54 protein-coding genes and 1 pseudogene (1 of these 55 running past the window's edge) are annotated in these 57,671 nt (G+C 53.9%); 18 read left to right on the top strand and 37 right to left on the bottom strand.

What is annotated here, in order from left to right:
* The 13 genes from hflX to AB7S84_RS02020 form a co-directional block, all read right to left on the bottom strand.
* A protein-coding gene (gene hflX / locus AB7S84_RS02080) for a GTPase HflX (protein ID WP_020877032.1) crosses the window boundary here: on the bottom strand, positions 1–613 show its start. The gene continues 1,025 nt to the left of window position 1, outside the view; the window shows 613 of its 1,638 coding nt (coding positions 1–613); the start codon lies at positions 611–613; the stop codon falls past the left edge of the window.
* A complete protein-coding gene (gene dnaB / locus AB7S84_RS02075) occupies positions 610–2,007 on the bottom strand; it encodes a replicative DNA helicase (RefSeq protein ID WP_020877031.1) in 1,398 nt (465 codons plus the stop codon). The genes hflX and dnaB overlap by 4 nt, the downstream gene beginning before the upstream one ends.
* A gap of 78 nt (positions 2,008–2,085) precedes the next feature.
* Entirely contained in the window at positions 2,086–2,541 is a 456-nt protein-coding gene (gene rplI, locus AB7S84_RS02070; RefSeq protein WP_020877030.1) for a 50S ribosomal protein L9, read from the bottom strand.
* A 24-nt stretch (positions 2,542–2,565) separates the two neighbouring features.
* Positions 2,566–3,516, bottom strand: coding sequence for a YybS family protein (locus AB7S84_RS02065; protein WP_020877029.1), 951 nt, complete (start codon positions 3,514–3,516; stop codon positions 2,566–2,568).
* Positions 3,517–3,577: 61 nt separating this feature from the next.
* A complete protein-coding gene (gene rpsR / locus AB7S84_RS02060) occupies positions 3,578–3,850 on the bottom strand; it encodes a 30S ribosomal protein S18 (RefSeq protein WP_020877028.1) in 273 nt (90 codons plus the stop codon).
* Positions 3,850–4,278, bottom strand: coding sequence for a 30S ribosomal protein S6 (gene rpsF / locus AB7S84_RS02055; RefSeq protein ID WP_020877027.1), 429 nt, complete (start codon positions 4,276–4,278; stop codon positions 3,850–3,852). Before rpsF ends, rpsR begins: the two co-directional genes overlap by 1 nt.
* A 237-nt stretch (positions 4,279–4,515) precedes the next feature.
* Entirely contained in the window at positions 4,516–4,797 is a 282-nt protein-coding gene (gene atpE, locus AB7S84_RS02050) for an ATP synthase F0 subunit C (RefSeq protein WP_020877026.1), read from the bottom strand.
* A gap of 109 nt (positions 4,798–4,906) precedes the next feature.
* The gene (gene atpB, locus AB7S84_RS02045) at positions 4,907–5,596 is read right to left on the bottom strand and encodes a F0F1 ATP synthase subunit A (protein WP_020877025.1); all 690 of its coding nucleotides are present in this window, start codon (positions 5,594–5,596) and stop codon (positions 4,907–4,909) included.
* A gap of 1 nt (position 5,597) precedes the next feature.
* Positions 5,598–5,945: an ATP synthase subunit I gene (locus tag AB7S84_RS02040; protein WP_144016460.1), complete on the bottom strand. Its 348-nt coding sequence runs from the start codon at positions 5,943–5,945 to the stop codon at positions 5,598–5,600.
* A gap of 58 nt (positions 5,946–6,003) precedes the next feature.
* Positions 6,004–6,222, bottom strand: coding sequence for an AtpZ/AtpI family protein (locus AB7S84_RS02035; protein WP_020877023.1), 219 nt, complete (start codon positions 6,220–6,222; stop codon positions 6,004–6,006).
* 97 nt (positions 6,223–6,319) lie between these two features.
* Positions 6,320–7,123, bottom strand: a complete 804-nt coding sequence (locus tag AB7S84_RS02030; protein ID WP_020877022.1) for a dihydroorotate dehydrogenase electron transfer subunit — start codon at positions 7,121–7,123, stop codon at positions 6,320–6,322.
* Between the two features lie 18 nt (positions 7,124–7,141).
* Positions 7,142–7,960, bottom strand: a complete 819-nt coding sequence (locus AB7S84_RS02025) for a DUF3108 domain-containing protein (RefSeq protein ID WP_020877021.1) — start codon at positions 7,958–7,960, stop codon at positions 7,142–7,144.
* A 3-nt stretch (positions 7,961–7,963) separates the two neighbouring features.
* Positions 7,964–8,569: a hypothetical protein gene (locus AB7S84_RS02020; RefSeq protein ID WP_428152822.1), complete on the bottom strand. Its 606-nt coding sequence runs from the start codon at positions 8,567–8,569 to the stop codon at positions 7,964–7,966.
* Positions 8,570–9,249: 680 nt separating this feature from the next.
* Here AB7S84_RS02020 and AB7S84_RS02015 point away from each other — a divergent pair.
* Entirely contained in the window at positions 9,250–10,191 is a 942-nt protein-coding gene (locus tag AB7S84_RS02015) for a methylenetetrahydrofolate reductase (protein WP_020877019.1), read from the top strand.
* 173 nt (positions 10,192–10,364) lie between these two features.
* On the opposite strand, the gene AB7S84_RS02010 is transcribed toward AB7S84_RS02015, so the two are convergent.
* Positions 10,365–10,880, bottom strand: coding sequence for a hypothetical protein (locus AB7S84_RS02010; protein WP_020877018.1), 516 nt, complete (start codon positions 10,878–10,880; stop codon positions 10,365–10,367).
* Between the two features lie 23 nt (positions 10,881–10,903).
* Complete coding sequence (locus AB7S84_RS02005) at positions 10,904–12,439, bottom strand: YifB family Mg chelatase-like AAA ATPase (protein WP_020877017.1); 1,536 nt, start codon at positions 12,437–12,439, stop codon at positions 10,904–10,906.
* 528 nt (positions 12,440–12,967) lie between these two features.
* Between AB7S84_RS02005 and lpxC the strand changes: the two genes are divergently transcribed.
* The 7 genes from lpxC (at position 12,968) to AB7S84_RS01970 (ending at position 20,256) form a co-directional block, all read left to right on the top strand.
* Positions 12,968–13,888 carry a UDP-3-O-acyl-N-acetylglucosamine deacetylase gene (gene lpxC / locus AB7S84_RS02000; RefSeq protein ID WP_020877016.1) on the top strand — a complete coding sequence of 307 codons (921 nt, stop codon included), beginning with the start codon at positions 12,968–12,970 and terminating at the stop codon, positions 13,886–13,888.
* Positions 13,889–13,892: 4 nt separating this feature from the next.
* Entirely contained in the window at positions 13,893–14,462 is a 570-nt protein-coding gene (locus tag AB7S84_RS01995) for a DUF4390 domain-containing protein (protein WP_020877015.1), read from the top strand.
* Positions 14,463–14,623: 161 nt separating this feature from the next.
* On the top strand, positions 14,624–16,777 hold the full coding sequence (locus AB7S84_RS01990; RefSeq protein ID WP_428152816.1) for an ATP-binding protein: 2,154 nt from the start codon (positions 14,624–14,626) through the stop codon (positions 16,775–16,777).
* A gap of 34 nt (positions 16,778–16,811) precedes the next feature.
* On the top strand, positions 16,812–18,173 hold the full coding sequence (locus AB7S84_RS01985) for a sigma-54-dependent transcriptional regulator (RefSeq protein ID WP_020877013.1): 1,362 nt from the start codon (positions 16,812–16,814) through the stop codon (positions 18,171–18,173).
* The gene (rsmD, locus tag AB7S84_RS01980; RefSeq protein WP_020877012.1) at positions 18,170–18,742 is read left to right on the top strand and encodes a 16S rRNA (guanine(966)-N(2))-methyltransferase RsmD; all 573 of its coding nucleotides are present in this window, start codon (positions 18,170–18,172) and stop codon (positions 18,740–18,742) included. The genes AB7S84_RS01985 and rsmD overlap by 4 nt, the downstream gene beginning before the upstream one ends.
* Before the next feature lie 13 nt (positions 18,743–18,755).
* Positions 18,756–19,250, top strand: a complete 495-nt coding sequence (gene coaD, locus AB7S84_RS01975; RefSeq protein WP_020877011.1) for a pantetheine-phosphate adenylyltransferase — start codon at positions 18,756–18,758, stop codon at positions 19,248–19,250.
* A gap of 88 nt (positions 19,251–19,338) precedes the next feature.
* Complete coding sequence (locus tag AB7S84_RS01970) at positions 19,339–20,256, top strand: selenium metabolism-associated LysR family transcriptional regulator (protein WP_020877010.1); 918 nt, start codon at positions 19,339–19,341, stop codon at positions 20,254–20,256.
* On the opposite strand, the gene AB7S84_RS01965 is transcribed toward AB7S84_RS01970, so the two are convergent.
* Together AB7S84_RS01965 and AB7S84_RS01960 are read right to left on the bottom strand one after the other, a co-directional pair.
* Positions 20,225–21,187 carry a DUF368 domain-containing protein gene (locus tag AB7S84_RS01965; RefSeq protein ID WP_428152815.1) on the bottom strand — a complete coding sequence of 321 codons (963 nt, stop codon included), beginning with the start codon at positions 21,185–21,187 and terminating at the stop codon, positions 20,225–20,227. The genes AB7S84_RS01970 and AB7S84_RS01965 overlap by 32 nt on opposite strands.
* A gap of 29 nt (positions 21,188–21,216) precedes the next feature.
* Positions 21,217–21,876: a protein-L-isoaspartate(D-aspartate) O-methyltransferase gene (locus AB7S84_RS01960; RefSeq protein WP_020877008.1), complete on the bottom strand. Its 660-nt coding sequence runs from the start codon at positions 21,874–21,876 to the stop codon at positions 21,217–21,219.
* A gap of 226 nt (positions 21,877–22,102) precedes the next feature.
* Between AB7S84_RS01960 and AB7S84_RS01955 the strand changes: the two genes are divergently transcribed.
* A complete protein-coding gene (locus AB7S84_RS01955; RefSeq protein WP_428152814.1) occupies positions 22,103–23,101 on the top strand; it encodes a potassium channel family protein in 999 nt (332 codons plus the stop codon).
* Positions 23,102–23,121: 20 nt separating this feature from the next.
* Here AB7S84_RS01955 and AB7S84_RS01950 read toward each other — a convergent pair whose 3' ends face one another.
* Positions 23,122–23,709 carry a 5-formyltetrahydrofolate cyclo-ligase gene (locus AB7S84_RS01950; RefSeq protein ID WP_020877006.1) on the bottom strand — a complete coding sequence of 196 codons (588 nt, stop codon included), beginning with the start codon at positions 23,707–23,709 and terminating at the stop codon, positions 23,122–23,124.
* A 233-nt stretch (positions 23,710–23,942) separates the two neighbouring features.
* Between AB7S84_RS01950 and serS the strand changes: the two genes are divergently transcribed.
* Both serS and thrC read left to right on the top strand, forming a co-directional pair.
* Complete coding sequence (gene serS, locus AB7S84_RS01945; RefSeq protein WP_020877005.1) at positions 23,943–25,223, top strand: serine--tRNA ligase; 1,281 nt, start codon at positions 23,943–23,945, stop codon at positions 25,221–25,223.
* Between the two features lie 12 nt (positions 25,224–25,235).
* On the top strand, positions 25,236–26,738 hold the full coding sequence (thrC, locus tag AB7S84_RS01940; protein ID WP_020877004.1) for a threonine synthase: 1,503 nt from the start codon (positions 25,236–25,238) through the stop codon (positions 26,736–26,738).
* Between the two features lie 127 nt (positions 26,739–26,865).
* Here the strand turns inward: thrC and AB7S84_RS01935 are convergent, their stop codons facing one another.
* The 4 genes from AB7S84_RS01935 to AB7S84_RS01920 all read right to left on the bottom strand — a co-directional run bounded on the left by AB7S84_RS01935 (position 26,866) and on the right by AB7S84_RS01920 (position 31,123).
* Complete coding sequence (locus tag AB7S84_RS01935) at positions 26,866–28,428, bottom strand: ABC transporter substrate-binding protein (protein ID WP_428152813.1); 1,563 nt, start codon at positions 28,426–28,428, stop codon at positions 26,866–26,868.
* 18 nt (positions 28,429–28,446) lie between these two features.
* Positions 28,447–29,916, bottom strand: coding sequence for a leucyl aminopeptidase (locus tag AB7S84_RS01930; protein ID WP_020877002.1), 1,470 nt, complete (start codon positions 29,914–29,916; stop codon positions 28,447–28,449).
* Between the two features lie 89 nt (positions 29,917–30,005).
* Positions 30,006–30,476: an HAD family hydrolase gene (locus AB7S84_RS01925; protein WP_428152812.1), complete on the bottom strand. Its 471-nt coding sequence runs from the start codon at positions 30,474–30,476 to the stop codon at positions 30,006–30,008.
* 107 nt (positions 30,477–30,583) lie between these two features.
* Positions 30,584–31,123, bottom strand: coding sequence for a hypothetical protein (locus AB7S84_RS01920; RefSeq protein ID WP_052018575.1), 540 nt, complete (start codon positions 31,121–31,123; stop codon positions 30,584–30,586).
* A gap of 305 nt (positions 31,124–31,428) precedes the next feature.
* Between AB7S84_RS01920 and AB7S84_RS01915 the strand changes: the two genes are divergently transcribed.
* A complete protein-coding gene (locus AB7S84_RS01915) occupies positions 31,429–32,865 on the top strand; it encodes a DNA integrity scanning protein DisA nucleotide-binding domain protein (protein WP_020876999.1) in 1,437 nt (478 codons plus the stop codon).
* Between the two features lie 65 nt (positions 32,866–32,930).
* Here the strand turns inward: AB7S84_RS01915 and AB7S84_RS01910 are convergent, their stop codons facing one another.
* A complete protein-coding gene (locus AB7S84_RS01910) occupies positions 32,931–33,938 on the bottom strand; it encodes a sigma-54 interaction domain-containing protein (RefSeq protein WP_020876998.1) in 1,008 nt (335 codons plus the stop codon).
* Between the two features lie 270 nt (positions 33,939–34,208).
* On the opposite strand from AB7S84_RS01910, the gene AB7S84_RS01905 reads away from it, so the two are divergent.
* From AB7S84_RS01905 to AB7S84_RS01895, 3 genes are all read left to right on the top strand, one after another.
* Complete coding sequence (locus AB7S84_RS01905) at positions 34,209–34,697, top strand: CBS domain-containing protein (protein ID WP_020876997.1); 489 nt, start codon at positions 34,209–34,211, stop codon at positions 34,695–34,697.
* Between the two features lie 152 nt (positions 34,698–34,849).
* On the top strand, positions 34,850–35,404 hold the full coding sequence (locus AB7S84_RS01900) for a CBS domain-containing protein (RefSeq protein WP_020876996.1): 555 nt from the start codon (positions 34,850–34,852) through the stop codon (positions 35,402–35,404).
* A 56-nt stretch (positions 35,405–35,460) separates the two neighbouring features.
* The gene (locus AB7S84_RS01895; RefSeq protein ID WP_428152811.1) at positions 35,461–36,948 is read left to right on the top strand and encodes an SLC13 family permease; all 1,488 of its coding nucleotides are present in this window, start codon (positions 35,461–35,463) and stop codon (positions 36,946–36,948) included.
* A 166-nt stretch (positions 36,949–37,114) separates the two neighbouring features.
* Here AB7S84_RS01895 and AB7S84_RS01890 read toward each other — a convergent pair whose 3' ends face one another.
* The 3 genes from AB7S84_RS01890 to AB7S84_RS01880 form a co-directional block, all read right to left on the bottom strand.
* Positions 37,115–37,546, bottom strand: coding sequence for a response regulator (locus tag AB7S84_RS01890; protein ID WP_020876994.1), 432 nt, complete (start codon positions 37,544–37,546; stop codon positions 37,115–37,117).
* A gap of 285 nt (positions 37,547–37,831) precedes the next feature.
* On the bottom strand, positions 37,832–39,259 hold the full coding sequence (locus AB7S84_RS01885) for a hypothetical protein (RefSeq protein WP_020876993.1): 1,428 nt from the start codon (positions 39,257–39,259) through the stop codon (positions 37,832–37,834).
* A gap of 133 nt (positions 39,260–39,392) precedes the next feature.
* Entirely contained in the window at positions 39,393–39,671 is a 279-nt protein-coding gene (locus AB7S84_RS01880; RefSeq protein ID WP_428152810.1) for a Smr/MutS family protein, read from the bottom strand.
* Positions 39,672–39,782: 111 nt separating this feature from the next.
* Here AB7S84_RS01880 and plsY point away from each other — a divergent pair, with 111 nt between their 5' ends.
* Positions 39,783–40,397: a glycerol-3-phosphate 1-O-acyltransferase PlsY gene (gene plsY / locus AB7S84_RS01875; protein WP_428152809.1), complete on the top strand. Its 615-nt coding sequence runs from the start codon at positions 39,783–39,785 to the stop codon at positions 40,395–40,397.
* A gap of 10 nt (positions 40,398–40,407) precedes the next feature.
* Here plsY and ispH read toward each other — a convergent pair whose 3' ends face one another.
* Genes ispH through AB7S84_RS01860 form a run of 3 tightly spaced genes read right to left on the bottom strand, consistent with a single transcriptional unit; the run spans position 40,408 to position 43,831 of the window.
* Entirely contained in the window at positions 40,408–42,144 is a 1,737-nt protein-coding gene (gene ispH / locus AB7S84_RS01870) for a 4-hydroxy-3-methylbut-2-enyl diphosphate reductase (RefSeq protein ID WP_428152808.1), read from the bottom strand.
* Between the two features lie 3 nt (positions 42,145–42,147).
* A complete protein-coding gene (locus tag AB7S84_RS01865; RefSeq protein WP_428152807.1) occupies positions 42,148–43,074 on the bottom strand; it encodes a ParB/RepB/Spo0J family partition protein in 927 nt (308 codons plus the stop codon).
* Positions 43,067–43,831 carry a ParA family protein gene (locus AB7S84_RS01860; protein WP_020876988.1) on the bottom strand — a complete coding sequence of 255 codons (765 nt, stop codon included), beginning with the start codon at positions 43,829–43,831 and terminating at the stop codon, positions 43,067–43,069. Before AB7S84_RS01860 ends, AB7S84_RS01865 begins: the two co-directional genes overlap by 8 nt.
* 175 nt (positions 43,832–44,006) lie before the next feature.
* Here AB7S84_RS01860 and AB7S84_RS01855 point away from each other — a divergent pair, with 175 nt between their 5' ends.
* Entirely contained in the window at positions 44,007–45,557 is a 1,551-nt protein-coding gene (locus AB7S84_RS01855) for a M48 family metalloprotease (protein ID WP_428152806.1), read from the top strand.
* On the opposite strand, the gene fusA is transcribed toward AB7S84_RS01855, so the two are convergent.
* The 5 genes from fusA to AB7S84_RS01830 form a co-directional block, all read right to left on the bottom strand.
* A complete protein-coding gene (gene fusA, locus AB7S84_RS01850) occupies positions 45,523–47,556 on the bottom strand; it encodes an elongation factor G (protein WP_428152805.1) in 2,034 nt (677 codons plus the stop codon). The two genes, AB7S84_RS01855 and fusA, sit on opposite strands and share 35 nt — an antisense overlap.
* Positions 47,557–47,673: 117 nt before the next feature.
* Entirely contained in the window at positions 47,674–48,201 is a 528-nt protein-coding gene (locus AB7S84_RS01845) for an O-acetyl-ADP-ribose deacetylase (protein WP_428152804.1), read from the bottom strand.
* Between the two features lie 13 nt (positions 48,202–48,214).
* Positions 48,215–48,718: an FmdB family zinc ribbon protein gene (locus AB7S84_RS01840; protein WP_428152803.1), complete on the bottom strand. Its 504-nt coding sequence runs from the start codon at positions 48,716–48,718 to the stop codon at positions 48,215–48,217.
* Positions 48,719–48,827: 109 nt separating this feature from the next.
* The gene (locus tag AB7S84_RS01835) at positions 48,828–50,114 is read right to left on the bottom strand and encodes a DUF190 domain-containing protein (RefSeq protein WP_428152802.1); all 1,287 of its coding nucleotides are present in this window, start codon (positions 50,112–50,114) and stop codon (positions 48,828–48,830) included.
* Between the two features lie 483 nt (positions 50,115–50,597).
* Positions 50,598–52,265, bottom strand: a complete 1,668-nt coding sequence (locus AB7S84_RS01830; protein ID WP_428152801.1) for a 4Fe-4S dicluster domain-containing protein — start codon at positions 52,263–52,265, stop codon at positions 50,598–50,600.
* Positions 52,266–52,667: 402 nt separating this feature from the next.
* Between AB7S84_RS01830 and AB7S84_RS01825 the strand changes: the two genes are divergently transcribed.
* Positions 52,668–53,276, top strand: coding sequence for a DUF3786 domain-containing protein (locus tag AB7S84_RS01825; RefSeq protein WP_020876981.1), 609 nt, complete (start codon positions 52,668–52,670; stop codon positions 53,274–53,276).
* Positions 53,277–53,374: 98 nt separating this feature from the next.
* Here AB7S84_RS01825 and tkt read toward each other — a convergent pair whose 3' ends face one another.
* From tkt to AB7S84_RS01810, 3 genes and pseudogenes are all read right to left on the bottom strand, one after another.
* Positions 53,375–55,399 carry a transketolase gene (gene tkt, locus AB7S84_RS01820; protein ID WP_020876980.1) on the bottom strand — a complete coding sequence of 675 codons (2,025 nt, stop codon included), beginning with the start codon at positions 55,397–55,399 and terminating at the stop codon, positions 53,375–53,377.
* A 205-nt stretch (positions 55,400–55,604) separates the two neighbouring features.
* Positions 55,605–56,480: a B12-binding domain-containing radical SAM protein gene (locus AB7S84_RS01815; RefSeq protein WP_020876979.1), complete on the bottom strand. Its 876-nt coding sequence runs from the start codon at positions 56,478–56,480 to the stop codon at positions 55,605–55,607.
* A gap of 213 nt (positions 56,481–56,693) precedes the next feature.
* Positions 56,694–57,671 (bottom strand): annotated as a pseudogene (locus AB7S84_RS01810) (aconitate hydratase); the annotation flags it as partial.

Here is a 57,671-nt window from a genome sequence, read left to right as displayed (position 1 = left end):
CTTCCGCGATCTTCCTGGGAGCAGTGGAGACGCTCACCAGAACGGCCCGCTCTTCACCCTTTTCAGCAGTATAAAGGGATCGGATCTGGGCGAGCTCACTTTCCAACGCCCGAATGATCTCGGCGAATCCAACGTCAAGCCGGTGGGGCGGCAAGGGATCGAGAATCCGATATGGCGCATCGGGAGGGCCCTGGGGAAGGATATGGGCGGCATGAACACTTCGAACGCCCCCTTCGGGGGTGAGCGTCACCGCCGCCATCAAGTCGAGCCGCAGCAAAGCAAGGTCCGTGAGGTCATCGGCTGTAAGCGGTTCGTCCTTGAGGTGAGTATGAACGCAACGGAGCCCTTTGAGCCTTCCGGGGAGGGTGTGATAAGCGCCGGTTTCAGGGATAACAATCTTGTGGGCGTCCCCGACGATCACCGCGACGATCTTTCCGGATCGTTCGATAAGAAGGCCGACCTGACGATGAATCTCATGGGACAGACGGGCGATATCTCTAGCCAATTCCGGCGTAATGATAAAGCGATCCGGTACTTTTCGCCGGCAAAGATTTTCCAGCCGGCGAATATGGTCTGCCTTAAGGTCTTCCGTATTGCCGTAAAGGGTTCTCATGGCCTCCCGACCGCCGCCACCTGATCGGGCGCGGGATTTTCAAATCGCGTATAGGAGCCCAGAAAAATCAGGTGTGCCGAACCAATGGGGCCGTTTCGTTGTTTTCCGAGGATAATCTCCGCCTTTCCACGGTTGGGGTTGTTTTCTTCCTTGTTGTAAACCTCGTCCCGGTAGATGAAGGCCACCACATCGGCGTCCTGTTCGATGCTGCCGCTCTCCCGAAGGTCTGAAAGCATAGGCCGTTTGTCCGACCGCTCCTCGAGCTTCCGGTTTAGCTGCGAGAGCGCAATGACCGGAATATCGAGTTCTTTGGCCAGAGCCTTCAGCGACCGTGAGATTTCGGATATTTCAAGGTCCCGCCGCTCCGATGAGACCCGACCCTTCATCAGCTGCAGGTAATCCACAATAACCAAGCCGAGGTTCTTTTCCATTTTAAGTCGACGAGACTTGGCCCGAATCTCAATGGCGGAGATATCCGCGGAATCATCGATGTAGATCGGCGCCTCGGACAAAACCCCTGCAGCTTCGGTCAGCGCGTCCCAGTCGTCCATGCTGAAATAACCTCTGCGGACACGGGATGAATCCACGCGGGCCTCTGCGCAGAGAAGCCGCATGGAGAGCTGTTCTTTTGACATTTCAAGAGAAAATACGGCAACAGGCACATTACTGTCCACCGCCGCATTTCGGGCGACGTTGAGAGCAAAAGCCGTCTTGCCCATGCTGGGCCTGGCCGCCAGAATAATAAGATCCGAAGGCTGGAAACCCGAGGTAAGGTTGTCCAGATGCGTGAAGCCGGTCGCCACGCCGGTAATCATTGTTTTTTTGCCCTGACGCTCTTCCAGGGTGTCAATGCTCGATTCGATCAGCTTGCTGATGGGATGAAAAGAGGGATTGATCTTGTTTTCAGATATTTCAAAAATCGAACGTTCAGCAAAATTGATGACGTCGTCCACGTCGTCATGCGCTTCGTAACAGCGCCGGCTGATCTCGCCGGCTTTCTGAATAAGGCGTCGAAGGCATGCTCTGTCACGAATAATGCGAGCGTAATGCGGGGCATTTACAGCCGCGGGCGCGGCATCTGTCAACCAGGAGATATAGGTGACGCCCCGATGATCCTTGCCCCCGATCTCGTCGATCACCCCTTTTTCAGTAAGCCGGTTCGAGAGGGTAATCAGATCGACCGGTTCGTTTCGCGTGAAAAGGTCGACGACGGCCTCGTAAATCTTCTGGTGGGATGTCGAATAGAAGTCCTCGGGTGACAATATCTCGACAATGTCGATAAGCGTCGAATCATCGAGGAGAATCGCACTCAGAATGGATTCTTCAGCCTCGATGTTCTGGGGAGGAAGTTTATAGATCATATCGGCATCCCGTTGTATGGATTTCAGAGCCATAAACACCCTCCTCGCAAAAAAAGCATCAAAGCATCTTTATCATGCCTTGATGCTCTTTTGAATCTGAATCGGCCGACGCTAATCCGACTGTTCCTCGGGCACGACTTCTACGGTTATCTCAGGTTCAACCCCTTTGTAAACCCGGACAGGCACGTTGTAGGTGCCGAGATTTTTGATGGATTCGGGCAGCAGGACCATCTGCTTGCGGATATCAATCCCTTGTCTGGAAAGGGCATCGACAATGTCCCTCACTGTGACCGACCCATAAAGACGATCTTCGTCGCTGACCTTGGCGGCGATCGTACAAGCAACCCCTTCGAGCCGCTTGGCCATTTCCTCCGCAAATGCCTTTTCTTTGGCGATCTGAATCTCGAAACGCTTTTTTTCGAACTCCAGGCGCTTTCGGTTGGCTGGGGTGGACAGAACGGCCTTTTCCTGCGGTAAAAGATAATTTCTCGCGTACCCTTTGGCAACATTGACCTCGCTGCCGATGATACCCAATGTTTCAATGGTTTCTGTCAGAATGACTTTCATATTAAGCCTCCCTCGGGGGTGGATTCACTCTTTTTGGGTTTCTAACTTTCGAAAATTCAGCCACATGTCGAAAAGACCGATACCGATCACCAGGAAAAACGCAATCTGTTGAAGCGCAATGAAGCTGTAGACGCAAATACGCAAAAACAGGGGAAGTTGTTTTTTCTCCAGGTAATAGGAGACGATTGCAATTCCGACAAAAAAATAGATTGTCATCAGAATGATCAGGCCATTGACGCCTGCCATTCGAAGCCTGCCGTCTGCAAAGAGCAGAATACCGCCGCTTCCGATAACGCCCCAGATCAGAAATTCCGGTGCCCGCCAGAGATTCAGTCTCCCGAAATCCGGATAGGCAAGCCCAAACCGGGGGGCAACGAACTTCGCCATGACAAGGGTCATCCATGTCATGAAAAGAACGGAAGAAATCGCCAATGCCGGCAGGACATGCACCAGAAAAAAACGGATCGTTTCGAGGGATTCCGAAACGGCGTCAATCATCTCTTCGGACATTCCGATGCTTTGATAGAGTGCCATCGTCATCTGGAGATTCCGATCCACATAATCCGAGATCATCTCACCAGTGCCGACGCCGAGAAAGGCGCTGTATACCGTCAGACATACGCCGCCGGAAACCATCACGATCCCGACGGTCAAAAGTACGGTTTTCTCCACCGACAGACGCTGCTCAAGCACCTCCCCCAAAACATATCCCATCACCATCAGTTCGAAAAAGAAGAGTAACTCGAAGGATGCCCCACCCAGATAAAGCGCCATGATGGCACCAAGTACGACGGGGACAATACCACCGATGCGTCGACCCAGCCGAAGTCGATAAAAAAAAATCAGCAACGGGATAAACAGGGAAACAAAAAATCCGATCACTGGTATGTGTGTCGCACTGAATAAAAGCAGGCCGACAACCACTATCCCTATGAGAAGTTCCGTTCCTACACTCGATCTGCCGATTGGCAGCACGTTCAATGTCTCCTCGGATAGGGCAGCAGGGGGCTTACTGCATGCCCCCCTGCCCAGCTCTTTACAGATCGACCGTACCGACGTAAGGCAACAGCGCGATGGAACGCGCCCGTTTAATCGATTCGGTCAATTTGCGTTGATGGGTGGCACAGGTACCTGAAATTCTGCGAGGAATGATCTTCCCACGCTCTGTCGTGAACATTCTGAGCGTCTTCGGTTCCTTGTAATCGATGGCAAGACTGCTGTCAGCGCAAAAACGACAGACTTTGCGGCGATGAAAAATCCGCTTTTTTCTTCGACCACCCTTGGCGTTCCGTTTACGTTGAAAGGCCATTATTCCTCCTCCGCGGTTTCAGGTTTCTCGGCATCCTCTTGGGCAGGTGTCGCCTCGGCGGCATCGGCATCTTCGGCGGCGGACGATGCCTCGGCAGCCTCCGCTTTGGCCATTTCGGCTTTTATGGCCGCCATGTCGGCATCCTTTTCGAGTAAAACCGTCATATATTTCAAAACACGATCGTCGATCCGGCAGAATCGCTCCAGTTCGCTGACCAATCCACCATTCCCGCAGTAGTCGAGCCGCAAATAATAACCCCGTGACTTTTTCTTGATCTCATAGGCAAGCTTGCGCGTCCCCCAATCGTCACGCGCAATCAGCATTCCCCCATGCTGGGAGATGGTCTCTTCCATTCTCTCGAAAAGCGGATCCCGCTTTTCCGAGGGCAGGTCAGATTCAACAATGACCATAGTTTCGTACCGTCTCATAAATCCTCCTTACGGATATGAAGCCCCGACAGAGCGGAGCAAGGATAGAACCTTCTACATCTTACAAATTAAAACTTGAGTTGATAGCATCGCTATCCCTGAAAAGTCAAGCTTATTTCTCGGAATTCAGACAAGATCAGGATTGAGCCATTAAAATTCAGTCGCCCCGCCCCAAAAAAGATAGGGCCGACCCCGAAGGGTGGCCCTATCTTGGACCATAAGGATAACCAACGATATTTACTTGGCAAACAACCCTGCAATAGCAGCAGCCTGCGGATGCGCATAGATCAGGATCAGTGCGATGACCAAAGCATAAATACACAAAGACTCGATCATGGCCAGGCCGATCAGCATGGTAACGGTCACCTTACCGGAAGATTCGGGATTTCTGGCGATACCCTCGACCGCAGCCTTCAAGCCAAGACCCTGGCCGATACCGCAACCAAAAGCTGCTACTGCAATCCCAAAACCCGCCGCAGTCACACATGCGATAAAAAATTGTAATGCCTGAGCTTCCATCTAACGTACCTCCTTCACCTTAAGTAGATTTGATAAGTATTGCGCTTCTTCCACTATCCCATTAATAGCGAAATTAAATCCATATCCGATCTTACGTTTATGTGCGTTCTTAATGTGCGTGCTCCATGGCACCCGTAAAATACATGATCGACAGGAGAAAAAAAACAAATGCCTGAACCAGCGCGACAAATATACCCAGCGCCATGATCGGTAGAGGGGCAAAAAAAGCACCTGCCAACGCGAAAAGAATCCCCAGCACCAGTTCATGCCCCATCATGTTTCCAAAAAGTCGGAAGGAAAGCGATAGGATTCTGGCAAGGTGCCCAATAAGCTCGATAGGGAAAATGATGGGAATCATCCACCATACCGGCCCCATAAAATGTTTGATATAACCGACGCCGTGATATTTTACACCGATGATGTGGGTGAAAACAACAACCACCAGTGCGCAGGAGAGAGTGGTGTTCAGGCTGGCCGTCGGGGGAAAGAAACCGGGGACAAGACCGATGAGGTTTCCGATAAAGATGTAGAGGAAGATCGTTGCGACCAATGGAAAAAGCCAACGCCCCTCTTCCCCGGTAATATCGACCATGAAGTCTTCAATGCCGGCCACGATGATTTCAAAAAAGTTTTGCATTTTGTTGGGGACCATGGCGATACCTTTGGCACTCAGAAGGCCCAGGACGACCAGCAGAAGCATCACCACCCAGGAATAGATCACATGGGGATACGCATGGGCAAAATGGCCCAGACCGACGAACTCGAACAACTTGACAAAGAATAGATAGGGATGTTCCACCTTACACAGCCTCCTTCAACAAAAGGTTTTTAAATTCAAGCAAGGTTGCCAGGGTGATACTGACAACGACGACCGACAGCCCGATAAAAAGCCCAATGGGGTTCACGATGTGCTTGAAAATGAGCACAAAAATGAGCAGCCCGCTCACGAGAAAACGGACATAATATTTGGCTAAAATGACATGATGTGACGTCAAACTGTTGGGAACGAAGGCTTTTTTGAGTGTTCGGTAAAGAAGGTGGAAATTGACGGTGACGATCAGACCGCCGCAGATAATCCCGCCGGCGAATGCAGGGGATGTCCAGAAAAACCCTGCGGCACCCGAAAGAACTAATAGTATCCAATTCATGCGGGTCACAAATTTTAACAGACGCTCTTGGATTTTCAAAACCGTTTACGCTTTCCCGTTAGAATTTCCGACTCTTCTTGATAGCCAACCCGATGTTTCGATAGCCTGCTGCGATGCCCAACCCCAAGCATATCAACGTTAGCCAGGGATTCGTGCTGTATCGGCCGTCAAGGTAGACGCCGATTCCCAATCCGATAAAGATGGAGAGAGCGACCGACAGACCAATGCTGCTGTAATATGCGAGTTCTCTGAGGTACCGTAAATTTTTCTTATCCATTTATGGGAAAACCCGCCTTTATTTTAGGGTTTTTCGTTTAGCACAGCTCGCTCATCAAGTCAACGAAAATTCAGCATTGCAAGCGGCAGCGTCGGTTTCATATGATGATGTCCAACGCATTAAAAACCGGCCCATCGATACAGGCATGGAAATATGTTCCGGAATCGCCCGACGATTCCACCGCACAGCCCAGACAGGCGCCTATGCCACAGCCCATCATGGTTTCAATGGAAATTTCGCAGGAGACGCCGTATTGCCGCGATATACGGCTCGTCGTCCTCAGCATCGCGAGCGGTCCACAGGCATAGATCATGTCAGGACGTTGCGCCAGAATCGCTCGCTCGAGGGGTCCGGTCACCATCTCCTTTCCTCCGGCCGTGCCGTCATCGGTTGTGATGGTGACCGTTTGAACCCCAATGGAGAAGAAATCGTTCATGCAGAGCAAATCGTCCTTGGAGCGCCCCCCGATAAATACTACACAACGGGAAATGTCAATCCCCTTTTTTTTGAGGGTTTCCGTCAAAAAGTACATCGGCGCGACACCGATCCCTCCGCATACGATAAAAATGTGCCCGGATCTTTCGGGAAGGCTGAAATGACGGCCCAGGGGCCCCAGAAGATTCAGTCCGTCGCCCTCCTTGAGCGTCGAGAGATGCGCCGTTCCTGTCCCGACCACCTTGTACAGGATTTCGATTCCCTCAACCGTCCCCGCATCAGAAGTGATCAGGCGGTGTATGGAAAAGGGTCGTCGGAGCATGGGATCCATCCGCTCCGCCACCCGAACCATGACGAACTGTCCGGGCCTGGCCCGTTCGTAGTCGGGTGGACACGTCATCCCCATCCGGTAGTACCCGGAACATTCGATCTTATTCCACAGTACCCGAACATATTCCTGGTTCATTTCTTACCTCTTCGTCACCTATTGAATCCAGTCGGAATCGGTTTCAGTCGAATCGGACATGAGTTCCGCTACGAAACGGCCCACCGCCACCCTGCTCCTGATCCGGACAGGGATATGCCGACGATCGGCGGACACCCACAACTCGATCTTGGCATCCGGGCTCTTTTCGAAGACACCGCCCACGTGTCTCAGCTCGGGTTCCAGCCGAAGGGTTTCGTAAGTCCTCCCATTCACCCGTATGGTTTCCCGTTCAAGCACCTCGGCGCTGCCGCGAACGCATTTCTTGCCGTCGCTCACCGGACGCTCGATAATCCTTCCGGGCGACAGATCGGATGCACGGACAAAATAAAACGCGGACAACGGGTCGAAGGTACCGGGCATCAACGCCACAGGCGCCTTCGAACGACCGGAATTGGTATAAACCGCCGTCTGATTTTCCCAGTCAAAACGAACAACGATATCCCGCTCGCGTCGTCCCTCCTTCTGTTTCTTTCGATACAGAACCGACCGGCTCAACCTCAGGTCGGTATAGGCATCGATACGATCGCGGACTTTGTAGATCTTATCCAGAACGGCGTTGGACCTGACAGTCAGAGCGAAATGACGCACAGGTCGATCGTCTACGACATCATTGGGCAGAACTTCCAGCGTGGCTTCACCGGCGAGGATAAATTCCCATCTGAGCGCGTAACTGAGACGTTCACCCGGAAAAAACGATATTGTTTCCGTTATGGCTGAATCGTACCCAACGGCCGTATCCGGCGGCATCGCTCCTGCCGTAAGCGGAACGACGATCAGGATGACGAGGACAACGGCTCCCCGAAAGAGAATCCCCATGGGTTACAAACCCGCGTTACGGATCAACGTATCGCCGCCGATATCCTGAAACGGACCGAGGGGTTTTTTCTCATCGATCAGTTCGTCTATATTAGGTCTGCCGCTGCTGTTCTTGTAGACTACAAGTCCGTTTTTCATGATGATGAAGGCGTTAAACTCCCATCCGGTCACTTTCGTTTTACGTCTGAAACTGAAAAGATCCAGAAAGACGTTTCCAAATCGGTCTTCGTGCCTGCGCCACAATGCAACCTCATACCCCGTGCAGGCATCCTTTGCAAGAAGGCAGTCCTGAATTCCCTCGTCCAAATCTGCCTTGGTGATGGAGTTGTTGGGTAAAAACCTGTAAAGAAGTTCGATATATGTCAACACCTTGATGTTGGCGGCGACAAAAGGATCGTACCCGAGTCGTCTCAGATCCTCCGTCGTTGTCTTGTAGGGGACAATTTCATCAAACGATTTTTTGGCGGCATCGTATGAAGCCCATATCGTTTTCGTGTCACGTTTGGAGCTGGGAAGCAATCCGCTGCAACCGACACCGAAACAGCCGATCGCCAGCACCCCGATTACCCACCACTTTTTTGTTGGCCGCGAACAGATTCTCATGAGCATCACGGTCGTTCCCACGATATTTTTGTTGGCTACGTCGAACTTGACGTATCTTGACCACGTCGGAAACAACGCTGTTTTATACATCGGCAGAATTCAGAAAAACAAGCGCTTCCCTTCGTTTTCCCGGCTTTGATGCCGGAACACGGCAGGCATGGCATGCGGTTTTTGATGTCTCGGCAAAGCAGTTCCGGCCGTTGATACCGACAGTCTTTTCGATATCGTTACCGTACCCGTGTTTGAACTCCTACCTCAAATTTTCAGCTTCGTCAAATATTCCCCTCCAAATCCAGCTCTTTTCCCAGGCCGCTTTGCGGCGCCTTTCCTGACGCCCTGTTTTCCAATCCGATCCTTTTCATAAGTTGTTCATCCGGCAGCAACGAGAGCTTTTTATTGACAGATATCATTAAATAGGATTATTAGATACGCCTTGAGCATCAGGCTATATATTGATGCCAAACCCCTATGGAAAAGCGATGAACGCAAAAAGCAAACAGATGCGGCCGCCGCCCCCAACATGTCCTTACCGTTCCAGCAATGGCTGGATCAGCATCTCCCGCTCGCCTGAAACGGCACGATCCGGAGGCCTCAAAAATGGACCGCACCTTTCAAACTGATAAAGCCGGGTTATCGGTCATGACGGAGAACCGTGACCCACAACAATAAACGAGAGGTAATTGAATATGAAATCAGGAAGTAATTTGGAGAAGGTACTGAGAGCCGGGCATTTTGCTTTTACGGGCGAACTCGGACCTCCGCGCGGTGCAAATGCCGATGCCGTCAGAGAAAAAGCCCGTTACCTGAAGGGTCTGGTCGATTCCGTCAATATCACGGACAATCAGACAGCCATGGTTCGGATGTCCAGTTGGGCCGCGTCGCTGATCGCCATAGAGGAAGGTCTCGAACCCAATTACCAGATGGTCTGTCGCGACCGAAACCGGCTCGCCATGCAGGCGGATGTTCTGGGTGCTTCGGCTCACGGCATCCGAAATCTGCTCTGCCTTTCCGGAGATCATCAGCAGTTTGGGGATCATCCCAATGCCAAAGGCGTCTTCGATATCGATTCGACCCAGTTGATTTCAACCATAAAAAAAATGCGCGATGAATCCAAGTTCCTGAGCGGCGCAAAAATTGACGGCGCTCCCAAGATTTTCATCGGAGCCGCAGCAAACCCTTTTGCCGAGCCTTTTGAGTGGAGAGTACATCGACTGGCCAAAAAGATCGAAGCCGGTGCGGATTTTATTCAGACCCAGTGCATTTATAACATGAAAAAAATGCGGGAATGGGTCAAGATGGCCAACGACATGGGATTGACGGAGAAGGTCGCCATCCTCGCGGGGGTTACGCCCATGAAGAGCCTTGGTATGGCCCGATACATGAAAAACAACGTTCCCGGCATGGACGTCCCCGACGAAATCATCGACCGTTTGAAGGGTTGCGCGAAAGGCAAGCACGCCGAAGAGGGCATTAAAATGGCCTGCGAACAGATCGAGGAGTTCAAGGAGATGAAGGGCATCGCCGGTGTCCATCTCATGGCCATCGAATGGGAACACAAGGTTCCAGAAATCGCCGAGAGGGCTGGTGTACTCCCCAGGCCCACCTTTAACGAGGAACCGGCAGAATAGCGTCAACCGATATTTAACGTAAAACCGGCCGTCCTTCTGCAACGGTCTCAAATCAAAGAGCCGCTTGTCCATGCCGCACGTCGTGCAATTATGGCAGGCGGCTTTTTGGGTATCACGAGATCATGCATTTGTTCGTACCGGCCGAACCCATTTGCTATATCGTGCAAAAAAGCTCAGAAAACGATAGGTGTAAACCATCTTTTGAGTTCCGCGCGAAGTGTTTTGATCTCCGTCACAGCCGCCGCCCAATCCTCGCGAGCCGGTCCCTCCGATCGTCGCAGCAAGGCCGTCTGGGCCGGGCAGAGATACCATGTACAGATCCATGGACGGTCCCGGCGCTCAAGCCGGCAGCCATGGCACCCTGCGTATCGACACACTGCCGTCCATTGGGAAATGGGCTGAGCTTCCGGCATGGGCATCCCGTTCAGGTAAATCGTCAAAAGATCCGTCATATCGAACCACACCTTGGCGCTCAGACAGCAAGGGTCGGGACAATGAGGGCAGGTTCGCCGGCAGAGACCGTCCAAGAGGAGCGCCACCGAGGCCGTACGCAACCGGATCGATCGCGCCGTCACAACCGCCTGATGGAGTTCGCCGGGATGATAGACCCCGTAGTCGGCGATACGTCCGCTGATCTCGATCCAGTATTCCGGTAGCTGCAACGGCGGCGGTTTCAGATTCATCGGCATATGGATCCTCTCTGCAGAAAAAGTCAGGTTCGGGTTTTCCCCCGATCAAGACTTCGATACTGGATGGCTTCTGAAAGATGATCGAGCCGTATCATCTCCGATCCATCCAGATCGGCGATGGTTCGACTGATCTTGAGGATACGGTTGTAGGCCCGGGCTGAAAGGCCCAATCGACGCATAGCCGTTTCCAGGAGGGTTTCGGAATCTTCGTCGACGGTACAATACCGGCGGATCTGCCGGCTGCCCATCTGGGCGTTGCAATGGATGCCGGTCCGCTTGAATCGCCGCGTCTGCATGGCGCGCGCCATGGAAACCCGCCGTCGTATGACGGCCGAAGACTCGCCTGAAGTGCCGCCGGTGAGGTCTTTGTAAGCCACGGCAGGCACCTCCACGTGAATATCGATCCGGTCCAGGAGAGGTCCTGAAATCCGCGACCGATAACGTTCGACGGAAATCGGAGAGCAATGGCATTCATGGGCATCATCCCCCTTGTATCCGCACGGGCAAGGATTCATGGCCGATATGAGCATGAAGCTTGCGGGGTACGTCAGGGTCGAATTCACCCTCGAGATGGTGACCGAAAGATCTTCCATGGGCTGGCGAAGCACTTCCAGCACATTTTTCTTGAATTCCGGTAATTCGTCGAGAAACAGAACGCCGTTGTGGGCCAGGCTTACCTCGCCCGGTCGAGGAAAACGCCCCCCACCAATCAAGCCGGCATCGGATATCGTATGGTGGGGCGCCCGAAAAGGTCGACGGACAACCAGGGCCTGTCCTCTATCCAGCCCACCGATGACACTGAATATCCGGGTAGTCTCAAGGGATTCTTCAAAGGTCATGGGCGGCAATATAGACGGAATCCGGCGGGCCAGCATGGTCTTTCCCGATCCGGGGGGGCCGATCATCAGAAGGTTGTGAGATCCGGCCGCAGCCACCTCCAGCGCCCGCTTGACATGCTCCTGCCCCATGACGTCGGAAAAATCATCCGGGTAATGCTCCGAATTCGAAAACAGCGTATCAAGACACGTCTTCACGGGCGGGATGGAAGCCAATCCCCGACAGAAATCCACCACTTGGGACAGATCCGTGACGGGCAGAACCGATATTTCCTGAACTACCGCGGCTTCAAGACTGTTCTCCCTGGGAACCATAATTCCGGCATATCCGGCTCGCAAGGCGGTCAGGGCCGTGGGCAGTGACCCCCGAACGGGTTTGACCCGGCCGTCCAGGGAGAGTTCGCCCAGGATCATGTAGTCAGTCAAAACGTCTTTTGGGATCAGACCGACAGCGGCCAGGATGCCTATAGCGATGGGAAGGTCGAGACCCGTACCTTCTTTTTTGATGTCGGCGGGAGCGAGATTGATGGTGATCCGATCGTCCGGAAAGGCATACCCGGAGTTCTGAATGGCGGCTTTGACCCGCTCCTTACTTTCCTTGACCGAGGCTTCGGGCAGTCCGACCGTCGTAAAAGACGGCAGGCCCGCCGAGATATCCACTTCCACATCCACTATGAATGCATCAATGCCGATCACCGCACTGCTCAACACTTTGGCAAGCACACCATCTCCTTCCTTTCAGACGGCCGGCTGGAAGACCGGAGGACGAAAGTCCGTCCGCGACCATTGCGTTTCGGTTCCGGTATTCCCGAATGGACCACTATCCCCTTTTCAAGACGCTTCGTTCTCAAGCTTCTGTTCTCCGCCTTTCAACATCACTCCATGATTCGGGGTTGAAGCCGACTTCAGCGATATTGATTGGAAAGGGCCGGTTCCCGGAAGTTTCAAGTTGAATTTTTAAATTATAACAAAGCGCTAAAATGAGCACAATTATTTTATCCTCTTCAAACCGCTCAAAGTTTTTCCGGAAATTGTTGTCAAATCCTTGAACACTAGGCTAAAAGTGTTTAAAAATACCTTTATTCCTTTCAAACGCAAGGGAAAAGCAACGGCGACGCCTCGAAGCAAAAACGTATTTCATCGCCGTGGCGACGGGATGTGTCGGGTCAGACAGCGGTGGACGACCCAAATAATAAATGGATTGACAGCCCTGAACGGAGAGGCACCGTCAACAGCAAGGTGGAGGCATTCTTGATACAAACCCGTCAGCAAACGCTGGCCAAAATGGTTTTCTGTTCCGGGATGGGCGTACATTCCGGAAAAATCGTCAACATGACCATTCATCCGGCTCCGATCAACCACGGTATTCAATTCGTTCGAAAAGACTTGACAGGCAGTCCAAGGATATCAGCCCATTTCAATCAGGTCGTGGATACCAGTCTGGCCACGGTCATCGGCTCGGAGGGATGCATCGTCTCCACCATCGAACACCTCATGGCGACATTTGCGGGGCTCTCCATCGACAACGCCCTGGTTGAGCTCGATTCCTATGAAGTCCCCATCATGGACGGCAGCGCCGGGCCTTTTACCCGGCTCGTACGTTCGGCAGGAACAACGGCCCAGTCCGGTCCCAAGTGCTATTTCGTCATCAAAAAGCCGATAGCGATTGAATCGGAGGGGAAATCCGTCTCGGTTTACCCCGAACCCACAACCCGAATTACCTGTACCATCGAATTTCCGCACCCCATGATCAAGCGACAGACCTACTCCATCGAGGTGACGCCGGATCGCTTCGAAAAAGAAATCAGTCCGGCCCGAACCTTCGGTTTTCTGCATGAAGTCGAATATATGAAACGATATGGCCTCGCTCGGGGGGGATCTCTCGACAATGCCGTCGTCATCGGCGATAACGGCGTCGTCAACGAAGGCGGTCTGCGATTTCCAGACGAGTTCGTGCGGCACAAAATTCTTGACTGTATCGGCGATTTCTCTCTTCTGGGGCTTCCCATCATAGGCCACATCGTGACCCATCGGTCCGGCCATGCTTTCAACCACGCCTTTCTCAAAACTCTTTTCAGTCGGAAGGAATCCTGGGAAACGATCACCATCAACAACGCCGACGACATCACCCGGCTTCAGGGTCCCATTGGTTTCCGGAGTGAGCCGATCTGACGTTATGGGGCAGTCGCGATATCGGCACATCGGCGTCGCCTGCCTGATGGCCATCATGCTTCAGGCCTCGCCGGGCCTCGCCCTCGGTGCGAGCATTGCGGATATTTCCGTGACCAACAGCCAAAAGGATCTTCTCCTCTACCTGAAAGTCAAGGACGCTTTTACGGAACCGATCCATGAGGCCGTTTCGAGCGGTGTCCCCACCACCTTTTCGTTTTTTATCGTTCTGGAGGAAATTCGTTATTTTTGGGCCAACCGAACCTTGTCTGAAATGACCCTTACCCACACCATCAAGTATTACAACCTCAAGAAAGAATTTACCGTCACACGCTCCTGGGAAGCGGACCCTTCCGTCCCACTCATGTCGTTTGACGAGGCCAAGGGGCGGATGACCCGGATCGACGGCGTCAAGGTCATTCCCCTGGATCGGCTCAGGAAGGGCAATGCTTACCGCATTCGCGTCAAAGCCAAACTCAGCAAAATGACATTGCCGTTCTATTTGAGATACATCATGGTAATGGCATCCATGTGGGAATTTGAAACCGACTGGCACGCCGTCGACTTTACGTATTAAACGGTCGATATACGGCCGGTGCCGCTTTTGCCTCAATATCGACCCGTTTTTAACCTTATCTTGAATTCGTTTTTCAATCCGCCATGCGAAAAAACCGAATCAAAAGCCGCGCCACTTTTCTGACCGACGAGGATCGGCGACGACGCAGGCGAGAAATCATTTTGATTGTCCTGATTGCCGTCGTCGTAGTCGTGCTGACCTACGTCGAGAATCGCCTTTTCGATTCGGTTTCGGATTTTCCCATATCCAACACCATCTTGATGTTCATCCTCATCAACATCAACCTGTTGCTGCTGCTCCTGCTGGCCTTTCTCGTTTTCAGAAACCTCGTCAAGCTCCTTTACGACCGAAAACGGAAGGTTATGGGTGCCAGCCTGCGAACCCGCCTCGTTGTGGCATTCATCGGATTGGCCCTGCTGCCGACAACGGTCCTCTTTTTTTTCTCCATCCATTTCATCACTACCAGCGTCGAGTTCTGGTTTAACGTTCCCATAGAGCAGGCCCTCGACAACTCCCTCCGGGTCGGCCGCCAACTGTATCGATACGTGGAAGACCATAATCGCTTCTTTCTGGAACGTATCGTTTATCAGGTCGACGCCCGAAACTACATTGACGCCCCTCAACAGGATGCGCTCAGAAAATATACACAGGTCGTTCAGCGGGAGTTCAATATCGAAGGCGTCGAGATTTACGACGCCGAAGCACGACGGTTGTCCATCTCAATCAGCAAATCATTTCCGGAACCCCCTCCGGCCCTTTCCAGATCCAACTTCGAACAGTATCTCGGCGATCAATCGATTCGGGCCGTATCCGAAGAAATCCCCATCGGCGAACTGAACCGGGTGATCGGCGCCATCCCCCTGGGAGCCCATCCCCGAAACGCACGGGGCTTCATCATTCTCTCAACCCTCATTCCGCCGAACCTCACGGAAAACCTGGCGGCCATTTCTCGGGGATACGAAGAGTATCAACAGATCAAACTGTTCAAACAGCCCATCCAATCGACGTATTACATCACCCTGTCCATCGTCGCGCTGCTGGTGGTTTTTTCGGCTATATGGCTCGGGTTTTACCTGGCGAAATCCATCAGCATCCCCATCAAGGAATTGGCCGAAGGCACCCGACGAGTGGCAGGGGGCGATCTCAGTTTCAGCATCGCCATGGTTGGGGACGACGAAATCGGAAGCCTTGTGGATTCATTCAACCGAATGACGCGGGATCTCAGGACCAACCGGGAGCAGTTGGAATTGTCGGCCCGAAAGCTCCGCGAACAGAACGAAGAAATCGAGGAAAGCCGCCAATATATGGAGATCGTTCTCCGAAATGTCTCCACCGGCGTTATCAGCATCGATGCCCAGGGCATCATCCGGACCGCCAACAAGTCGGCGGAACGCATGCTCAACCTCAAATCCGAAGAAATTCTTCACAAAAACTACCGACGGCTCTTCGAAGGCCAGGACCCGGACCTCGATCGTGATATCATGGACAAATTCGTGGAATCCGGGAAGCGTACCCTGGCGATGCCCCTTCGACTTATCATCAATGAACGGCCCCGCAGCTTCATGATCCACGTCAATGCGCTTCAGGACGACAAAAAGCGTCACATTGGACTGGTCGTGGTCTTCGACGACCTGACGGACCAGGAAAAGGCCCAACGGATGGCGGCGTGGCGCGAAGTCGCCCGGAGAATCGCCCATGAGGTCAAAAACCCCCTGACCCCCATATCCCTATCGGCCCAGCGCCTCCGACGAAAATATTTTCAGACGATCCAGGATCCTGTATTTGACGAATGCACCCAGATGATCATCGATCATGTCGAGTTGATCCGCAACCTCGTGAATGAATTTTCGAAATTCGCTCGATTCCCGGCCGCCAATCCGGAGCAGGTCAGGCTGCCCCCCATCATTGAAGAGAGCGTGGCCTTATTCAGGGAGGGACACCCCGACATTCATTTCGACGTACAAGTCCAGACGAATCTGCCCTTGCTCAACCTGGATCGTTTCCAGATGAAACAGGCCGTCATCAACCTGCTGGATAACGCGATCAGCGCCATGGGTGGAAACGGGACGATCACCATCACCGCGACCCTGGTCCCCTCCAAAAGGATCGTACAACTCGATATCGCCGATACGGGTCCCGGCATCGCCCGGTCAGACAAAACAAGGCTTTTCGAGCCCTACTTTTCAACAAAGAAGACCGGCATGGGTCTCGGACTCACCATCGTGAGCACCATCATAGCGGATCACAAGGGCACCATCCGCGTCCAGGACAATCATCCGATGGGAACGGTATTCATCATAGAACTCCCGGTATAGCAACGTACGCCGCAACACCATCAAAGGAGAAGGCATGTTTCCAACCATCATGATCATCGACGACGAACCCAACATCCTGAAATCTCTGGGCGGACTTCTTTCCGACGAAGGCTTCGAGGTCATCACCGCAAACAACGGGTACGAGGGCTTGAAATTGATAGAAGACAAATCCCCCGACCTCGTCCTGCTGGATATCTGGATGCCGGGCATCGACGGCATCGAAACTCTCAAAGAGATCAAGAAGCATCATCCCGCCCTTCAAGTCATCATCATCACGGGTCACGGCAATATCGAGACCGCGGTGAAAGCCACAAAACTGGGTGCCTTCGACCTGATTGAAAAACCCCTCTCCATCGACAAGGTCATCGTTGACATCAACAACGCCCTCAATTTCAGAAGACTCGAGGAGGAAAACCGCTACCTTCGGAAAAAAACACTCGAAAAGCACGCCATCAACGGTAAAAGTCCGGCTATCGTCGAACTCAAGAAACAGATTGTCGTTGTCGCCCCCACCGACTCGTGGATCCTTATCACCGGTGAAAACGGCACCGGCAAGGAGTTGGTGGCACGGACGATCCACCAGTTCAGCAAACGGGCGGAGCAACCCCTGATCGACATCAATTGTGCCGCGATACCCGAAGAGCGTCTGGAAAGCGAGCTGTTCGGCCATGAAAAAGGCGCGGTCTCCTGGTCGGACACACGAAAACGAGGACGGTTCGAAATCGCCAACGATGGAACCCTCTTTCTCGATGAGATCGGAGACATGAGCCTTCAAACCCAGGCCAAGCTCTTGAGGGTGCTTCAGGAACAAACCTTTCAGCGCGTCGGGGGCGGCAGAGACATTCGCGTCGACGTCAGGATCATCGCGGCATCCAACAAGGACCTGGAAACAGAAATCGAGAAGGGCAATTTCCGGGAGGATCTGTATCATCGCCTCAATCAAATACCGCTCCATGTCCCATCCCTGAAAGACCGCATCGAAGACATTCCCGTCCTGATGAACATCTTTCTCGAGGATCGCGGCAAAAAAACCGGGCCGTCACCCACTCATATCACGCCTGAAGCCATGGAGATGCTCATGTCGTATCCCTGGCCCGGCAATGTCCGGGAACTGAAAAATCTTATCGGACGGCTCGTAATCATCTTGAACAAGACGACAATCGAGGTTGAAGATATCCCTTTTCCTTACAACCCGTCGGCCGGCAGAAGCGGCAAATCCGAAGAAGAGCTGTTCAGCATTGATCAGCTTTCCACCGCAAAGGAGATGTTCGAAATGGCGTTCATCCGAAGAAAGTTCTCTCAGTACGGCAACAACCTCACCAAAACCGCCGGCGTTATCGGCATCGATCCGGCCGAACTGCGTCGGAAGCTCGAACAATTCGGGGTATCGGTTTGAGAATTATCAGCGGCCGTTTGCGGGGTCGAAAGCTTCTGCCTATCCGGGGTAACGCCGTTCGCCCGACTTCGGATCGAGTGCGGGAGGCGATTTTCAACATTATCGGCAGGAATATTGCGGAGGCTCGGGTACTCGATCTTTTCGCCGGCACCGGCGCCATGGGTATCGAGGCCCTCAGCCGGGACGCTCGGTCGGCAATTTTCATCGACAACCGAAAAGCCTCGGTCGCCGCTGTACGGAAAAATCTTGAACACCTGGGCCTCACGGAACGCTCCCGGGTGGTCCTGTGGGACATTGATAGAAACCTAAACTGTCTCACCCCTCATGAACCGGATATTCATCTTGTTTTCATGGATCCCCCCTACCACAAAAATTTGATCGGCCCGGCGCTTTTTCATTTGCGGCAGCGCCGAATTCTCGCACCCGGAGCGCTGGTGGTCGTCGAGCACGCCGCAAGCGAACCTCTGCCTGAACAGTTGTCGGGATATGATCTGTCAGATCAGAGAAAATACGGAAAGACCTTGGTGTCCTTTTTAAATTATGCTATGAACGCACCAAATAAATCATGAGGAACTCGAACGCATGCCTAAAATCGCCATCTATCCCGGATCCTTCGATCCCGTCACCAACGGTCATCTCGACATCATTCATCGCGGACTCGAAATCTTCGACCGAATCATCGTAACCATCCTGTGCAACCCGGCAAAAAAAAGCCTGTTTACGGTGGAGGAGCGGGTGGAGATGCTGAAGGAAAGCCTGGCGGGTCAGACCAGCGTCGAGGTGGATGTTTTCCACGGCCTCCTGGTGGACTATGCACGCCAACGGGAGGCGGATGCGATTCTGAGGGGCATGCGAGCCGTATCGGATTTCGAATATGAATTTCAGATGGCCCTGATGAATCGAAAACTGAACCGGGATATCCAGACGGTTTTTATGATGACGGGTCTCCGGTGGATCTTTACCAGCTCGACCATCATCAAGGAGGCCGCCAAATTCGGCGGAGACATCGAAGATATGGTGCCCCCTTTGGTTAACCGGAAGCTGAAGGAAAAAAACGGGTTTCTCCACACCCCCTGATTGATCCGACGAAACTGAAAAAATATATCCCGGGGAAAAAGGCGTCTACAGCCGTTGACGCCTCACTTTAACCTTTCAAGATTACCCCATGGATCTCTGGCAGCTCAACATCTTTTGCAAGGTCATCGAATCCGAAAGCTTTTCAAAAGCCGGAAACATCGTTCATCTCTCCCAACCGACGATCAGCAGTCATATCAAAGATCTCGAAGCCCATTTCGAGTGCCGTCTGATCGATCGCCTGGCCAAAAAGGCGATCCCCACGAAGGCAGGGGAACTGCTGTATGAATACGCCAGAAAACTGATCGCCCTGAAGGAGGAGGCCGAGGCGGCCATGGCGGCGTTCCACGGCAACCTGAAAGGACGCCTGGTCATCGGAGGCTCCACCATTCCCGGCGTTTATATTCTCCCTCGAATGGTGGGTCTTTTCGTCGAAACCTATCCGGATGTCACCACCGCCATCCGCATCGGGGATACGGAAGAAATCGTCGCAGATGTTGCCGCAGGTCTTCTGGAGGTCGGTGTCGTGGGCGCCAGGACCGGTCTGAAGCAGATTCATCAGGAACCGCTTCTGGCGGACGAGCTCTGCCTCATCGTTCCGGTGGATCACCCGTGGGCCAAAAGGGGAGAGATCACGCTGTCCATGCTCAAGACAGCGCCGTTTATCATCAGAGAGGCTGGATCGGGCACACTGAAATCCATCGAGAAGCATCTGAGTCAGGTGTCGATGAGCGTCGCCCAACTCAACATCGTCGCCGAGATGGGCAGCACCGCGGCCGTTATACAGGGCATCAAAGGACGAATAGGCATATCAATCCTCTCAAGGATTGCGGTAGCCGAGGAGTTGGCTGGGGGAATCCTGGCCGTCGTCGCTGTAAGAGGCCTCTCTCTGAAACGTCATTTTTACCTGACCAGTCATCGCCGAAAGACCCTCTCTCCCCTGTCTCTGGCGTTCATCGAATTCCTGAAAGGGCGAATCACCCTTTGGCCCGATCTATCCGTCGATTGATGACCGCAGTCAAGGGTGGCCGCAAGGAGAGCTTCTCGATAACATAGACCAGAGAGAAGCCGGCGACGGCAAGCAGCAACGCTTCCGTCAGGTAAGGGGATGCACCGGTTGCATCGAGGTAAGCCGTGGGAAGAATGTTTTTTTCCACCACTGATCTCACCTCTCCTTCCGAGGACACAACAGTTTCGACAACAACCTTCCAGGGCCATACCTTGTTGAGGGATCCCACCATAAGCCCCGTTAGCATAGCGATGGTCGGTGCGTAATAGCGCCGGAGAGTCCAGCTTAAAAAATGGGAGAACGAGAGAATCCCGACGACGCAACCCGATCCGAAAACGGCGATGATCACGAGATTGAAATCCCGGATCGCGGTGAATATATACTCATATTTCGACAACAGCACCAGAATGAAGCTTCCGGAGATTCCCGGCAGGATCATGGCACACACGGCGATCATACCGGAAAGAAAGACAAAACTCAGGGTTTCAGGGGTTTCAGCGGGAACGGCGACCGTAACGGCATACCCCAGAATCACCCCTCCCAGACCGAACCCCAGAATCATCGGGTTCCGGCTATTGATTTTTCGCGCCACCATCAGAATGGAGGCGATGATCAACCCAAAAAAAAATGCCCAGACCAACACGGGAAAATCTTCAAGCCAGTAGAGAACAAAACGGGAAAAGATGAAAAGCGATGTCCCGATTCCCGCCAGAAGTACGGCTAAAAACGTCCCGTGAATATGGTGCCAGAAGCCTCGAAGATCTCTCTGCCGGAGAAATTTCAATGCCCGACCGTCAAAGGATCGAATCGCCAGGATCAGTTCCTCGTAAATGCCTGAAATGAAAGCGACCGTCCCACCTGAAACCCCGGGAACCGCATCCGCGGCTCCCATGGCAAGCCCCTTGAGATACAATAGAATAAATGAATGCATAGCGCCGTTTTCTATAACGTGTTTTTCGGCTATTCCTTTTTCCAACCATATTCGCCGACAAGTTTGACGAAGCGGCATCCGCCGAGGCTGGTTTGGTGAACGCCGCGTTCATCCTTTTCGATCCGAACCAAATCCTGAATATACTGATCCCCTACGGGAATGACCAGCCGCCCTCCCGGCGTCAGTTGATCGATCAGCGGTTGCGGGACGATCGGTGCACCCGCAGTCACGATAATTGCGTCAAAGGGACTCTCTTCCCGCCACCCGCTGGTTCCGTCGGCATAGCGAGTGACGATGTTGTGATATTTGAGATTATCGAACAGCCGGCGGGTTTTGATGTAGAGTGCGTGAATCCGCTCAATGGTGTAGACACGGTAAACGATCTGAGCCAGGACCGCAGCCTGGTATCCGGATCCTGTTCCGATTTCGAGGACGCGGTCCTTTTCGCCCACCTTGAGAGCCTGTGTCATTTCGGCGACAATGTAGGGTTGAGAGATGGTCTGTCCGTCGCCGATGGGGAGGGGGAAATCGCCGTAAGCCTGATCTTCCAGCGCTTCGCTCACAAACAGGTGTCTTGGAACCCTCCTCATGGCATCCAGCACCCGCGGATCGCTCACACCTCGCGCTTCAATCTGTCGCTTGACCATCTCCTCGCGACGACGAAGGTATTTTGATATCTCTTTTTCCATAATTTTATTTTATATCAACTCTGCGGATGCACGTCAATAAACATATCTGTTTTCAGTCACATAAACACGTCATCAAGCTGAATCCCACAGGCCTGGACACACCGGGGACCGGGACGATACAAGATGACGGCGATATGCAGAGACTCCTTTTCTATTTTCTTTGACGGCCGGATAATATACATCATCTTCTACAGCAAACATATGGAGGGAAGTGTAAAGTCACCTCATGAACAGAACAAAACATCTCGTGATTGTCTGCTGCCTGTCCATCCTCATGATCATTGCGGGCACCCTTGGTTATATGCTGATTGAGGGTTGGGATGTTTTGGACGCTCTTTACATGACGGTTATCACCGTCGCCTCGGTGGGGTATTCGGAAGTCCAGTCGTTAAGTTCCATGGGTCGTATCTATACCATGGTTCTCATCTTCTCAGGACTGGGGCTGTTCGTTTACGTCGCCGGCGCCGTGGTTCAATTCATGGTGGAGGGACAGATTCGTGAAACATTGGGGAGACGAAGATTGGACAAGAAAATCAGCCAACTCGAAAACCACTATATTATCTGCGGGTATGGCCGCATTGGCCGGGTTTTGTGCAACAAACTGAAAAGCAAACCCATAGACCTGGTCGTCATCGAAAAGGATTCGGAGTTGATCCCCGTAATGGAGGCCGACAATGTGCTCCACCTTTCCGGAGACGCAACCAACGAAATGCTGCTGCTGAAAGCCGGTATCGAGCACGCCAAAGGGCTCGTAGCTGTCCTGGCCACGGACACGGAAAACGTTTTCCTGGTTCTGACAGCCCGCCAACTCAACAAGAACATTGAAATCATCGCCAGAGCGGGCAGCGATCGGTCCGCGGCGAAACTTACGGCAGCAGGCGCAGATCGGGTTGAGTCACCATACGCCATGGGGGCGTCAAACATGGCCAATCGGATTCTCAGACCGACGGTGACCACTTTTCTGGATCTGGCCTTTACGCATCGCCGCAAGGATATTCAAATGGAGGAGATTCCCGTCGGAAAGGCATCCGCCCTCGTCGGCAAGATGCTCAAGGATTCGGGCATCCGCCAGAATTACAACCTCATCATTATCGCCATCAAAAAGTCGGACGGCGGCATGCTGTTCAACCCATCCTTCGAAGCGACCATCAACAGCGGGGACACCCTGATCGCCGTAGGCGAATCGGGGAACCTTGAAAAATTGGAAAACGCCCTGAACCCCTGATCACAGACCGTGACCGACCGCTATATCTTGTAAATAATCCGCCGGTCAGTGATGACAATATCGACATATTTATCATGAGGCTCCATGGGGACCTGGGGTATGACCTGATCTTCAAAAATCAGTGCGACCTTTCGGGTTGTGACGGACAACTTGGGAATCAGACGATCGTAATAACCCATTCCCGATCCGATCCGACCGCCCTTTTCATCAAATGCAATCCCTGGGATGATGGCGATGTCAACCTGATCGACAGGCACTCGCTTGCATCTCTCCGGATCCGGCTCCAACACACCACGAGGACCCGGTTTCAGATCTTTCTCGATATCGTCGACCTTCATCAGCGTCATGGTTCGCTTTTCTTTGCCAAAAGCGGGCAAAACAACTATTTTGTTATGTTCGAAGCACCATTGCAAAATCCGCTTCGTCGGAATCTCGTGCTTGAGGTTCACGTACAGGAGGGAAATCTTGGCTTCTATGAAATTAGCGAAATCGAAAAGCCTTTCCTCCAAGTTTTTAGTCTTTTTCCTGAAAACATCATCGGAAAGGGCGTCCATCATCGTGATCATGTCAGTCCGGATACTGCTCTTCTTCTCTCTGATCTCATCCATACACTGCTCTCCTATCCGCTGAGCTCCAAGACATTTTTTTGATATATTATAGTAATATAATTAATTTTTCCGATTAGAGTCAACTGATATTATCCATTGACTCCCCTCTCTGCCCATGATAACTTTTTAACAATTATCCTGGAGTTGCCGAGCAATCGTTTTGCCGGGACCCGGTTCAGCGATAACGATCTCAACTTTATATACAACCGACTTTTGAGATTATAGGAATTATTATGCTGGAAATCAAGTTTGTGAGACAAAATTTAGCGGAAGTACAAAAAGCGCTGACCACACGGAACGACAAAGCCGACCTCGGTGGTTTTCGTGATGCGGATGAAAAACGACGGGAGATCCTCCAGGAAATCGAGATATTGAGGCATCGAAGAAATGTGGTTTCAGAACAGATCGCCGATATGAAGAAAAATGGTGAAAACGCCGAAAGCCTCGTGACGGAAATGCGGGACGTCTCCTCTCGGATCAAAGCGCTGGACATCCGGTTGGCGCGTTATGATGAAACGCTTCAGGGTATCCTGATGACGCTCCCCAATATACCGCATGCTTCGGTTCCCATTGGACGCGACGAGTCGGAAAATATCCTGTTGAAACAGGTTGGCACTCCCACCCGATTTGATTTCACGCCCAAAGCCCATTGGGATATCGGTGAAAATCTGGGAATCCTCGATTTGGAACGGGCCGCCAAAATCACCGGCGCCAGGTTTCCACTTTATATCGGTGCGGGCGCACGGTTGGAGAGGGCGCTTATCAACTTCATGCTCGATATCCACACCACCGAACACGGATACACGGAAACCCTGCCGCCGTTCATCGTCAACCGCGCCGCCATGACCGGCACCGGTCAACTCCCTAAATTCGAGGCCGATCTTTTCAAGCTGGAAAACTGGGATTATTTTCTGATCCCCACCGCCGAGGTTCCCGTAACCAACATTTACGGCGGCGACATCCTCGCCGAAGAAGACCTCCCGATTTACCACACGGCCTACACCCCGTGCTTCCGCTCCGAGGCCGGTTCCTACGGCAAAGACACCCGAGGATTGATCCGCCAGCACCAGTTCAACAAGGTCGAACTCGTCAAGTTTGTCCATCCCGATCATTCTTATACCGAACTGGAATCCTTGCTCGAACACGCCGAAACCATTCTGAAGCGCCTGGAGTTGCCTTATCAAGTCATCACCCTGTGTACCGGAGATTTGGGATTTTCATCCGCCAAGACCTATGACATCGAGGTCTGGCTTCCGGCTCAAAACAAGTATCGGGAAATCTCGTCCTGCAGCAATTTCGAGGATTTTCAGGCACGACGCGCCAACATCCGGTTCAAGCAAAAGGGCAGGAAAGGAACGGAATGGATTCATACCCTTAACGGTTCGGGCCTTGCCGTTGGGCGGACCTTTGCCGCCATCCTTGAAAACTATCAGCAGGCCGACGGATCAGTGCTTATCCCTGAAGCACTGAAACCCTATATGGGCGGCCTCGAAAAAATAGACCATAAAAAATAGAGAGATATCAAGTTGAAGCCACAAGACTTTCCGAAAGAAATCCGCTCTTATCTGATTCCCGAAAAAGCAGGCCGGCTCGCCTACCACTGTCTCGGCTGCGGTACGGTGCACGGAATTGACAAGCTGCTCTACACCTGCCCGGATTGCGGCCAGGTGCTGCTCATTCAGGATGAGCAGTTCGATCGGCTCAGACAAATCCCAGGTCCGCTCTGGCGCCGTATTTTCGACTATCGACGGATGCTCAAGATCCCGGCCCTGAAAGGCATCTATCTCTACCACGAATTTATCGGCTCCGTCATTCCCCTGTCGGATATTGTCTACCTGGGCGAAGGGCACACCCCCATCGTTTCAGCCAATAACACGCTGCAGGAGTTGGCGGGCATGGCCTTCTTTTTCAAAAACGACGGCCAGAACCCCAGCGCCTCGTTCAAAGACCGCGGCATGGCCAGCGCTTTCAGCTATATCAACTACCTGATCAAAAGCGGCAAGATCAAGAATGTCCTGGCCGTTTGCGCCTCGACGGGCGACACTTCGGCAGCGGCCGCCCTCTATGCGGCTTATCTCAAGCCCCATGTCAAATCGGCCGTGCTGTTGCCTCACAAGAAGGTCACTCCCCAACAACTCTCCCAACCCCTGGGCAGCGGTGCGCGAGTCTTCGAAATTCCCGGGGTTTTTGACGACTGCATGAAGGTGGTGGAGCACCTCGCCGAACACTACCCGGTAGCGCTTCTCAACTCGAAAAATGCCTGGCGCATTCTGGGGCAGGAATCCTATTCCTATGAAATCGCTCAAGATTTCGAGTACGACATGGCCGGAAAGGTGATTGTCGTTCCCATCGGCAACGCCGGAAACATCACAGCCGTCATGAGCGGGTTCCTGAAATTCTACGATATCGGAATTATCGACGTTCTGCCTAAAATCATCGGGGTCCAGTCGGCCCATGCCAATCCCGTCTACCGCTACTACATGGAGCCGGACCCCGCCAAACGTCGATTTGTCCCCATGGCCGTCAAACCCAGCGTCGCCCAGGCCGCCATGATCGGAAACCCCGTCTCCATGCCCAGGGTCATTCATCTGGCGGAAAAATACAACCAAATCGCCGGTGAACAGCGGGTTTTTTTCGTTGAGGTCACCGAGCAGGAGATCATGGATTGGGAGTTGACGGCCAACCATAACGGTCACATCGCCTGCACCCACGGCGGAGAATCCTTAGCCGGACTCGTTCGGGCTCGACAGACGGGATTGGTCGATACTGATGAAACAGCTGTGGTGGACTCCACGGCTCACGCCCTCAAATTCGCTGGTTTTCAGGAAATGTACTTCGAAAATCGGTTCCCCGATGAGTTCGGAATCCATCCTGATCCGAGGCTGATGAACCGACCCGTTTATATGCGGCCGGACGATCTGGAGAAGGTCCCGGCACCGGGAAATCCCATTGACGGCGAGGATTTCGAAAAATTTGTCCGCAGGGTATCCGAGGAGATCGCCAGGACGCTGGATCTTGTCGCATTATGATGGACCATGGCACCGGCTATCGCCGGTGCGCCTTTCAATTCTTCGCCTGATTCTCCAATGCAGCTGCGCAGGACGTAAGCCGCCTTCGAACCACGCCAGCATCCCGAAAGTCGAAAATGAAATAACACTAGTGGATCATCAGATCTCCGAAATAGGCAACATTCTGGAGGTTCACAACAGGCTCGATCCCGAGATGCCGTTTTCCGGCCCATGACACCTTCTCCCAATGGAGGGGAATAAAGGCCGCCTCGTCATAGAGAATCTGCTCGACCTTCTGGAGCAATACCCGGCGTCGGGCGTTACCGGTTTCCATCCGGGAGGCGAGGATGAGCTCATCCACTTTCGCGTTACAGTAATTTCCGCTGTTGTAGCGGCCATATCCGGTTTCCGTATCAGGACACATCAGGAGGTTTTCCGTGTAATTGGCGGAATCCTCCATTTCCGGATGCCATCCGATCATCTGGATATCAGCGGTTTGGGCGTCGAAGCGATCCCAGTAATGAATCCTGGGCAGCGTCTTGAGGTCCACCGTGATATTGATTCTGGAAAGCATGACGGCAACCGCTTCAGCCACCTTGGCATCGTTGACGTAGCGGTTGTTGGGAGCGATCATGGTACATTCGAACCCGTTTTCATATCCGGCCGATTTCATCAGTGCCTTGGCCTTGGCCGGATCAAAACGGGGCGTCAGGCGCGGGGTATATCCCGAAAAGCCTTTGGGCCCTTGTTGGCCCGCTGCCGTGGCAGCCCCTTTCATGATCTTCTCTACGATATCCGCTTTGTTTACTACCCAATTCATGGCCAGTCGAACCTGAGGGTTTCTGAACTCGGGACGACGCTTCTGATTCAGTTGAAGCGTGATGATACGGCTTCCCGTTATCGCAATCAGCCGAAGATTCTCATCCGCCTCGATACGCCCGTAATCCTGGGGCGGCACCGGCGTGATCATATCGACATTTCCCGACCTCAGCGCGCTTACCCGAGCGGCATCGTTTTTAATGGGAATCAGGATGATCCTGTCGATATTGCCAAGGGATTTGTCGTCCCAATATCCCGGAAATTTTTGAAAAACAGTTTTTACACCCGGATCCCGCATTGTGACGTGATACTTTCCGGTTCCGGAAGCGTGGGTGGCGGCAAAAGAAGGACCGGCCGTAACAACGGCATCCTTGTAGCGTCCGTTTTCATCCATCCCCCTGTAAAATCGACGGTCCATGGGAAAAATCAAGGCCGCCATGTTGAGGATGAGGGCGCAGGGTTTTTGCGTCACAAGATCGACCGTTTGGTCATCAATGATCTTGACGTCTTCAAGATCCTTGAAAAGCCTATTGTAATCCGGGCTTTTCATCAGACGATGCACAGTCCATTTCACGTCTTCCACGGTAAACGGATTACCGCTGTGAAACGTCACGCCCCGCTTCAGATAAAACCGCATGGCCCTGTCGCTGATACGCTCCCATCGTTCCGCCAGACGCGGCTCGAATGTCATGTCGGCGGTCCGACGCACCAGCGGATCAAAGACCATGTGAGCATACTGAAGGGTTTCGGCAGACAACTGTGCGTGAGGGTCCAGTGAGACGGGATCTCTTTCGGCACCAAGCTTCAGGATCTGTTCTTCGGATGCCCCCGAGAGCGCTGCCAGCCACCCCATTCCCACCAAAATGATCACTGTCCATCCGGATCTGTTCATGGCCTGTTTCCCGGCCTTTCACAATTTTTCCAGGAGGTCCAGCAGGAGTCGAACACCGAACCCCGTTCCCCCGGGGGTACAATAGGCGCCGCTTTTCTTGGCATAGGCGGGACCGGCGATATCGATATGGACCCATTGGGTATCTTTTACAAATGCCGACAAAAACAGGGCAGCCGTAATGGCGCCGCCCCACTTGGAGCTGCTCATATTGCTGATGTCGGCAAAATCGCTTTTGAGCAGTTCCTTGTAATCCTCGGGCATGGGCATTCGCCAGCATCGTTCGAAGGTGCGCCTTCCCGATGCGATAATCGCCTCGGCCAGGGCGTCCTCCTCTGTAAAAACCGCTGCAATTTTTTCTCCAAGGGCCACTACGCAGGCACCGGTCAGGGTCGCCATGTCAATGAGGATATGGGGCTTGTAAACCTCGACGGCATAGGCGATGGCATCGGCCAGAATGAGCCGCCCCTCGGCATCCGTATTGCCGACCTCCACCGTCTTGCCGGAGTATGTATGGATGATATCCCCGGGTCTGATCGCTTTACCTGAAGGCATATTTTCGACCAGGGGCAGCACCCCCACCACGTTGAGCTTCGGTTTGAGCCTGGCCACGCTGATGAGCGTCGCCGCCACTGCGGCTGAACCGGCCATGTCCATCTTCATACCTTCCATGGCCCCTCCGATCTTCAGATTCAGACCGCCGGAATCAAACGTAACCCCCTTGCCCACGAGACAGACGGTCTTTTCGGCGCCTTCGGTCCGATATTCGAGGAACACCAGCCGGGGTGCGGCATGACTCCCTTGCCCGACGGCCAGAAGAGCACCAAATCCATTTTCCGCAAGGATCTTTTCATCCCATATCACGGCATCAAGCCCTTCTGCCCGGGCAAGAGCGGCAATCGATTCAGCATAGGCATCCGGTCGCTTATCGACGGCGGGAACGGAAACCCATTCCCGCGCCTGGAGGGTACCCCTGCAGGCCGCCGTCACCCGGGTCGGAAGCCTTGAAAAGCGTCTGACATCCTGAGCCTTGGCCCAGAATCCGATCTTTTTCAAGGGGATCTGTTTTTTCTCGCTCTTGTATTGGTCAAAACGATAGTTGCCCAGAAAAGCGCCCTCCATCATTGCCTCAAGCAGGTCGGCGGCATCCAGACCGCATTTGGCCGCCGAAGGAACGGCCAGCAAAACGTCGTCAAGCCCTCGAGTGATGCATCTGTTGACCGCTCGGCCGGTCAAAGCGCGAAACACCTCGGTATCCGCGGTGGCCTTCGGTCCCGCCCCCATGAAAATTACGCGGTCTGCCGACACCTCCGCAGGATGATGAAAAACCACTTCCTCTTCGATTTTACCGTTGAACTCTTCCAGAGCCATCGCTTTTTTCACCAGCAGGCCAACGCTTCGGTTGTCATGGATATCGGTGTCTTCACACACCGGAATGATGAGGGTTTTAAGGGGGTCTTTCTTGGGATTGACCACTTTGAGTTCCAGCACGGTGGAGATCTCCTTTTCTCTGTTCGTCGTTTAAGGGTTATGGGGACCGTTTCAACGCCCGCCGGGACGTCCCGCAGCCGGCTGAAAAATTATGATCGCAGGGTTGCTACCAGCCTGAGGGGATGGGACAGGAGCGCCAACGCCGAAAGGATATCGGTACACACGACATCCGCAGCCGTGAGCGTTTCCACGGCAACGCCCTCCTCGAGAATGACGGCGATCCCCAAAACAGCCGCGGCCAGCATCCGGCGATCATTTCTGCCGTTGCCGATGCAGACGGTCTCTTCACATCCGAGTCGTTGGACATAGGCCAACTTTTCCTCGTCCTGCCTGTCCGGAGGCAGAACGGTAAGACGGCAGGAAATCCCCTCCAGGGCCGCTTCGGCCTTTCCAAACGTGTCGGCGGTGAGAACGTGGACACCGACATGACCCGCAAGGGCATTCAGAGCCGTGTCCACGCCGTCGACCAAACGGCCGTCAACGGCAAGGGTCCCATTGTAATCCAGCACCAGGTGCGCCATCCGCAATCTTCCGTATCCGGGAACATCGATCTCGATCATTCAGCACCTCCTTCGTGGAAAGGTATCGCAGTTTTGACAGTTCGTGCCGCACATGCCATTCAATGAAATCCAACCGGGCGGGAATATATCGGATCAAACAGAATCGATCAATCCACCGGCGCCGACAGCGTTGGATCGAACCGATAAAACCCGTCCAGATGGACCCGCCAGTAAACCTCGTATACAAGGTTGCGGCTGTTAAAAGCCACAACCTTACCACGCTTGAGGGACGCATAGATCAAATCGAAATTTTCGGCATCCTCCACATGGTAGATCATGGCCGCGTGCCCATCTTTGAGCACCATCAGATCGCCGGGTTCAACCATGTCCGGATGGATCCTGATCGTCCGGGCCAGCAGCATCTTCATGGGCATGTAGCCGGGGAAGGCAAAACCCGCATTCCTTGCCGCTTCGCCGTAAATGGCGCAAATGAGATGAGAGTTGTCCGCAGCTCCGTGATGCTCGGGGTCCGCGCCAAAGGCGTACGGCATCCCAACATATCGTTCGGCAATACCGGGAATGCCGTTTCTAACTGCTGCAAGTGACGCCTCGGGTAGCGCCGCCACCGCCGGCGTCATCCATATGACCCCCAGGGAAAAGGCTATTGCGCATTTCAGGAGGATTTTCCATCGCCTTTGTTTGTTCATGCACCTTGAAATTTTCACTGAAATTCAACTCCTGTAGGGATTATACGACCGACCTCCGATCTCCTGCGATTGAAGGTTTGTATCGGCTGTTGATATCTGAACCATGCAATTTTCGGCTTTTGTGATGGTAAAGAAAAGCGGCTGGAATATATCATAACAAAGCGATGGTTCATACCGATAACCTCGAGCATCATACGCTTTTTCATCGGCCATTTAAGTCATGACTTAAAACCTGTTTTTTGATATCAACACGAAAGTCAAAAGTCGTGTTCCAAACGTCAAGAAAGGATCCATCAGAGCATACCATGAAAAAGGACTCTGTTCAAAATCAGTGCATTTTTCATGTATTTGACGGTCTGCGTGAGGGACTCTCCCATTTTTCACCGCCGAGTCGGGTGGCCCTGATTTATGCCATTCATGCCGATGATCCCATTCGCATCTATGATCCGCAGCTGCTTTTGCACGGTCACGAACCCAAGCTGAAAGAGCTTTACCTGGACAGCCATGCCTGGCGAAAAGCTGATTTCGACTTGACTAAAATGAAGAAATTCGAGGTGCAACACGAGGAAAACCTTCAATTGGCCGGCCTCATCTCTTTCGGCGGCAGGTCCCGATCAATCGCCTATCAGATGTGGTTCACGGAGCACCATCCGGACATGTGCTCCACGGGTCCGACAGAGCGATGGCTTGAGCATGCCGTCTGGCTGCTTTCCCAGGACATGGCCAATGCGGACGCCCCGTGCATCGGCACGTCGGGATACGTTCTTCGTGAATATGCCGGCCACGCCGTCAGGGACTACATCGTCGACAAACGGATCTCCCTCATCGGGTGGGATACCCACATTCGGGTCTATCCGACCCTCGACGCCGTGCTGGGGATCTCCGAAACCTTCGAAGAGGGCGTCTGGCCCAGGGGCATTCTCGCCTTTGTAGAACCCTGCGCCGTTGAAGAGATCCGCTTCATCGCCCGATTTCCCGAGTTGGAGCGCCCTCAACTCAAAAACTATAAGCACGTCCGGAAACTGCTCTTATCTGTGCAGAACTCCATAAGACGGCTTGTTTCCGACGGCAAGAGCATCATCGGCATCGCCGTGGGAAAGATGCCCCGGGGATGTATTATCGCCGATTTCCGGTCCGGCCATGGTTTTCTCCGCCTGAACGGTGATTTGATCTGCAGCTTTTTCGATGGGAGGTTCCATTCCTCGACCCGGAAAGCAAAGCTGGTGCAGGTCGAGGAAATATTGCTGGAGTGGCAGAACGAATCGAATGACGGCAACGACTTGTTCAAAATCATCTCAAACATCGTCCACAACGCTCAGGAAGAGCGGTATGGGTGCACCATCGTCATCGATCTCAACCCCGCCCCCATCAATATCTCCGGCCAGCACCTGGAACATCCCCTCGACCTGAGGCGGGAATCCCAACTGGCGTTGGCCAAAGCTCTGGCTCGTGTGGACGGCGCCCTTCACATCGGCAAAGACCTTCACCTCCACGGATTTGCCTGTCTTCTGGATGGTTATGCCGTACCGGGTGAAGACCGATCAAGGGGCGCCCGTTACAATTCGGCCCTCAGATTTACCAATCACCACGACCATATCATGGCCGTAGTGGTTTCGGCGGATCGACCCGTTTCCGTCATTCAGGGCGGTGTCGAGCTCACGGCGAGATGCGAATGGAAACCGCTCTATGGTTATATCGCTACGCCGCCCACTCTCGACACCTACATCCGGCGGTCGGAGTAAAAAGAATCAGGCGGTCCGGCATCCCGGGCCCCCCTCAAGCCGCTTTCCAATTCGCCGACCGGTCATCAAGGGTCCGGAAAGGTGCCGCCGATCCTGTCGATCCTGATATCGTATTTCTGGACCTTGTGTCTGAGCGTCCGGGGACTGATTCCAAGCATCCTGGACGCCTTTTCCCGGTCGCCCCGGGCACGGTGCAGCGCCTCCAGAATCGCCCCGGTCTCCGCCTTCTTTCGAACCTCGGCCAGGTCCATCGTTTCCGTCGATTCTCGGAAATGCCACAAAAAATCAGGGGGAAGATCATCAACGTGGATGGTCTTGTTGGTGCTGATGATAAAGATCCGCTCCATCATATTCTTGAGTTCCCGGACATTTCCGGGCCAGTCATACCGTACGAAAAGATCGATGACCTCGGGATGAAGCACGGGTTTGGGCTTGTTGTAAAGGGCTTCGAACTGGTTGAGGAAATGGGAGACCATCCCGGGGATGGCGTTTCTGCGATCACGCAGGGGGGGCAGGTAGATGGGAATCACCTGCAGGCGATAAAAGAGATCTTCCCGGAAAAGTCCTTTTTTGATCTCTCCCTTGAGATCCTTGTTGGTCGCGGAAATCACGCGGACGTCCACCTCGATCATCTCGTTGCCGCCGATCCGCATGAAACGAAAATCCTCGAGAACGCGAAGAAAATCGATCTGATTGTCGAGGGGCAGTTCCGCGACTTCATCCAGAAAAAGGGTTCCCCGGTGCGCCGATTCGAAACAACCGATCTTCTGTTCGACCGCTCCGGTGAACGCCCCTTTTTCATGGCCAAAAAGCTTGTCCTCGAACATCATACCGGAAAGGATGCCGCAGTTGACGGGAATAAACGGATGCTCCGCCCGGGGGCTCTGAAGGTGAATGATCTTCGCCAACATCTCCTTCCCCGTACCGCTCTCGCCTGCCAACAGGACATTGACATCATAGAGGGCCACCTGCCGGATCACGGCCATGATCTCCGCCATGATATCACAACCGAGGATAAATTCATCTAAAACCGATCGCTCGGCGCATTCGGGGAAAGTGTAACGGGTTTTCATATTGTCACCACCACAACGGTATCTATCTCCGTTGTGCGGATTAGCTCAATCCCAGGTCATTGTCAACGGCAAATCGGCAACCTTCTGCCTCAAGCGGCAAGACTTTGCCTGAATCACGTCCGCCCGAAAACGGTCTTTTACGGCCATATCTTCATATTTCAGCATTATTTCAACAGATTGATAGAAATCAACCTCTTGGTTTATATTATGGTATTATGTTTGCAGTGCTATAACACCTTTTCAACAAAAACGAGCGGAGAATGCTCACGGATGCGTTCCAATCGAACTATCGAGAACTTTATGCATCCCCTGCATCATTACTACGCGATCCAAGGGGATGAAAATGTCGGAGACGCCCTTCACTTGATCGCAAAGGCTGCATCGAAGGGTAAGATGCCCTGCCTCCTCGTAATCGGAAAAAACCGGCAAGCCAGGGAAACCGTGATCGGATCCCTGTCGTCCCGAGAGATCGTCTTCGGAATCATGGGTCATTTTCTGAAAAGCGCCGGAAAAATCGGCCCGATTCTCTGGGAGGGTCGCCTGGAAACAGAAATGCCGACAGCGGCTTCAAGACGAGTGGCCGACATTATGACCCCCGTTTCGGCCTGCATCGGCGGTTCCCAGGACATTATGGAGGCCGTCTTTCTGCTGAACAAGCACCGAGCCACTTTTCTGCCCGTAATCCGGCAACAGGAGGTCGTTGGGGGCATCCATCTGGATGATATCCTGAATCGATTTATTCAGATGGTGTCCCTTTAACCCTGGAAAGCATATACACAGTAATTGATGGATGCCCCACTGGGACGGCAGGTATCCGCCAATGTGAGATAAGAGTGCTGTCCCCGAAACGCCGGTCGCCCCGGAAAGCCGCTGGTCAAACATTTTGAAAACACTCACCAAGGAGGTTTATTGTGAAAACCCAATTCGTTAAAGACTTGATGGTTCCGCTTTCGGAATATGCCACCGTATCCAAAGACGCAACGTTGGCCGAGGCCGTGAAAGCGTTGAGAGACGCCCAGAAGGTATTCGACCCAAACAAATACCGCCATAGAGCTATCCTGGTGTTGGACGAAAAGAAAAACGTCATCGGAAAACTCAGCCTGATCTGCATCCTTCGGGCCCTCGAACCCAAATATGATGAAATGATATCAGACAAGCGGCCGATGCACCTCGGCTTCACACGCCAATTCCAAAAAGCCATGCTGGAACAGCTGCGGCTTTGGGAAGCACCGCTCAAGGACATCTGCAAGAAAGCGGCGGATATCAAGGTTGAAAATTTTATGGTGAGGCCCGACGAAGGGGAATGTGTCGAAAAGGACGCCTCTCTGAACGAAGCCATCCATCAGTTTGTCATGGGACACCATCAATCCCTTCTGGTAACGGAGGACAAACGCATCATCGGCATTTTACGACTGACGGACGTATTTACAAAGATCAGCGACATGATCATCGCCTGCAACATTTAGGTCTGAACCCATTGTATTGACAGACAAGGCATATTGCTAAAACAGGAGGAATATTTATGGCAAGCGACGCTGCGGCAGTACCAAATGCAAACAGCACCAACTGGAAAAAGATTCTGTTCATTCTGCTCGGTGTATTTCTGTTCATGATCGTTTATTACTCCCCCATGTGGCCCGATGCCGTCGATCCCACCGGCAAGGCGTTTTCCCTCAGCAAGGAAGGCAAGGGCGCCATCGCCGTATTCCTGCTGGCCGGCACCTGGTGGGTGTTCGAAGTGGTTCCCATCGGCGTCACGAGCCTTGCCATCGGCGTTCTCCAGGTGCTGTTCATGATCCGGCCGGCCAACGTCGCATTCAAGGATTTCATGGACCCGTCGGTTCTCTTCATCTTCGGGTCCATCGTCATCGGTCTGGTCTTCACCAAAACCGGGCTGACCCGCAGGCTTGCCTATAAGATGCTGATGATTGTCGGCGAAAAGACAAGCATGATCTACCTGGGATGCTTTTTCGTCACGGCCGCCTTGACGCACATCATGGCCCATACGGCGGTGGCGGCCACCATCTATCCCCTTCTCGTGGCCATATACTCCCTCTACGGCGAAGGCGACAAACCGACCAAGTTCGGCAAAGGGCTTTTTATGGGCATGGCCTATGTCGCCGGCGCCGGTTCCGTCGTTACCCTCCTGGGCGCGGCGCGAGGGGCCGTGGCGTTGGGATTTTTCAAGGATATCATGAAGCAGGAGATCGGATTTTTCGAGCTCTCCTACTACATGTTTCCAGTGGGATGGCTCATGGTTGCGCTGCTCTGGGGATTTTTCATGATCGTTTGCAAGCCCGAGAAGAAAACCATCCCAGGGCTCAAGGATCGGGCCAGGAAGCTGAACGCCGATTTGGGGAAAATCACGAAAAAAGAGATTGTCGCCGCCGTTATCGTCGGCTCCGTTATCCTGATATTGGGGGCTTCGGCCGTCATGAAAAGCGCCATTCCCGGATTTGTTCCGCCCGACAAAACCGGCATCATCCTGATTTCCACCATTCTTTTCTTCATCTTCGGCATTCTCGACATCAACGACCTGGAGGAGATCCCCTGGAACATCATTCTCCTCTTCGCCGGCGCCATGAGCATCGGTTTCTGCCTCTGGGAGACGGGCGCCGCCGAATGGCTGGCCATCAACTGGCTGACCATCTTCAAGGAGTCCAACTGGTTCGTCTTCGTGATGGGAATCGCCTTCTTCGTCATGATTATGACGAACTTCATTATGAACGTGGCCGCCATCGCCATCTCGCTGCCGGTGGCTCTGGTCATCGCGCCCTATCTCAACGTGGCCGGCGAGGTGATCCTTTTCGCCTCACTGGTCGTGGCCGGCATGCCGTTTCTGCTTCTGGTGGGTGCGGCCCCCAACGCCATCGCCTACGACTCCAAGCAGTTCACAACGGGCGAATTCTTCCTTTACGGCATTCCGGCGAGCATCCTGCTGATGCTGTTGACGGGTTTTGCGGTATATATCCTGTGGCCGATCATGGGGATGTCGATCCGGCTGGGATAGCCGGCGATCTCCCGGGGATTGTCTTTACGAATTCACTTTAGAAAATCGATAAGGGCTTTGCCGAATGTCATTCGACAGGCCCTTATTGACGTCTGTTCCGGATGTATGCGATCAAACCTGAAACAGGACACACCCATCCCTCTCATGCCGGATTTCCAACCGGACATCAGGTACGGCGGCTTGTAATCTCCTTAACCCGGGCCTCCAGGATCTTTTCCTCATGCTTGCGCTTCTTGGTCGCAGCTTCATCCACCTTGGCAATCAGCACATCCATGTCGCAGGGCTTCATAAGATAATCGAACGCTCCCAATTTCATACCGTCAAGCCCGGATTCAACGGTGGCGTGGCCCGTCAGCATGATGACTTCCACCAGCGGGAATTTCATCTTGATCTGCCGCAGCGTTTCGATACCGTCCATTTCGGGCATCTTTACGTCGAGGATGACGACCTCGATCTTGCTGTTCTGATCCAGTTTCTCGAGCGCCTCCTTTCCGCTGAACGCAGTGGTGATATCGATCCCTCTTTTTTCCAGGCGTTTGGTCATAGTTTCCACAAACGGGACTTCGTCGTCCACAAGCATCACAAATGCCATTGTCATCACCCTATCCTCCTGGTTGCTGTTAAGATTGAGATTGATATTTTTAGATTTATCTCTTTATTTTAAGGCGGATAGCTTTCAGGAAAACAAAAAGCAATTCTCACGCCAAACGGACAATTTTCGGGACAACGTCCAACTGTCTGAAATAAAATAGCATCAAAACAGAGTTTTAACCATGGTCACGATAACGACCACCGTGGGTGTCGATTTTTTTTACAGGGTGTAAAAGAGACCCAAAACCGCTACAAGTCCATGCTATTCGACCACCTGGACGTTTTCAATGAATCAAGGCTCGATATCGATGGTCGGAAAGAGCCCTCGGGCTTCTCCACGGGGATAGGGCTGTATGATGTTGAACGAAATATTCTGCCCGGTCTGGGCATGTCCCTTGCCGTATTCGCCGTCAAAGAAAGCGCCGTTGGCTTCCAGTATATGCTGAATTCGATGCCGGAATGCGGCAACAAAGGCCTCGCCCGATCCTCGGAATTGCATGTTGCCGATGGAGATCTCATCCTTGATCTTCGAAAGCCGCTCCAGTGGAATGCTGTGGTCTTCAAGATCTTCCTGGGTCCGGATATATCCCCATACCAGGTGGTTTCCCGGAACGGTGACGGATTCGGTCAAATCCATAATCGTATGGGGCATGATGATGCTCTCGTCGCCGACGATCAGGGGCGCATCGGCTTTTCCCTGGAGGAACGAGTTGAAGCCCACGAAAACCTTTCTTCCCAGTTGGGCGTAGATAATGGTGGCGCCGTGGGCGGTCACGTTGAATCCCTCGAGACGTGAATAGCTGATATAACAGTTCTCCTGCGCATTGGCGCCCTCACCCAGCCACGCCTCCTCCAGAAACGCCCGCTGGGAAACCAGTACATTCCGGCTGATGTGATTTTTCCCTTTCCAGACACTGTACCGATTGATGGATGCCCCTTGGGGGATCTCCTTGATGGGAGAATCGAGGTGCACGACATCATAGAGTCGCTGAAAATCCATTTTGCGGTCTTCAGCGAAATCCATGAACATGCCCATGGCACCCTTTCCGGGAACAAAGGCGATATAACGGGTGCGTAACACATCCTGGGGAAAACGATAATTGAAATCGAAGATATCCTTGTTTCTGATCCAGACACGGCCCGATTCCACCTCGATATGGGACAACTCTCCGACTTGGACATAAGTATAGGTTCCCACCCGGCAGTCGTGAAGACTCGTGAGGTCGACCGTAGAGAAAGGTTCCAGAAAGCACCCCTCGATGGGCGACCCGTGAATGTTGGCGTAAGGCGCCGATGCGGAGTTCTTGATCAGGAACAATTCCAGTTTTTCGGGATTGTGGGAATAGTTGTGGACCAGTGTTTTGATGAGGAGGCTGTCCTTGATCCAGATGACCTCGTCGTCCTCGACGGTAACGGCGGTGCCGTTCACATCGAAGACATCCCCCTTCATTTTCAACTCGTCACCACGGATGTCGCACTTGTACAGGATTGAGTTGTCGACCTTGCAGCGCCCCAGAAAATAACTTCCGGCAAGGCTGGAATTGCTGAAATGGAAATGGATCGGATGATTGGACCAGATGCCGTAAAAGGCATAGAATTTAACCAGTTGATTTTCAGGAACCAGGTCACGGAGAAGTGCCCCGACCTCAATGGAAAATTCTCTCAGATTGATGTTCACACGATTGATGACACGATCCATCAGGTTTTCAAGCTTTTTCATGACATCTCCTTCTGTTGTTCCAACAAACTTTTTGTCGCCTGGGGTATCGGATCGGTCCTGATCGGGGAAAAATCGGCTGAAGTCGCTCCAATGACAGGATCGGATTTGGCTGGATCGAAAACGATCTTCGGGATCATATCCGGGATTTCAGTTTAACCCGGGTGGCTCCCCAACCGCCGCTGTCCAGAGCCGCATCGCCGTACCATTCGACCATGGGATGCCGTTCCAGTATGGAGCGAACCCGCTGTCTGAGAATACCGCGGCCCTTCCCGTGAATGATCCTGACCGAAAAAATACCGTTCTGAATACAGGCCTCGAAATAGTCCTCCAGTAAATTGAAAACTTCTTTGGGCTGAAACGTATGCAGGTCCAGAACATCCTCTATGGGCATTGAAATGATACGGTCTTTCACGATTCGACCTTTTTTGCACAATTTTGTTGAATCCCCGCCTCGAATATCCTAAACAAATCCCATAATGTCGAAGGCGCTCTTCAATCCGAAATATCCGAAAAGAGGTTTTGCATGTCCATCGCCGATACCGTCTGTTTTCTGGTACTGCCGCTCTTCGCCTATGCCCTGGGGTCTGTTCCCTGGGGAGTCGTCTTGACCCGGACGTTCACCGCCGTGGATATCCGGACGTCGGGCAGCGGCAATATCGGCGCCACCAACGTGCGTCGAACCGCCGGAACAGCCTGGGGTATACTGACACTGGTCCTCGATGTCCTGAAAGGCTGGGTGCCCACATTTCTGGCCGTATACTTTGTCGGAACGGGCGGGATTTCCAAAGATCTCTATGTCGCCGTTGTGCTTCTCGCCGCTTTTACAGGGCATCTTTTCCCTCTTTACACGAAGGGCAAAGGCGGTGGAAAAGGCGTGGCCACCGCAGGCGGATGCTTTCTGGCGGTCTCGCCGGCGGCCGTGGCTGCGGCCGTTTCAATTTTTCTGGTGCTGATCTTCCTGACACGACGGGTATCGGCAGGATCTCTGGCTGCTGCGGCGCTGATTCCCGCAGTTCTCTGGAAATTCAACCACTCCCTCGTTTTCACCGCTGCCGGCGTCTTGGTTGCCGCAGGCATATTTATCCGTCACCGGGAAAATATCCGTCGCCTGGCGGCAGGTAAAGAGCCTCCCTTGTAATAGGGAAGCGTCAGCCGCGAAATCCGATACGCCATATCAGGGTGATCAGGCCTGCCAGGAGGAATTGTGACTCGGTTAAAAACTCCAGCCGAATCCCCGGGCGAATGTACGCCCGCCGATGAAACGCCATGACCACCGCCAGATAGATGGGGCAAAGAATCAGGGCCAGCGCCAAACCCGGCAGAACACCGAAGACCACCGACAGGAACAACATAACGAAGACAAAGAGCAGGATCAACCGCAGCAGAGCCAAGGTCTGCTTCTTTCCCAGCAGAATCGGTATGGTATTCTTTCCGACGATCTGGTCGCCCTGCATGTCCAGCACCTCGAAAAATGCCGTTCGAACGAAGACCATGGCTACGGACCAGATAAATGTAAAAATAGTGGCCCATGCGACGGTTCCGGTGGCGGCTAAAATGGGAAACAGGGCCGTCACCACGCCCCAGGCAAGCGAGATAAGAAGGGTTTTGGAGCCGGGAATGTCACGAATGGACCGATATCTGGCGTTGGGGACGCTGTCCGGGACGATCTGAAGATTGTAAGAAAGACCCATGAGCGTCATGATCAGCAGGAGAACGAAAGGCAATATCCCCATGCCGGCCGCCACGAAAAGCCCGATAGCCCCCGACGAAAGGGCCAGAAGAATCATCTTCGACTTATGGGTTTCGAAAAAGACGGCCAGGTCGGGATTGTTGTATCGCGCCTCCCTCAATCCCGTGAGATTGTTCAGGGTGTGCATGGAAAGAACATAAAGGCTTGAAATCAGGATATATGGAAATGGGGTGCGGACATTTTGAAGCACCGAACAGGCATAACAAAGGGCACCGGCGCCGACGGCGATGTAAAGGTTGGTAGCGAGGGCGAAACGCTGAGCCATGAAGAGGCGACGCTTCCAGACTTTTTCATTTTCCAGGGGGAGGGCCTCGATAATCCGGTAAATCCGCTTGATGATCCAGTTGGGTGTGGAGGCTCCGGCGGTAATACCGATGTGTTTTACAGACCGCAGGAGTTCCATATCCAGATCGCTCTCGGTTTCGATATGGCACACCGGCTTACCCGCATCCTTTACGATCTCGACCAACCGCTGAGTGTTCCCGCTATTCCGGCCACCCACAACGATCACCGCATCGACCTCTTTGGCCAGTCGTTGGGTTTCATTCTGGCGCTGTTCCGTCGAGCCGCAGATGGTTTCAAAAACCTTGTAACCGGGATGATGCTTTTGGGCCCACTTTTTGACGGCCTCGAAGAAATGAACGTTCTGAGTGGTCTGGGCCACGATGATGGCCTTGTCGAACGCAGGCAGGGTATCCAGGTCGTGGAGCCTTCCCACCACGTGGCCGTTCGATCCGGCATATCCCAAAAGACCGATAACCTCGGGGTGATCCCGATCTCCGACGATAATCGAGGCGAAACCTTCCCGGGCATGCTTCTGAATGATGGCCTGGACCTTGATGACCCTCGGACAGGTGGCATCGATAACCGTATAGCCGGCGGATTCGAGTCGTGTCTTGGTATCGGGTGGAACACCGTGGGCCCGGATCAGAACCGTCCCGGATCCTTTTTCGGGAATTTCATTCATAACCGAAATTCCCTTTTCATCCAGCAGCTTCAAAACCTGAGGATTATGGATCAGAGGACCGTAGGTATAGATCGGAGGGGGATAACGATGGGAGGCATCCAGCGCCATCTCGACGGCCCGTTGAACCCCCATACAGAACCCCGCGTTTCTGGCGACGGATATTTTCATCGATCAATCACCACCAAAAATTTCAAGAAGACGATCAAGATCTTCATCCGTATAGAACTCGATCATCATTTTGCCTCGACGTCCGCGACGTTTGATCTGGACCTTGGTGCCCAGTCTTCGGGAAAGGTCCTCCGCGACACTGGCGAAATAGATATCCTCGGAACTCGGTTCAGGGGATTCCGGATCTTTTTGAACCGCCTTCAGCCGATTGACCAAGATTTCCGTTTCCCGGACCGACAGGTCTTTTGTGATCACCAACTGAAATATCTCCCGCTGATGGGCGGGGTTATCAAGACCTAAAACGGCTTTGGCATGTCCCATGCTGAACCGCCCCTCCACCATCGCCGATCGAATCTCCTCGGGGAGTTGCCGAAGTCTCAGAAAATTGGCCACGGCAGGTCGGCTCTTTCCCACGCGCACGGCCACCTGCTCCTGGTTGAGTCCGAATTCCGTCATCAAGCGGTGATAGGCGTCCGATTCTTCAATGGGGTTGAGATTCTCTCGCTGGATGTTTTCCACAAGGGACATCTCCAGAAGCCCTTCCGACGGCAGGCTTTTCACCACCACCGGTACCTGGGCCAGGCCCGCCATTTTCGCAGCCCGAAATCGCCGCTCACCGGCAATCAGTTCATACCCGCCCCCGCTCTCGCGAACCACCAGCGGTTGAATGATGCCCTGTTCCTTGATAGAAGCAGAGAGTTCCCTGAGGTCCTCTTCGGAGAACCGTCGGCGAGGTTGATACCGGTTGGGCAGAATCCGGTGGAGGTCACATTTGAAATATTTCCCGTCAACAGAGGGCGGTGATGAGGCCTCCATTTTGGGAATCAGCGCCCCCAGACCCTTGCCGAGTGCCATCTTTTTACGCTTCTTTGAAGATGTTTCGGATTGTCCCTCTGATTTATCTCCCAGCACGTCGCCGTTCTCAACCATCGATAATCTCTTTCGCCAAGGCAAGATAGCTTTTTGCACCCATGGAAGCAGCGTCGTATAGCAGAATGGGCTTCCCGAAGCTGGGCGCCTCCCCCAGCCGTACATTTCGGGGAATGCTGGTATTGAAAACGCGCTCTTTCCCTTTAAAATATTTCATCGCCTCCTCGGCGACCTGGTGGGAAAGATTGGTCCTTTTGTCGAGCATGGTCAGCAGAATGCCTAATATAGACAGGCCGGGATTGATGCCGGCGTTTATCAATTCCTTGGTCTGCAGGAGCTGCCCCAGACCCTCCAAGGCATAGAACTCACACTGCAGCGGAATCAGAAGCGTGTCGGCCGCCGCCATGGCGTTGAGGGTCAGGAGGCTGAGGGAAGGCGGGCAATCGATGATGATGTAATCATACCTGTCGGCAACGCTTCGGATGAGCTTTTTGAGGGAATGTTCACGCTCACGCTCGTTCATCATCTCCACTTCGAAGCCGATCAGCTCCACACGGGACGGCAGGAGGCTCAGGTTATCGATCTCGGAGCCAATGATGAGGCTCTCGGCATCCGCTTCGCCGATCAAACCATGATAGAGGGTTTTTGTCAGATCATTTTTGTCGATCCCCAGGCCCGTGGTGGCATTGGCCTGGGGATCGCAGTCTATCAAAAGCGTCCGTTTCTCCGACAAAGCCAAGGCTGCCGACAAATTGACGGCGGTGGTGGTTTTGCCGACCCCGCCTTTTTGATTGGCGATGCATATTATCTGTGTCATAATTATTTTATCCTACCATAATTGTTTATTTTTGGAAAGAAATGAGTTTAAAATGCCTAACGCTTTGATATTTAGGAAAAACAATTTGTTATCCAATCTTTTTCCTTTTTCCCAGCCCTTCTTTTCCGATGCCGGCAACCGTTTAGCGACCAGGAGCGACTCACGGCGCACCCCCTTGATTCGACGAATGCAGCCTTTCAGGGGACACATAAATGCGTTCAAAAAACAACTGGCGATTCTGACGGTTGTCATTATCGGCATTCAGAGCATTCATATCGGTTCCGCCGCCGGCATCACGATCCAGGAGGAGGAGACCCTCGGTAAGGAGTTCATGAAATTGGCCGTCCGACAATACCGACTCATCGATGATCCCGCCGTTGCAAGGTACGTCAACCGGGTCGGCCGAAAAATTCTGGCCCAGCTTCCACCCCAGCCGTTCCAGTACCGTTTTTACGTTATCCGGCAGGATGTCTACAACGCCTTTGCCGGACCGGCCGGCAATATTTTTATCAACAGCGGCCTGATCGAGGCTATGGACAATGAGGATGAACTCGCCGGTATTCTGGCCCACGAGATTACCCACGTCAAGGCGCGCCACATTAGCCAGAGAATCGAGCGGGCATCCCGGATTCAGTGGGCCACCTTGGCAGGCATGGTAGCCGGTATCTTCCTGGGCGTCGGGGGCGGCGCGGAAGCGGGCGGCGCGCTCACCATCGGATCGGCGGCCGCCACCCAGTCGGCATTTCTGGCCTACAGTCGCCAGGATGAAATTCAGGCGGACGAATTGGGTATCGATATCTTGACGGCCGCCGGCTACAGCGGTTTCGGTATGATGACCATGCTCAAGAAAATACGGGACAAGCAGTGGTTTGGTGCGTCGGACGTTCCCTCTTACCTGATGACGCACCCGGCTGTTGACGATCGCCTCGCCTATCTGGATACGTGGATCCAGGGCCATCCCGAGGCGCTGACGATCATAAAGCGACGCGACAACTCCGAATTCCGCCAGGTGCGAACCCGCTTGATCGCCGCTTACGGGAACCCTGCCCTGGCCCTGAAACAAATGGCCGCATCTCTTAAAATACATCCGGATGATGCGATGGTCCTCCACGGCTACGGCATTGCCCTGGCCCGAAACGATCGCCCCGGAGAAGGTATCGGTTTCGTCAGAAAAGCCCTGGAGAAAAAACCCTTTGACGCCGTCATGTTGAAGGATCTGGGGGAAATCGCCTTCATGGACGGACAGTACGACGCCGCCCGAAAGGCATTGGAAGGCAGCAAGGGTATCGATCCCAACGATTTTGAGACGTTCTTCCTGTTGGGACGAACGCAACTCGAACAAGGGGAGTATCTCCAGTCGTCGGAATCCTTTAAAACCGTTCTCGAAAAACAGCCCAACTCCATTCGGGCGCTCTTTTATCTGGGAGAGGCTTACGGAAAAGCAGGCAGAATGGGCGATGCCCATTATTATCTTGGACGCTACCACCATACGCGGCGCGATTTCAAAAACGCCGCCTTCCATCTCCGTCAGGTGATCAAGCATTCCGAGGATCCCATCCAGAAAGCCGAGGCCGAAGAGTTGTTGTCCCAGGCAAAAAAGGAGCAGACCGAGGAGGAGAAGTCGAAGGAGGAGGCTCCCGCCGACAAGAATTCAAGAATCCGACGAAACCAGCGAAATCGGGAGACGCCCTTCAATTCCGATCAAAATGGGAGAACTGCATGGTAAAGGTGCCTCGACCCTGCGTCGCAGACCGGAGACTGGTGGAATATCCAAACATTCGCGCCAACGGCACGACGGCCTTGATAACCTGAACACCCCGCTGAACGTCAATGGCTTCGATCTTTCCCTTTCGGGCATTGAGATCACCGATGACCTCCCCCATGAAGGCTTCGGGGACAAGAATCTCCACCCTCATGATGGGATCTAGCAGATAGGGAGAAGCTTTTGACATGGCCTCCTTGGTCGCCATGCTGGCACTGACCCGATAGGCCAGTTCGGTGCCCTGGGACTCCTTGTAGCCGCCGCCCAGAAGCACCGCTTCCACGTCCATGACGGGGTATCCCATCAACGAACCGCTTCCCAGCGATTCCATCACCCCGGCACGTACGGCCGGAATGAATATCTCGGGAATCTCTCCCCCGGTCATTTCCGATACGAACCGTACCCCGGCCCCTCGTTCCAGAGGCCGCAATTCGAGAAGGACCTCTCCGTAGTGATGCTGGCCGGCGATATCCTTGTCGAACACCACGGCGGCCCGGGCGGTCTCGGCGATGGTCTCCCGATAAACGACCTGGGGTTTGCCGACATTGACACTGGTGCTGAACTCCCGCATCATCCGGCTGATAATGATCTCCAGGTGGAGTTCTCCCATTCCCGACAGAATGGTCTGACCGGTGTCTTCATCCATCCGAACCCTGAGGGTCGGATCCTCGGCGACGAATTTGGCCAGAACCTGATCCAGTTTTTCCTGGTCCGAATGGGTTTTAGGCTCGATGGCAATGGAGATGACCGGTTCGTAAAACTCCATCTTTTCCAGAAGAATCGGATGATCGGGATGACAGAGGGTGTCGCCCGTCCCCGAATCCTTCAGTCCGACAACCCCGACGATGCTCCCCGGGCCGGCGGTGTCGACTCGCTCCCGCTTGTTGGCGTGCATCTTGAGAATGCGGGACAGTTTTTCCTTTTTGTTGAGGCTCGTGTTGAACACGTCGTCGCCGGACTTCAATTTCCCGCTGTAGACCCTCACATAGGTGAGCTTTCGTCCCTCCATCATGGATACCTTGAAGATCAGGGCTGCCAACGGTCTGTTTTCAAAGGGCAGACATTTCACCTCGTCGCCCGTCTGGGGGTTTGTACCGTGAATCGGCGGAACGTCCTCGGGGCTGGGCATGAAATTGACGATGGCGTCGAGAAGGGGTTGAATACCTTTATTTCTCAAGGCGGAGCCGCAAAGCACCGGCACCAGCGTCAGCGATGCGGTGGCTTTTCGGATCGCCGCCACCAGCTGGGCCTCGGTGATCTCCTGCTCCGACAGGTAGGCCTCCATGAGGGCATCATCGGTTTCAGCCAATGTTTCAAGCAGTTTTTCCCGATAGGCCTGCGCCGTTTCCAGAAGATCGGAGCTCACCTCGCCCTCATCGAACGTGGCGCCCAGATCATCGTTTCTCCATGTGATCTGCTTCATGCGAATCAGATCGACGACGCCGGAAAAGGTGTCTTCAAGACCGACCGGCAGTTGGAGCAACAGCGGTCGGGCGTGCAATCGCTCCTTCATCATCTCCACGGTACCGAAAAAATCAGCGCCGATCCGGTCCATTTTGTTGATAAAGGCCATCTTGGGCACATGATATTTATCGGCCTGGCGCCATACGGTCTCCGACTGGGGTTCGACCCCGCCGACGGCACAGAAGACCCCGACGGCACCGTCCAGCACCCGAAGGGATCGTTCCACCTCGATGGTGAAATCGACATGTCCCGGCGTGTCGATGATCTGGATATCCCGCCCTTTCCAGGGACAGGTCGTCACGGCCGACGTGATGGTGATCCCCCGCTCCTGTTCGTCGGTCATCCAGTCCATAACGGCCTCGCCGTCGTGGACCTCACCGATCTTGTGGGATCTTCCGGTATAATAAAGGATCCGCTCGGTGACGGTCGTCTTTCCGGCATCGATATGCGCGATGATGCCGATATTTCTGATATGCTCTATGCCGCTCTTCTTTTTCATCGTCTTCACTATCTGCCCGTTGGCATATGGATTCAGGGTCGAGAGGGACGCCGCCGAATAAGGAATTTTTAATAAACCAAACCCCCGGTGATGTCAAGGAGAGAGGCATCAGAACCATCACCGCGACGATTTCAGAAAGTCATCGTAAACCCTGCGGACATCTTCTGAAAAAAGTACAAAGATCACCCGCTTTGGATACGCGTTTCGCTCCAGAAAGCCCGCGACGGTCTCGACGGCAACCCGGCAGGCCGCCTCCAGGGGATAGCCGTATACCCCGCAGCTGACGGCAGGAAAAGCAACGGTGTCAAAACGTCGATCGGCCGCAATGGCGAGGGAATTCTCATAGCATCGCGATAGCAGCAGGGGATCCTCGGGGGATCCTTTGTAAACGGGCCCGACGGTGTGAATCACATACCTGGCCGGCAGGCGATACCCCTTGGTGATCCGGGCCTCCCCCGTGGGGCAGCCCCCCAGAGTACGGCATTCCGCCAGGAGTTCCGGTCCGGCAGCCCTGTGGATGGCACCGTCCACCCCGCCGCCCCCCAGAAGCGACCGATTGGCCGCGTTGACAATGGCATCGACCGCCAGTTGGGTAATGTCGCCCGTCCGGACCTCCAGACGTTTCATAATTTCCGGTTTTATCATAGGACGCTCCTGGTTAATCCGACTTGAGATCATAAAGGGTCTCGTCCCGCCTGGGAGCGGTTCTACGCCCTGCGGAGCCAACAATTTTCCTGCCTGTTGGAAGGAACGGCGCCTCATCTTCCAACAGGTCTCCCATTTCCGATTCGATGGCGTCCGGATCTTCGCCGCGCGCCATGCGCGCCAAGGCCTCTTCCATGCCCTGACCCAGTTGAAGACCGGTCATGTCGCTCAGTCGGCGCATGAGATCGGCTGCCTGCCGCGGATCGTTTTCGTCGATTTTATCGGCTTCCTTTTCCAATGTCGCCAAGGCCTTGGCCATCCTGGCATCGTCAACGGGAAGGTCGTCCGTTTCATCTGTCTCCCTGGCCCTTCCCGTGAACGCGAACAGGGATACCTGACGCGTCAGCCGCCGGTTCTTGCAGTTGGGACAGGTCGGGCAGGTGGTGGTATCGATGGTTCTGCTGAAAAAACTGTAAATCGTGTGGCAGTCGCTGCAGTAGAATTCGTAAATCGGCATGTCAACCTCATCTTGCGGCATACATTGACGATATATTTCCCAACACTCCGGCAGCACGGATTCGCTCACAGCCGCGGGGGAAAAGATTCCTATGCCGGCCTCGGGCGGATCACAGCTTTTCTTTGAATCCCGCTCGAAGCACGGCTTCCCGATTGATCATCCCCCGGTAGATCCCCTCTTCATCCACCACGGGGAGACGTCTGATCTCTTTTTCGGTCATGATCTGGATGGCGTCTTCGATGAAGGCGTCCTCGCGGACAGTGATGATCTCTTTTTTCATCACATCCTTCGCCTTTCGTCTTCGGAGGCGATCCTGCAGGGCTTTCCCGTGCTTCCCTTTCTCGGTAAAACCGGCAAATCGGGTCAAATACTGCCAGATACCCGGTTGGTCGTCGGAAAATGCCGACAGCAGATTCCGATCGGAGATCAAACCCTGCAGGTGTCCCCCCTCATCCACAACAGCTACCCGCTGGATATCGTCGTCATCGATCATGTGCAACACCGCTTCCACCGAGGCATCCGGCAATACAGTGTGGGTGTCCCGTCGCATGATATCGGAAACGAAATGGGCGTCGGTCAAAGTGATCTCGCTCTTCCGGATAGTTCTCCAGTCGGGGGATTCCCGGGCAATGGTCCGAAAGACATCTATTCGCGACACGATCCCGGTCAGCTTTCCCCAGGCGTCGACGACCAGAAGGCGCTTGACGTTTTTATCGAGCATCAGACTGACGCCGTCCGTCAGAAGCGCATCCTCCTGAATATGGACATCCGGCCGGGTCATGATGGCTTCGGCCGTCGTCTCCGAAAGGGATTTCAGGATCATGTCGACGAGATCCGGTTCGGAACCGGCGATGAGAGCGAGCCGCATGGGCATACCCGCTCGGTAGATCAGGTCGGTCTGGGAGATAACGCCTACCGGGCGATCCTGGGCGTCAACCACCGGAAGACCGGTGAAGGTTTCGGTCAAAAGCAGCCGAACCACCTGGTCCACCGGTGTTGTCGTGCGAACCTTTTTCGGGAAAGGGGTCATGACGTCCCGGATCTTGATCCGAGGCGGCAACAGTCGCTTTCTGGTCTTGTGCCAGTGGACATTGAGTTCCCGCACACCCACAATACCTTCGCAAACCATCTGCTCGAGCACATCCATGACCGGACTCAGCTCGGAGGCCGGCAGAATGATCTCGATTTTGAGCGGCAGGTTATGGGAAGGATCAACGCTGCTCTGACTTGCCGTCTCGCCGTCCTCGTAGCAGGCATCGGTACCCTTGGTGACCGTGCACCGAGCTGCTATTTTCAGGCTTCTGACATAGGCGAGAATTTCCTCATAAAGGATTTGACTGCGGCATCTTGCATTCTCACGGGTAAAGATTTCAATAACACGGTATCGAATGGTCATGTCATCTGCCTCCTTCCAAGCGAGTTGAGCCGCCGCCTACCCCGTCGGCATCATCCATCCCACCGGCCGTCACCCACCCGATCTTTGCCGTAATTCCCATCAAACTTCGCCCCCTATCGCCCATGGACCGCTGTCACCTGGATCCATGAGGCATGAAACAGTCAATGATGACGACGCCGTCTGCACGTCACCATTCCGACATGATGCGGATCGGCCGGAAAAGAATCTTTTGGATGACGACGACATTGAAACAGAAAAAAGAACGCTTCCACGCATGCCGTTCCCGATTCTTAACATAATGCAGGAAAGGGGCGGATTGAAGCATTCCCGGGTTGTGTTCTTCAGAAGATTCGCAGTTCACCTGAAGATAAATGCCGCCGGATTCCAACTCAGGGCTGCTCTATGCAATATGCCTGATGAGGTACGGGCATATTGTGCGATCGATGAATCGCCCGTTATGGGCCGCCACAGTCGACCGACGCATCAGACAAGGGTATATCCCGGCCCCTCGCCGCCTTCGGGACAGGTCCAGGTGATATTCTTATAAGGATCCTTGATATCACAGGTTTTGCAATGAAAACAATTTGAAGGATTCAGCTTGAGCTGCATTTTTCCGGTTTTCTCATCGGCCGCCATCTCGTAGACATTGCCTGGACAGAACCGGGTGCAGGGGCTCCCGTAGGTCGGGTAGCAGACCCGGACGCAAAGTTCCCGGTCATGAACGATCAGGTGGGACGGCTGATCCTCACGATGAAGTGTTTTGGAGAGATAGACGCCCGTCAGTTTGTCGACGTGCAGGGTCCCATCCAGGGATTTGGGGTCGACGCGCTCCGGAACGTCAACGCGATCCGCCGGTTGAAGGGTCCGAAAGTCCTCCTCCAGCGGCATAAAATCGCGAACGCCACGGCCGTGGGTAAGGTATTGGGACCCCAGATATATCAGCTTCAAAAGCCCTTTTTTAGCCAGCCCCTGGGCGAAATTTCTCCCCTCGTACATTTCCTGTTCGGCCCAACTGCTCTTGAATCGTTGATGGTAGACCTGAAGGGTCTCAGCATCGAACCGTCCCTGCTGCAGGGCTGTCAGGCAGGCTTCAGCCGCCAGCATGCCGGATTTCATGGAAAGATGAATGCCCTTGAGCCCCGGGGTGTTGTGCATGGCCGCAGCACCGCCGATGAACAGGCCGCCGTCCGCAAACAGCCGGGGTATGGAGAAGTAACCGCCGGTGGAAACCGTACGGGCGCCCTGTTCAAGCACTTTCCCGCCCTTGATGATCTTCGCCACAAAAGGATGCTGCTTGAATTTGAGGAACTCTTCATAGGGATCGAGGAGTGGATTTTCATAGCAAAGCGCCGTCAAGTACCCCAAGGCGGCCCGATTATCCTTCATTTCATATATGAATCCACCCCCCGGAGGATTCAATCCCAGGGGATAACCCATCAGATGAATAGCGTTGGCCCGGCTCGTTTTGAAAAAATGGTCCTCGGGAAGCTGAATCACCTCTTTGATTCCGGTTTCATAGACCTGCGGCTCCCGATCCGAAAAAATACCCGGTCGCGCCGCGATATCCTGCATCAGGCTGCCCCGGGCCCCTTCTCCGAATACGGTCACCCTGGCCGTGAGATCGATGCCCGGTTCGAAATTGCTTTTGGGCTCCCCATTCTTGTCAAGCCCCTTGTCGCCGGTACGAATCCCTCTGATACAGCGACCGTCGGCGGTGTAAAGCACTTCCTTACCGGTAAAGCCTGGAAAAATGTTAACCCCCAGTTCTTCCGCAATCTCGCCCATCCATCGGGTGAAACGTGACAAACTGATGATATAATGCCCCTTGTTGTGCATCTGCCTCGGCACGAACGGGATTTGAAAGTGTCTGTCCGATGTCAGAAAACAGAATGCGTCATCCCGGACCACACCGTCCAAAGGGCAGTCCCGCTCTGCATAATCCGGTATCAATTCCTTCAAAGCGATGGGATTGAGAATCGCCCCGCTCACGGCATGGGCGCCGATTTCAGCCCCTTTTTCAATCAGGGCGACCTCCAGTTCCATATTGTTCTCTCGGGCCAACCGCATCAGTCGGATGGCTCCGGCGAGACTTGCAGGCCCGCCGCCGATAAACACCACGTCAAACGGTATCTCTTCGTGTTCCACGTTCATATCGTTATCACCTTAACTGTTCTATTCGGGTTGGATGGGATACATCAGTCGCCGATGGGGACCGGGAAGGCGTTTTTTGATCTCGCATCGGCTCAAAAGATATCACTGCCAAATATCAGCCAAAATATGTTACAAACTCCCACACAAAATACAAGGGAAAATTGACCGGGCCGGCATCTTGACTGTTTGGACGGGAAATCTTCCGCTGAATTCGTCCGAGATCGGAAGTTGACATGTTATCTGCTCAACTTTCGACTTTCATGATGGTGACCGGATAGCGGTGCCGGCACATGAAAGTCGACAGTTGCGGTATCTGATCCGGTTTTCGGTGTTCAGGGTCCGTACCGTCGCCATCGCGAAAGCCGGACGTTGAATGATCTAAATGGGATGGAGGAAAGGATCATGAAAGACAATTACGCCGTCATCGTTCAGACCCATATTGATGCGCTTTTCAAAAATTCCAACGCTGCAAGGGAACTCGCCGAGCAATTGCCCGGCGCTGTCGACGGCACCGGCGTTCGTTTTTCAGCTTTTGGTGAACCCTGCCGCATCGGACCGGAGGGTATTTTCCTGTCGGGCGTCAAACAGGAAGGGCCGCTGGGCATTATTATCGCCCTTTATGCCCGGTCGGCCAATCCCGGCGCCATGGTTATGACGCCCTTCCGGGCCTTCAAGGATTTTCCGGGCAGCATGCCCTATGTGGGCGCCTTCGCGGCCTACACTCAGGAAGCTCTTGTGCCTTTTGTGGAGGCCGTTCGCACCCACATGTCCGACATCGTGGAAGCATTGGGCGGAAGCACCGCCGTGGACGGTGTGGGGGGCGATTTCGCCTTTCAGGTGATGCCGCTGCCGAAAATCGCCCTCTGCTACATCTTCTATGAGGCCGACGAAGACTTTCCAGCCTCCGTCACCTGCCTCTTTTCCGCCAACGCACTTGATTTCATCCCCATGGACGGTCTTGCGGATACGGGAGAATACACCACCCGGAAAATCATCCGCATACTGGGCTGAGAAATATCTTCCGGCAAAATCCCCGCCAATCCGAAAAAGGCGGGCATGTCAAGGCGGAGGAATCACCTCCGCCTGTTCCGCCGCAGAAAGGGTTTTGCCTATCGGTTCAGGAGCGCCAGCGCTTTCTGGACGACGTTTTCCACCGTGAAACCGTAGCGCTCCAACACCAGGCTGCCGGGCGCGGAAGTGCCGAAGGTGTCGATACCGATGACGGCGTCGCGGGCACCGACATACCGTTCCCATCCCATGGGCTGGCCGGCTTCCACCGCCAACCGCGTCTTGACCTCCGGTGGAAGGACCTGATCCTTGTAAGCAGCGTCCTGCTTTTCGAACAACTCCCAACTCGGCAAGCCGACCACCCGGGATTTGACGCCTTTTTCCGCCAGCACCTTTTGGGCTTCAAGGATGAGATGGACCTCGGCGCCGGTGGCGATAAGAATAATATCCGCCCGCCCTTCACAATCCAACAGGATATATCCGCCGGCGGCAAGGCCGGCGGCATTCGCGCAGGTTTTCCGATCGATCACCGGCAGTTTCTGGCGGCTTAGAATCAGCGCTGTGGGACCCGCGCCATGGGTCATGGCAATGCGCCAGGCTTCCCGCGTCTCATTGGCGTCTGCCGGTCGGATCACCGTAAGCCCCGGAATGGCCCGAAGACTCATCAGGTGCTCCACCGGCTGATGGGTCGGGCCGTCTTCACCCACGGCCACACTGTCGTGGGTGAAAACGTAAGTAACCGGTATCTTCATGAGGGACGCCAATCGAATGGACGCCCGCATATAATCGGCGAACACCAGGAAGGTGCCGCCGAAAGGCCGGATGCCGCCGTGAAGCGCCAAACCCGACAGAATCGCGCCCATGGCATGTTCCCGAACTCCGAAACGGATGTTCCTGCCGCTGTAAACGTTTTTCTGGAAGTCCGCCGCGCCGTCGATGTGAGTCTTGTTGGAAGGTCCGAGATCGGCCGAACCGCCGATAAGGTTGAGAATCCGTCCCGCCAGTCCGTTGATAACGCGCCCCGACGCCGAACGGGTCGCCACGGGACCGTCCGCCGCTGAAAAGGCGGGAAGGTCGGCGTCCCATCCTTCAGGCAACGTTCCGGTGATCATTTCGTTCCATTCCCGAGCCGGTTCGGGGTGGGCCGTCGCATAAGCATTGAAGGCTTCGAGCCATTTCATCTGGTGGGCCTGACCCCTGTCGACACATTTCCGAAACACCTTCAACGGATCTTCCAATACGCAGAAGCATTTGTCCTCCGAGCATCCCAGATTGATCTTGGTAAGTCGAACCTCCTCCTCCCCCAGGGGTGCGCCGTGGGCGTCGGCGGTATCCTGCTTGTTGGGGCTGCCGTAGGCGATGTGAGTGCGCAACAGGATCACCGAAGGCTTTTCGGTCTCGTCCTTGGCCGCTGTCAGTGCATTACGGATGGCATCGACATCGTTGCCGTCCGCCACGCGCTGCACATGCCAGTTCATGGCTTCGAACCGGAGTGCCGTATTCTCGGTGAAGGCGAGGTCGGTGCTTCCCTCTATGGAAATCCTGTTGTCGTCATAGATACAGATCAGCTTCCCGAGCCCGAGATGACCGGCCAGGGAGGCGGCCTCATAGCTGATCCCCTCCATCAGATCGCCGTCTCCGCACATGACATAGGTATGGTGATCAACGATGGTATTGCCTTCTCGGTTGAAGCGGTCGGCCAGAAACCGCTCGGCCATGGCCATGCCTACGGCATTGGCAATCCCCTGTCCCAGGGGTCCGGTGGTGGTTTCCACCCCCGGCGTATGGCCGTATTCAGGGTGTCCCGGCGTTTTGCTGCCCCACTGTCGGAAATTCCGGATGTCCTCCAGGGTCACATCGTAGCCCGTCAGGTGCAAAACGCTGTATAGCAGCATGGATGCATGCCCCCCGGAAAGCACGAACCGATCCCGGTCAGGCCATTGTGGGTTTTTGGGGTTGTGCTTCATTACCTGGGTCCACAAAACATAGGCGGCGGGAGCCAAGCCCATAGGCGCTCCAGGATGCCCGGAATTGGCTGCCTGAACAGCATCCATGGAGAGGGTGCGAATGGTGTTGATGCACAGTTGATCGTTGATGGCGCGGCATTCCGCCGATGGTTGGTTCATTTTGATTGTTTCTCCTTGATGTTTCATTTCAGATGTAAGCCCATGAAAATCGGACAAAAACAGGGCAGACAACCGGATCGCGCTTTTCTGTCCCGATCAGATCGGGATCTTGACGACCGATTGTCGTTGATATCGGCCGGCATGACTGATGTTCCGGCTTCGCGCACCCTTTTAGACAGGACCTTTCAAACGATATGATAATGGCCTATAACGCCCGCAGCCATTCAGGTTTCAGTTTGATTCCGCCGGACAGGGCTTCGTCTATCAACTTGAGGACGGTCTCCCGATCCTTGGGAAGCCTGGCCTTGATGGGCAGGTAATTGGAGGCATGGTTGGCATGAAACAGTCCTCGGGATATGTGGGTGTGAGCGATCATGGTTCGCAACTCCATGAGCATCTCCTCAGGCGCCATCAACTCGAAATGCCCCGAGGTATATTCGTCGTGGAGGGGCGTTCCGGGAATCAACATAAGGCTCAAAGCCCCCACGTATTCAGGGTCGATAGCGCTGAGGACCCGGCCGGTGGCCTCCGCATGGATTCGGGAACGCGCTTTTCCGGCCAAGCCTAAAAGCACCGTGAGGGAAAGCTTGATGCCGGCTTTGCGGATCTTTTGTCCCATTCTGATCATTTTATCGGCATCAGCGCCCTTCCGCACCTTGTCGAGAGTGACGTCATCCCCGGACTCCAACCCCATATAGGCAATTTTCAGTCCGTGGGCGTGAAGCGCCGCGAGATCTTCATCGCTTTTCAGATCGATTCCCTTGGTATTGGCGTACAGACCAACCCGCGTAACCCAGGGCAGCCGACGCTGGATCTCCTTGAGAATGTTCAGAAGCCGCTGTTGCGGGATGATCAGGGCATCCCCGTCACAGATGAAGACGCGCCGCACGTCGGCGTAATGTTGGGCGGCATAGGCAATGTCGGCATAAATTCTTTCGTCGGACTTTATCTTGAAGCGAAGTCCCTTGTAAGCGCCGCAGAAGGTACATTTGTTGTGGGAACAGCCGACGGTGGCCTGCAGCAGGATGCTGTAAGCCTCGCTCGGCGGCCGGATAACCCGGTGGGGATGTTCGTAGTGCATCGATATCGCTCCCATTATACTGAAATATTTCTTTTTTGTTTCTCTTCTTCAATCGCCCCCACGTTTACGCAAATTGCGTCGGAGATGCAAGCCTTATTTTGGCGGAAATACAGGGGCATCAACCCCATGAGAGCGGTTCGAAAGCGGCACCCGCATTTACCCGCCGGCTTCCGCTCCTCCGTCCGATCCGACGGAAGCGGAAGCCGGGCGGTATCAATCCTTCATGAGCTTTCTCAGAACATAAGGCAGAATACCCCCATTCTGAAAATAGTCCACCTCGATGTCCGTGTTCAATTTGGATTCAGTCTCGAACTCTCTCACGTCGCCGTCCTTTGTGACGGCCCGGACTTTGATGATGCTTCGGGGTTTCATATCCGCCAGGCCGCTCAGCGTATAGGTTTCCGAACCGTCCAGACCGAGTTGCCGCCATCCCTCGCCTTCCTTGAAAACGAGCGGCAGCACACCCATGCCCACGAGGTTACTCCGATGGATCCTCTCGAAGGATTCGGCGATAACGGCCCGAACGCCCAGGAGAATGGTGCCCTTGGCGGCCCAATCCCGGGAAGAGCCGGTCCCGTACTCCTTGCCGCCCATCACCACCAGGGGAACCCCATCAGCCTTGTATTTCATGGCGGCCTCGTAAATGAATGCCTCCTCGTCCTCTGGAAATTTTCGGGTGTAACTGCCCTCTTTGGGGGCCGTCATCTGATTTTTGATCCGGATGTTGCCGAAGGTGCCCCGCATCATCACCTCGTGGTTGCCCCGACGGGAGCCGTAGGAGTTGAAAGCCTTGACGTCCACACCTTTCTCGACAAGATACCGACCAGCGGGATATTCCGCCGGAATCGCCCCGGCCGGCGAGATATGATCGGTAGTCACCGAATCGCCCAGAAGGAGCAAAGGACGCGCACCGTCGATATCCTCGATTTTTCTTACTTCGAGGTCAAACCCTTCGAAATAAGGAGGATTCTTGATATATGTGGATGCCTCGTCCCATTTGAAGGTGGTGCTCTCAGGGGTGTCCAGCGCCGCCCAGAATTCGTCCCCGTCAAATATTCTGGCGTATTCCTTCCGGTAGAACGTCTGCTTGACATGCCGCTGGATGAAAGACTCGATCTCGCTTCGGCGGGGCCAGACATCCTCGAGATAGACCGGCTCTCCATTCGGATCCAGACCCAGGGGACGCCTGAG

Origin of the sequence: Desulfococcus sp. (assembly GCF_050178255.1) — a bacterium.
In the GTDB taxonomy this organism is placed as follows: domain Bacteria; phylum Desulfobacterota; class Desulfobacteria; order Desulfobacterales; family Desulfococcaceae; genus Desulfococcus; species Desulfococcus multivorans.
Note: the sequence above shows the minus strand (reverse complement) of the source record. Positions and strands in the feature narration are given on the sequence as shown.

Bases quoted from the DNA above. Each gene is read 5' to 3' on its own strand.
- AB7S84_RS01910 (WP_020876998.1), bottom strand. From the start codon at position 33,938: ATGAAAACCCGTTACACTTTCCCCGAATGCGCCGAGCGATCGGTTTTA.
- AB7S84_RS01970 (WP_020877010.1), top strand. From the start codon at position 19,339: ATGGATCTCTGGCAGCTCAACATCTTTTGCAAGGTCATCGAATCCGAA.
- ispH (WP_428152808.1), bottom strand. From the start codon at position 42,144: ATGAAAATATCCGTCGCCAGAAACGCGGGGTTCTGTATGGGGGTTCAA.
- AB7S84_RS01925 (WP_428152812.1), bottom strand. From the start codon at position 30,476: ATGATCGAGATCGATGTTCCCGGATACGGAAGATTGCGGATGGCGCAC.
- atpE (WP_020877026.1), bottom strand. From the start codon at position 4,797: ATGGAAGCTCAGGCATTACAATTTTTTATCGCATGTGTGACTGCGGCG.
- AB7S84_RS02015 (WP_020877019.1), top strand. From the start codon at position 9,250: ATGAAATCAGGAAGTAATTTGGAGAAGGTACTGAGAGCCGGGCATTTT.
- AB7S84_RS01835 (WP_428152802.1), bottom strand. From the start codon at position 50,114: ATGACCATTCGATACCGTGTTATTGAAATCTTTACCCGTGAGAATGCA.
- AB7S84_RS01845 (WP_428152804.1), bottom strand. From the start codon at position 48,201: ATGATAAAACCGGAAATTATGAAACGTCTGGAGGTCCGGACGGGCGAC.
- AB7S84_RS01885 (WP_020876993.1), bottom strand. From the start codon at position 39,259: ATGAAAAAGCTTGAAAACCTGATGGATCGTGTCATCAATCGTGTGAAC.
- AB7S84_RS01960 (WP_020877008.1), bottom strand. From the start codon at position 21,876: ATGGAAAAAGAGATATCAAAATACCTTCGTCGTCGCGAGGAGATGGTC.
- AB7S84_RS01915 (WP_020876999.1), top strand. From the start codon at position 31,429: ATGAAAAAGGACTCTGTTCAAAATCAGTGCATTTTTCATGTATTTGAC.
- plsY (WP_428152809.1), top strand. From the start codon at position 39,783: ATGTCCATCGCCGATACCGTCTGTTTTCTGGTACTGCCGCTCTTCGCC.
- AB7S84_RS01860 (WP_020876988.1), bottom strand. From the start codon at position 43,831: ATGACACAGATAATATGCATCGCCAATCAAAAAGGCGGGGTCGGCAAA.
- dnaB (WP_020877031.1), bottom strand. From the start codon at position 2,007: ATGGCTCTGAAATCCATACAACGGGATGCCGATATGATCTATAAACTT.
- AB7S84_RS01905 (WP_020876997.1), top strand. From the start codon at position 34,209: ATGCGTTCCAATCGAACTATCGAGAACTTTATGCATCCCCTGCATCAT.
- AB7S84_RS01895 (WP_428152811.1), top strand. From the start codon at position 35,461: ATGGCAAGCGACGCTGCGGCAGTACCAAATGCAAACAGCACCAACTGG.
- rpsR (WP_020877028.1), bottom strand. From the start codon at position 3,850: ATGGCCTTTCAACGTAAACGGAACGCCAAGGGTGGTCGAAGAAAAAAG.
- AB7S84_RS02035 (WP_020877023.1), bottom strand. From the start codon at position 6,222: ATGGATAAGAAAAATTTACGGTACCTCAGAGAACTCGCATATTACAGC.
- AB7S84_RS02025 (WP_020877021.1), bottom strand. From the start codon at position 7,960: ATGGGGATTCTCTTTCGGGGAGCCGTTGTCCTCGTCATCCTGATCGTC.
- AB7S84_RS01830 (WP_428152801.1), bottom strand. From the start codon at position 52,265: ATGAACGTGGAACACGAAGAGATACCGTTTGACGTGGTGTTTATCGGC.
- tkt (WP_020876980.1), bottom strand. From the start codon at position 55,399: ATGAACCAACCATCGGCGGAATGCCGCGCCATCAACGATCAACTGTGC.
- AB7S84_RS01985 (WP_020877013.1), top strand. From the start codon at position 16,812: ATGTTTCCAACCATCATGATCATCGACGACGAACCCAACATCCTGAAA.
- AB7S84_RS01865 (WP_428152807.1), bottom strand. From the start codon at position 43,074: ATGGTTGAGAACGGCGACGTGCTGGGAGATAAATCAGAGGGACAATCC.
- AB7S84_RS01965 (WP_428152815.1), bottom strand. From the start codon at position 21,187: ATGCATTCATTTATTCTATTGTATCTCAAGGGGCTTGCCATGGGAGCC.
- AB7S84_RS02030 (WP_020877022.1), bottom strand. From the start codon at position 7,123: ATGAACCAGGAATATGTTCGGGTACTGTGGAATAAGATCGAATGTTCC.
- AB7S84_RS01920 (WP_052018575.1), bottom strand. From the start codon at position 31,123: ATGAACAAACAAAGGCGATGGAAAATCCTCCTGAAATGCGCAATAGCC.
- AB7S84_RS01890 (WP_020876994.1), bottom strand. From the start codon at position 37,546: ATGACAATGGCATTTGTGATGCTTGTGGACGACGAAGTCCCGTTTGTG.
- AB7S84_RS01995 (WP_020877015.1), top strand. From the start codon at position 13,893: ATGGGGCAGTCGCGATATCGGCACATCGGCGTCGCCTGCCTGATGGCC.
- AB7S84_RS01840 (WP_428152803.1), bottom strand. From the start codon at position 48,718: ATGCCGATTTACGAATTCTACTGCAGCGACTGCCACACGATTTACAGT.
- coaD (WP_020877011.1), top strand. From the start codon at position 18,756: ATGCCTAAAATCGCCATCTATCCCGGATCCTTCGATCCCGTCACCAAC.
- AB7S84_RS02020 (WP_428152822.1), bottom strand. From the start codon at position 8,569: ATGCTCATGAGAATCTGTTCGCGGCCAACAAAAAAGTGGTGGGTAATC.
- AB7S84_RS02010 (WP_020877018.1), bottom strand. From the start codon at position 10,880: ATGCCGATGAATCTGAAACCGCCGCCGTTGCAGCTACCGGAATACTGG.
- AB7S84_RS01815 (WP_020876979.1), bottom strand. From the start codon at position 56,480: ATGCACTACGAACATCCCCACCGGGTTATCCGGCCGCCGAGCGAGGCT.
- AB7S84_RS01950 (WP_020877006.1), bottom strand. From the start codon at position 23,709: ATGGATGAGATCAGAGAGAAGAAGAGCAGTATCCGGACTGACATGATC.
- AB7S84_RS02040 (WP_144016460.1), bottom strand. From the start codon at position 5,945: ATGAATTGGATACTATTAGTTCTTTCGGGTGCCGCAGGGTTTTTCTGG.
- rplI (WP_020877030.1), bottom strand. From the start codon at position 2,541: ATGAAAGTCATTCTGACAGAAACCATTGAAACATTGGGTATCATCGGC.
- AB7S84_RS01825 (WP_020876981.1), top strand. From the start codon at position 52,668: ATGAAAGACAATTACGCCGTCATCGTTCAGACCCATATTGATGCGCTT.
- rpsF (WP_020877027.1), bottom strand. From the start codon at position 4,278: ATGAGACGGTACGAAACTATGGTCATTGTTGAATCTGACCTGCCCTCG.
- AB7S84_RS01955 (WP_428152814.1), top strand. From the start codon at position 22,103: ATGAACAGAACAAAACATCTCGTGATTGTCTGCTGCCTGTCCATCCTC.
- AB7S84_RS01935 (WP_428152813.1), bottom strand. From the start codon at position 28,428: ATGAACAGATCCGGATGGACAGTGATCATTTTGGTGGGAATGGGGTGG.
- fusA (WP_428152805.1), bottom strand. From the start codon at position 47,556: ATGAAAAAGAAGAGCGGCATAGAGCATATCAGAAATATCGGCATCATC.
- serS (WP_020877005.1), top strand. From the start codon at position 23,943: ATGCTGGAAATCAAGTTTGTGAGACAAAATTTAGCGGAAGTACAAAAA.